The sequence below is a fragment of the Variovorax sp. RO1 genome, from assembly GCF_002849325.1.
GTDB lineage: Bacteria > Pseudomonadota > Gammaproteobacteria > Burkholderiales > Burkholderiaceae_C > Variovorax.
Genome location: NZ_PKMT01000006.1, coordinates 280634 through 336439, shown reverse-complemented (window position 1 = coordinate 336439; position 55806 = coordinate 280634). Strand labels below are relative to the sequence as shown.

Annotated in this window: 56 protein-coding genes and 2 tRNA genes (1 of these 58 running past the window's edge); 25 read left to right on the top strand and 33 right to left on the bottom strand. The window is 66.5% G+C overall.

Annotation, left to right across the window (positions count from 1 at the left end; all coding sequences use genetic code 11):
* The first annotated feature begins 160 nt into the window (after nt 1-160).
* The 3 genes from CY658_RS26690 to CY658_RS26680 all read left to right on the top strand — a co-directional run bounded on the left by CY658_RS26690 (nt 161) and on the right by CY658_RS26680 (nt 1401).
* Complete coding sequence (locus CY658_RS26690; RefSeq protein WP_101493051.1) at nt 161-499, top strand: cell envelope biogenesis protein TolA; 339 nt, start codon at nt 161-163, stop codon at nt 497-499.
* Between the two features lie 151 nt (nt 500-650).
* Entirely contained in the window at nt 651-839 is a 189-nt protein-coding gene (locus tag CY658_RS26685) for a hypothetical protein (RefSeq protein ID WP_101493099.1), read from the top strand.
* A 91-nt stretch (nt 840-930) separates the two neighbouring features.
* Nucleotides 931-1401, top strand: coding sequence for a DUF192 domain-containing protein (locus CY658_RS26680; protein WP_101493050.1), 471 nt, complete (start codon nt 931-933; stop codon nt 1399-1401).
* A 66-nt stretch (nt 1402-1467) separates the two neighbouring features.
* Here CY658_RS26680 and CY658_RS26675 read toward each other — a convergent pair whose 3' ends face one another.
* A complete protein-coding gene (locus tag CY658_RS26675) occupies nt 1468-2049 on the bottom strand; it encodes a superoxide dismutase (protein WP_101493049.1) in 582 nt (193 codons plus the stop codon).
* A 49-nt stretch (nt 2050-2098) separates the two neighbouring features.
* Complete coding sequence (gene xseA, locus CY658_RS26670) at nt 2099-3412, bottom strand: exodeoxyribonuclease VII large subunit (RefSeq protein ID WP_101493048.1); 1314 nt, start codon at nt 3410-3412, stop codon at nt 2099-2101.
* Between the two features lie 312 nt (nt 3413-3724).
* Here xseA and CY658_RS26665 point away from each other — a divergent pair, with 312 nt between their 5' ends.
* From CY658_RS26665 to adk, 6 genes are all read left to right on the top strand, one after another.
* Entirely contained in the window at nt 3725-4357 is a 633-nt protein-coding gene (locus tag CY658_RS26665; protein ID WP_101493047.1) for a MotA/TolQ/ExbB proton channel family protein, read from the top strand.
* A 14-nt stretch (nt 4358-4371) separates the two neighbouring features.
* Nucleotides 4372-4797 carry an ExbD/TolR family protein gene (locus CY658_RS26660; protein ID WP_062471507.1) on the top strand — a complete coding sequence of 142 codons (426 nt, stop codon included), beginning with the start codon at nt 4372-4374 and terminating at the stop codon, nt 4795-4797.
* Nucleotides 4798-5793 (top strand): tetraacyldisaccharide 4'-kinase, encoded by a 996-nt coding sequence (gene lpxK, locus CY658_RS26655; protein ID WP_101493046.1) that lies wholly within the window; start codon nt 4798-4800, stop codon nt 5791-5793. It begins immediately after the preceding gene.
* Nucleotides 5774-5956: a Trm112 family protein gene (locus CY658_RS26650; protein ID WP_013541700.1), complete on the top strand. Its 183-nt coding sequence runs from the start codon at nt 5774-5776 to the stop codon at nt 5954-5956. Before lpxK ends, CY658_RS26650 begins: the two co-directional genes overlap by 20 nt.
* Nucleotides 5953-6726 carry a 3-deoxy-manno-octulosonate cytidylyltransferase gene (kdsB, locus tag CY658_RS26645; RefSeq protein WP_101493045.1) on the top strand — a complete coding sequence of 258 codons (774 nt, stop codon included), beginning with the start codon at nt 5953-5955 and terminating at the stop codon, nt 6724-6726. The genes CY658_RS26650 and kdsB overlap by 4 nt, the downstream gene beginning before the upstream one ends.
* A 136-nt stretch (nt 6727-6862) precedes the next feature.
* Complete coding sequence (gene adk / locus CY658_RS26640; protein ID WP_101493044.1) at nt 6863-7519, top strand: adenylate kinase; 657 nt, start codon at nt 6863-6865, stop codon at nt 7517-7519.
* Between the two features lie 32 nt (nt 7520-7551).
* Here the strand turns inward: adk and CY658_RS26635 are convergent, their stop codons facing one another.
* Nucleotides 7552-8538: an asparaginase gene (locus CY658_RS26635; protein WP_101493043.1), complete on the bottom strand. Its 987-nt coding sequence runs from the start codon at nt 8536-8538 to the stop codon at nt 7552-7554.
* A gap of 73 nt (nt 8539-8611) precedes the next feature.
* Between CY658_RS26635 and lexA the strand changes: the two genes are divergently transcribed.
* From lexA to CY658_RS26590, 9 genes are all read left to right on the top strand, one after another.
* Nucleotides 8612-9295 carry a transcriptional repressor LexA gene (gene lexA / locus CY658_RS26630; RefSeq protein WP_056581233.1) on the top strand — a complete coding sequence of 228 codons (684 nt, stop codon included), beginning with the start codon at nt 8612-8614 and terminating at the stop codon, nt 9293-9295.
* A 144-nt stretch (nt 9296-9439) separates the two neighbouring features.
* Entirely contained in the window at nt 9440-9823 is a 384-nt protein-coding gene (locus CY658_RS26625; protein WP_101493042.1) for a hypothetical protein, read from the top strand.
* Between the two features lie 167 nt (nt 9824-9990).
* Entirely contained in the window at nt 9991-10998 is a 1008-nt protein-coding gene (locus CY658_RS26620; protein ID WP_101493041.1) for a D-2-hydroxyacid dehydrogenase family protein, read from the top strand.
* Nucleotides 10999-11002: 4 nt separating this feature from the next.
* On the top strand, nt 11003-12163 hold the full coding sequence (locus CY658_RS26615; protein ID WP_101493040.1) for an MFS transporter: 1161 nt from the start codon (nt 11003-11005) through the stop codon (nt 12161-12163).
* A gap of 133 nt (nt 12164-12296) precedes the next feature.
* Nucleotides 12297-13817, top strand: coding sequence for a 3-hydroxyacyl-CoA dehydrogenase (locus tag CY658_RS26610; RefSeq protein WP_101493039.1), 1521 nt, complete (start codon nt 12297-12299; stop codon nt 13815-13817).
* Between the two features lie 33 nt (nt 13818-13850).
* Complete coding sequence (locus tag CY658_RS26605; RefSeq protein ID WP_101493038.1) at nt 13851-14630, top strand: oxepin-CoA hydrolase, alternative type; 780 nt, start codon at nt 13851-13853, stop codon at nt 14628-14630.
* A gap of 60 nt (nt 14631-14690) precedes the next feature.
* Nucleotides 14691-15410, top strand: coding sequence for a Crp/Fnr family transcriptional regulator (locus tag CY658_RS26600; protein ID WP_056581250.1), 720 nt, complete (start codon nt 14691-14693; stop codon nt 15408-15410).
* A gap of 10 nt (nt 15411-15420) precedes the next feature.
* Entirely contained in the window at nt 15421-16527 is a 1107-nt protein-coding gene (locus CY658_RS26595) for a phosphotransferase (protein WP_101493037.1), read from the top strand.
* Nucleotides 16528-16561: 34 nt separating this feature from the next.
* Nucleotides 16562-17839: an acyl-CoA dehydrogenase family protein gene (locus CY658_RS26590; protein ID WP_101493036.1), complete on the top strand. Its 1278-nt coding sequence runs from the start codon at nt 16562-16564 to the stop codon at nt 17837-17839.
* Between the two features lie 95 nt (nt 17840-17934).
* On the opposite strand, the gene CY658_RS26585 is transcribed toward CY658_RS26590, so the two are convergent.
* The 5 genes from CY658_RS26585 to CY658_RS26565 form a co-directional block, all read right to left on the bottom strand.
* Nucleotides 17935-18429, bottom strand: coding sequence for a GNAT family N-acetyltransferase (locus CY658_RS26585; protein WP_101493035.1), 495 nt, complete (start codon nt 18427-18429; stop codon nt 17935-17937).
* Nucleotides 18426-19763 (bottom strand): phosphoglucosamine mutase, encoded by a 1338-nt coding sequence (gene glmM / locus CY658_RS26580; protein WP_101493034.1) that lies wholly within the window; start codon nt 19761-19763, stop codon nt 18426-18428. The genes CY658_RS26585 and glmM overlap by 4 nt, the downstream gene beginning before the upstream one ends.
* A 6-nt stretch (nt 19764-19769) precedes the next feature.
* On the bottom strand, nt 19770-20651 hold the full coding sequence (folP, locus tag CY658_RS26575) for a dihydropteroate synthase (protein WP_101493033.1): 882 nt from the start codon (nt 20649-20651) through the stop codon (nt 19770-19772).
* A gap of 60 nt (nt 20652-20711) precedes the next feature.
* Nucleotides 20712-22628, bottom strand: a complete 1917-nt coding sequence (ftsH, locus tag CY658_RS26570; protein ID WP_101493032.1) for an ATP-dependent zinc metalloprotease FtsH — start codon at nt 22626-22628, stop codon at nt 20712-20714.
* Nucleotides 22629-22794: 166 nt separating this feature from the next.
* Complete coding sequence (locus CY658_RS26565; protein WP_101493031.1) at nt 22795-23463, bottom strand: RlmE family RNA methyltransferase; 669 nt, start codon at nt 23461-23463, stop codon at nt 22795-22797.
* A gap of 33 nt (nt 23464-23496) precedes the next feature.
* On the opposite strand from CY658_RS26565, the gene CY658_RS26560 reads away from it, so the two are divergent.
* The gene (locus CY658_RS26560; RefSeq protein ID WP_099796820.1) at nt 23497-23976 is read left to right on the top strand and encodes a YhbY family RNA-binding protein; all 480 of its coding nucleotides are present in this window, start codon (nt 23497-23499) and stop codon (nt 23974-23976) included.
* Nucleotides 23977-23978: 2 nt separating this feature from the next.
* Nucleotides 23979-24737, top strand: a complete 759-nt coding sequence (locus tag CY658_RS26555) for a glycosyltransferase (RefSeq protein WP_070060536.1) — start codon at nt 23979-23981, stop codon at nt 24735-24737.
* 49 nt (nt 24738-24786) lie between these two features.
* Here the strand turns inward: CY658_RS26555 and CY658_RS26550 are convergent, their stop codons facing one another.
* The 21 genes from CY658_RS26550 to rpsB all read right to left on the bottom strand — a co-directional run bounded on the left by CY658_RS26550 (nt 24787) and on the right by rpsB (nt 46516).
* On the bottom strand, nt 24787-25209 hold the full coding sequence (locus CY658_RS26550) for a DUF4149 domain-containing protein (RefSeq protein WP_101493030.1): 423 nt from the start codon (nt 25207-25209) through the stop codon (nt 24787-24789).
* A 5-nt stretch (nt 25210-25214) separates the two neighbouring features.
* Nucleotides 25215-25691 carry a transcription elongation factor GreA gene (gene greA, locus CY658_RS26545; protein WP_101493029.1) on the bottom strand — a complete coding sequence of 159 codons (477 nt, stop codon included), beginning with the start codon at nt 25689-25691 and terminating at the stop codon, nt 25215-25217.
* A 64-nt stretch (nt 25692-25755) separates the two neighbouring features.
* Nucleotides 25756-26625, bottom strand: coding sequence for a Kdo hydroxylase family protein (locus CY658_RS26540; RefSeq protein ID WP_101493028.1), 870 nt, complete (start codon nt 26623-26625; stop codon nt 25756-25758).
* Nucleotides 26626-26640: 15 nt separating this feature from the next.
* Nucleotides 26641-29889 carry a carbamoyl-phosphate synthase large subunit gene (carB, locus tag CY658_RS26535; protein ID WP_101493027.1) on the bottom strand — a complete coding sequence of 1083 codons (3249 nt, stop codon included), beginning with the start codon at nt 29887-29889 and terminating at the stop codon, nt 26641-26643.
* Nucleotides 29882-31075 (bottom strand): glutamine-hydrolyzing carbamoyl-phosphate synthase small subunit, encoded by a 1194-nt coding sequence (carA, locus tag CY658_RS26530; protein ID WP_101493026.1) that lies wholly within the window; start codon nt 31073-31075, stop codon nt 29882-29884. Before carA ends, carB begins: the two co-directional genes overlap by 8 nt.
* A 142-nt stretch (nt 31076-31217) precedes the next feature.
* Nucleotides 31218-32003, bottom strand: a complete 786-nt coding sequence (locus CY658_RS26525; protein ID WP_101493025.1) for a TrmH family RNA methyltransferase — start codon at nt 32001-32003, stop codon at nt 31218-31220.
* A 7-nt stretch (nt 32004-32010) separates the two neighbouring features.
* The gene (gene rnhB / locus CY658_RS26520) at nt 32011-32742 is read right to left on the bottom strand and encodes a ribonuclease HII (protein ID WP_257884999.1); all 732 of its coding nucleotides are present in this window, start codon (nt 32740-32742) and stop codon (nt 32011-32013) included.
* A complete protein-coding gene (gene lpxB / locus CY658_RS26515; RefSeq protein ID WP_101493098.1) occupies nt 32714-33862 on the bottom strand; it encodes a lipid-A-disaccharide synthase in 1149 nt (382 codons plus the stop codon). Before lpxB ends, rnhB begins: the two co-directional genes overlap by 29 nt.
* Nucleotides 33863-33872: 10 nt before the next feature.
* Nucleotides 33873-34661 (bottom strand): acyl-ACP--UDP-N-acetylglucosamine O-acyltransferase, encoded by a 789-nt coding sequence (lpxA, locus tag CY658_RS26510; RefSeq protein WP_101493024.1) that lies wholly within the window; start codon nt 34659-34661, stop codon nt 33873-33875.
* Nucleotides 34662-34686: 25 nt separating this feature from the next.
* Nucleotides 34687-35142, bottom strand: a complete 456-nt coding sequence (fabZ, locus tag CY658_RS26505; protein ID WP_101493097.1) for a 3-hydroxyacyl-ACP dehydratase FabZ — start codon at nt 35140-35142, stop codon at nt 34687-34689.
* A gap of 23 nt (nt 35143-35165) precedes the next feature.
* Complete coding sequence (gene lpxD / locus CY658_RS26500; RefSeq protein WP_101493023.1) at nt 35166-36143, bottom strand: UDP-3-O-(3-hydroxymyristoyl)glucosamine N-acyltransferase; 978 nt, start codon at nt 36141-36143, stop codon at nt 35166-35168.
* Between the two features lie 14 nt (nt 36144-36157).
* Nucleotides 36158-36703 (bottom strand): OmpH family outer membrane protein, encoded by a 546-nt coding sequence (locus CY658_RS26495; RefSeq protein WP_101493022.1) that lies wholly within the window; start codon nt 36701-36703, stop codon nt 36158-36160.
* Nucleotides 36704-39136 (bottom strand): outer membrane protein assembly factor BamA, encoded by a 2433-nt coding sequence (gene bamA / locus CY658_RS26490; RefSeq protein WP_101493021.1) that lies wholly within the window; start codon nt 39134-39136, stop codon nt 36704-36706. It abuts the gene before it with no gap.
* 38 nt (nt 39137-39174) lie between these two features.
* Nucleotides 39175-40551 (bottom strand): RIP metalloprotease RseP, encoded by a 1377-nt coding sequence (gene rseP, locus CY658_RS26485; RefSeq protein ID WP_101493020.1) that lies wholly within the window; start codon nt 40549-40551, stop codon nt 39175-39177.
* A 21-nt stretch (nt 40552-40572) separates the two neighbouring features.
* Complete coding sequence (ispC, locus tag CY658_RS26480; RefSeq protein ID WP_101493019.1) at nt 40573-41760, bottom strand: 1-deoxy-D-xylulose-5-phosphate reductoisomerase; 1188 nt, start codon at nt 41758-41760, stop codon at nt 40573-40575.
* Complete coding sequence (locus CY658_RS26475; protein ID WP_101493018.1) at nt 41757-42602, bottom strand: phosphatidate cytidylyltransferase; 846 nt, start codon at nt 42600-42602, stop codon at nt 41757-41759. The genes ispC and CY658_RS26475 overlap by 4 nt, the downstream gene beginning before the upstream one ends.
* Before the next feature lie 25 nt (nt 42603-42627).
* Entirely contained in the window at nt 42628-43353 is a 726-nt protein-coding gene (gene uppS, locus CY658_RS26470; protein WP_101493017.1) for a polyprenyl diphosphate synthase, read from the bottom strand.
* An 8-nt stretch (nt 43354-43361) separates the two neighbouring features.
* Complete coding sequence (frr, locus tag CY658_RS26465; RefSeq protein ID WP_101493016.1) at nt 43362-43922, bottom strand: ribosome recycling factor; 561 nt, start codon at nt 43920-43922, stop codon at nt 43362-43364.
* Nucleotides 43923-43933: 11 nt separating this feature from the next.
* Nucleotides 43934-44656, bottom strand: coding sequence for a UMP kinase (pyrH, locus tag CY658_RS26460; protein ID WP_101493015.1), 723 nt, complete (start codon nt 44654-44656; stop codon nt 43934-43936).
* Nucleotides 44657-44755: 99 nt separating this feature from the next.
* On the bottom strand, nt 44756-45679 hold the full coding sequence (gene tsf / locus CY658_RS26455; protein WP_101493014.1) for a translation elongation factor Ts: 924 nt from the start codon (nt 45677-45679) through the stop codon (nt 44756-44758).
* 81 nt (nt 45680-45760) lie between these two features.
* Complete coding sequence (gene rpsB, locus CY658_RS26450) at nt 45761-46516, bottom strand: 30S ribosomal protein S2 (protein ID WP_101493013.1); 756 nt, start codon at nt 46514-46516, stop codon at nt 45761-45763.
* A 205-nt stretch (nt 46517-46721) separates the two neighbouring features.
* Here rpsB and CY658_RS26445 point away from each other — a divergent pair, with 205 nt between their 5' ends.
* Together CY658_RS26445 and CY658_RS26440 are read left to right on the top strand one after the other, a co-directional pair.
* Nucleotides 46722-48044 carry an amidase gene (locus CY658_RS26445; protein ID WP_101493012.1) on the top strand — a complete coding sequence of 441 codons (1323 nt, stop codon included), beginning with the start codon at nt 46722-46724 and terminating at the stop codon, nt 48042-48044.
* 57 nt (nt 48045-48101) lie between these two features.
* Nucleotides 48102-49355 (top strand): D-amino acid dehydrogenase, encoded by a 1254-nt coding sequence (locus tag CY658_RS26440; protein ID WP_101493011.1) that lies wholly within the window; start codon nt 48102-48104, stop codon nt 49353-49355.
* On the opposite strand, the gene CY658_RS26435 is transcribed toward CY658_RS26440, so the two are convergent.
* On the bottom strand, nt 49345-49764 hold the full coding sequence (locus CY658_RS26435) for a hypothetical protein (protein ID WP_101493010.1): 420 nt from the start codon (nt 49762-49764) through the stop codon (nt 49345-49347). The two genes, CY658_RS26440 and CY658_RS26435, sit on opposite strands and share 11 nt — an antisense overlap.
* 43 nt (nt 49765-49807) lie before the next feature.
* On the opposite strand from CY658_RS26435, the gene CY658_RS26430 reads away from it, so the two are divergent.
* Nucleotides 49808-51271 carry an NAD(P)H-hydrate dehydratase gene (locus CY658_RS26430; protein ID WP_101493009.1) on the top strand — a complete coding sequence of 488 codons (1464 nt, stop codon included), beginning with the start codon at nt 49808-49810 and terminating at the stop codon, nt 51269-51271.
* Between the two features lie 9 nt (nt 51272-51280).
* Here the strand turns inward: CY658_RS26430 and CY658_RS26425 are convergent, their stop codons facing one another.
* Nucleotides 51281-52045, bottom strand: coding sequence for an SDR family oxidoreductase (locus tag CY658_RS26425; RefSeq protein WP_101493008.1), 765 nt, complete (start codon nt 52043-52045; stop codon nt 51281-51283).
* A gap of 63 nt (nt 52046-52108) precedes the next feature.
* Entirely contained in the window at nt 52109-54376 is a 2268-nt protein-coding gene (gene rnr / locus CY658_RS26420) for a ribonuclease R (RefSeq protein ID WP_374221135.1), read from the bottom strand.
* 81 nt (nt 54377-54457) lie between these two features.
* Between rnr and CY658_RS26415 the strand changes: the two genes are divergently transcribed.
* Together CY658_RS26415 and CY658_RS26410 are read left to right on the top strand one after the other, a co-directional pair.
* Nucleotides 54458-54542 (top strand) — tRNA-Leu (locus CY658_RS26415).
* A 271-nt stretch (nt 54543-54813) separates the two neighbouring features.
* Nucleotides 54814-54898: transfer RNA gene (locus tag CY658_RS26410), tRNA-Leu, on the top strand.
* Nucleotides 54899-54982: 84 nt separating this feature from the next.
* On the opposite strand, the gene rimO is transcribed toward CY658_RS26410, so the two are convergent.
* Nucleotides 54983-55806, bottom strand: partial view of a 30S ribosomal protein S12 methylthiotransferase RimO gene (gene rimO / locus CY658_RS26405; RefSeq protein ID WP_101493007.1) — the 3' portion only. It continues 583 nt past the right edge of the window; 824 of the gene's 1407 nt are visible here — the last part of the coding sequence; its start codon lies beyond the right edge, outside the window; its stop codon occupies nt 54983-54985.

Genomic DNA, 55806 nt, shown 5'->3' with positions numbered 1-55806 from the left:
GAGGGAGAATCGCTGTACAGCGCGCTAACAAATCGCTGTACATTTTAGACGCAACCCATCAGCGAACAATTGTCAACCATAGGGCGATAGCGCCCGTTACTGGCTGACCTTCTGCTCGCCGGGAGGCGTTTCCAACCAATTCTCGATAGAGGAATCATCAATGAGCAAACTTCTCGCAGTCATGATCGCTGGCCTGTTCGCCGCTGGCGCGTACGCCCAGAACCCGGCCGGCACCACGCCCGAACAAGGCAACGCGACCGGCAGCAAGCCGCAAGCTCGCGCTGAAGCCAAGAAGGAAGCCAAGCCCGCTGGTCAAGTGGCTCCTGCAGCTGGCGACATCGCCAAGACGCCTGAAGGCGGCACCTTCGGCGCTGACAAGGCTGGCGTTGCTGGCGAAAAGCGTGCCAAGACCCGCGACGATCGTCGTCGCAACAAGGACGGCAGCGTGAAGCGCAAGGCCACCCAAGGCGGCACGCCTGACATGGCCGGCGCCAAGTAAGCTGGTCGGTCCCCCAAGAAAAGCGCTCTCCGGAGCGCTTTTTTTCGTTTGCAGTTTTGCTCGACCACTGTCAACCGGGGTTCTTGAGGTCCGTTGAATGGAAGCCTTCCGCAGGGAGGTGATCCATATCAACAATCTCAAAGGATTTCTCATGAACAAGCTGATCGCAGCCCTGGTAGCCGGCCTCTTCGCAGCTGGTGCATTTGCGCAAGCCGCCGCACCCGCAGTTGCCGCACCGGCCGCCCCCGCTGTCCACAAGGCGAAGGCCAAGCACACGGTCAAGAAGCACAAGGTGCGTCACGTCTCCAAGGCCCACGCGGCCGCCGCCAAGAAGGTGTAAGCTTTCAAGCTCCCGGCAATGCCCGCTTCAGCGGGCATTTTTATTGGTCACGGGCCGACCTTGTGTGTCCCGGCCCCGAAAGAGTTATCCGATGTTTCAGCGTCTCGCCGCGCTGCTTCTGGTGTCCGCGTCCTTCCTGGCGCCGGCCCACGCGCAGCAGCAAATCCAACCGCAACCCCAAACCGATCTGGCACGCACGCAGTTGTCGGTCGGCCTCTACAAGATCGACGCGCAGGTGGCGCAATCGCCCCGTGAGCGCGAGATCGGCCTCATGTTCCGCAAGACGATGCCGCAGGCCGAAGGCATGATCTTCGTGTTCGATCAGCCGGCCACACAGTGCTTCTGGATGCGCAACACGCTGTTGCCACTGACCGCCGCCTTCGTAGCCGACGATGGCCGCATCGTCAACCTGGTCGACATGCAGCCGATGACCGAGAACTCGCATTGCTCCGAAGAGCCGGTGCGCTACGTGCTCGAAATGAACCAGGGCTGGTTCGCCAAGAAGAACATCAAGAAGGGGGCCAAGCTCGGCGGAGAGTTGTTCTCCACTGCCAAGCGCTGAACTCAGCGCCCACAAAAAAGCCGACCCGCAGGTCGGCTTTTTTCATGGCGAGCGCCAGGTCCGGCTTCAGCCGAAGTTCTTCGCTGCGAAGTCCCAGTTGGCCAGCTTGGCCAGGAAGGTCTCGACGAACTTCGGGCGCAGGTTGCGGTAGTCGATGTAGTACGCGTGTTCCCACACGTCGACCGTCAGCAGCGCGGTGTCGGCGGTGGTCAGCGGCGTGCCGGCGGCGCCGGTGTTCACGATGTCCACCGAGCCGTCAGCCTTCTTCACGAGCCACGTCCAGCCCGAGCCGAAGTTGCCCACGGCCGACTTCACGAAGGCTTCCTTGAAGGCGTCGTAGCTGCCCCACTTGGCATCGATGGCCTTGGCCAGTGCACCGGTGGGAGCGCCGCCGCCTTGCGGCTTCATGCAGTTCCAGAAGAAGGTGTGGTTCCAGATCTGGGCAGCGTTGTTGTAGATGCCGCCGCTGGACTTCTTGATGATCTCTTCGAGCGTCATCGCTTCGAACTCGGTGCCCTTTTGCAGGTTGTTCAGGTTCACCACGTAGGCGTTGTGGTGCTTGCCGTGGTGGTACTCAAGCGTTTCCTTCGAGTACTCGGGGGCCAGTGCGTCGATGGCGTACGGCAGGGGTGGGAGCACATGTTCCATGGTTTTTTCTCGTGGGTTGGTTGTGGGAATGAAGGATTCTAGGAAGTAATCATTGGGGCCGCGTCAGACGTGTTCCCGTCGCAGCGCCGGGCGTCACGGTCAGGTCGACCGAGCCATCCGAAAGGCGCGCGACCACGGCATCACCGGCCTGCAAGCTGCCTGCGCTGACGACCGCGCGACCTTCGCCATCGGTCAGCAAGGCATAGCCCCGCTGCAGCACCAGGGCCGGGTCGAGCAGCCGCAGGCGCAGGGCCACGCGTTCGAGCCGCTCGCGCCGCTGCGTCAGCGCGCGCGTGAACTTCGACGAGAAATCGGTGCCGATGGCCTGCGGCACCTGCGCCAGGCGCTCGCGGCGCGACAGCACCGCGTAGTGCAGCCGCTGCGCGTGATGTGCCAGCCGCAGCTGCTGACGCGCCACCAAGCCGGAGGGACGCCCCAGCCGTGCGGCGGCTTGGTCCAACCGCTGGCCGAGCACATCGAGGCGCCCGCCCAACGCATCGCCGAGCCGTTCGTCCAGCAGATCGAGCGCACCAAGCCACAGGTCGCGCGGCGCGCTGACGAGTTCCGCGGCGGCCGTGGGCGTGGGCGCACGCAGGTCGGCACAGAAGTCGGCAATCGTGAAATCGGTTTCGTGCCCCACGCCGCTGATCACCGGCACGGGACTCTGCACGATGGTGCGTGCCAGGGTTTCGTCGTTGAAGGCCCAGAGATCCTCGATCGAGCCGCCACCGCGCACCAGCAGGATCACGTCGACGGCCGACTCCAGCGTGTAGAGCGACTGCAAGGCGCGCACCAGTTCGGCCGGCGCGTTGGCCCCCTGCACCGCTGCCGGCGCCAGCACCACGGGGATGTGGGGCACGCGCCGCCGCAACGCGGTCACGACGTCATGCAGCGCCGCGGCACCCAGCGAGGTGACGACGCCCACGGCACGCGGCATGGACGGCAGCGCCCGCTTGCGCGCCGGATCGAACAGGCCTTCGGCCTCGAGGCGCGCCTTGCGCTGCAGGAACTGCTCGAACAGCGCGCCCTGCCCCGCGCGCCGCAGGCTTTCGACCACCAATTGCAGGTCGCCGCGCGGCTCGTACACAGCCAGCCGGCCACGCACCTCGACCTGGTCGCCGTCGCGCGGCGTGAAATCGAGCAGGCCGGCCGCGCGGCGGAACATCGCGCAGCGCAGCTGGCCGGATTCGTCCTTGAGCGAGAAATAGCAATGACCACTCGATGCGCGCGAGAAACCCGAGATTTCCCCACGCACCGAGACCGGATTGAAGCGCGCGTCGAGCGCATCGGCCACCGCGCGGCACAGCGCGCCCACGGCCCATACGCGCGGCCCGGGCGCTGCATTCGGCTCCCTGAAGCTCATCGTGTCCCTCCGCCACCGAACGCCACTCGTCCACAACGGGCGCTGCGCCCCCCACTTTGGAGGGGTATGGTGGAACAGATGCACGAGTTCTCGTGCAAGCTGTTGATTTCATTAAAAAAAGTGCTGCTCAAAATTCAATCGATCTAACGGAAAGCCCGTCCCATGCGGGTTCGGAGCCATTGCGCCACGGGTTAATCACAAAGTTATCCACAGAATCTGTGCGTCCTTGCCGACACGCAAACAAGCCGCGAGCCGATGGTGGCTCGGTGGATAATCGCCGCGCATTTGCAGTCTACGGGCCGGAGGATTTTCTTGTTTTCCATCATTGTTGCCGCGGGCTGGCCAATCTGGCCATTGCTCGCCTGTTCGGTCATCGCACTCGCGCTGGTCATTGAACGTTTCACCAGTCTCAAGACCGTCAAGGTCCTGCCGCCGAAGCTGCTGGACGAAACCATCACCGTGTCGCGCGGCGCGGTTCCCGGCCCCGATGTCGTGACCAAACTGGAAAGCAACTCGATGCTCGGCCAGGTGCTGGCCGCCGGCCTGCGCGCGCTGAACGCCAACCCGCGCTGCACCGAAGAAGACCTGCGCGCCGCCATGGAGGCCTCGGGCCGCACCGTGGCGCACAGGCTGGAGCGTTACCTGCCGGCGCTGGCCACCATCGCCTCGGCCGCGCCCCTGCTGGGCCTGCTGGGCACGGTGATCGGCATGATCGAAATCTTCGGCTCGCAGTCGCCCGGCAGCGGTGCCGTCGGCTCGGGCAACCCGGCGCAGCTGGCACACGGCATCTCGATCGCGCTGTACAACACGGCCTTCGGCCTGATCGTGGCCATTCCGACGCTGATCTTCTGGCGCTACTTCCGCAGCCGCGTCGACGAGTACCTGCTGAACCTCGAACTCTCGGGCGAGCGCTTTGCCCGCCACCTGAACGCCCTGCGCAAATGAGCTCGCGTGGCCGCATGCAGTTTCGCCACGGCGCGCGCGACGAGCCGGAGATCAACCTGATCCCGTTCATCGACGTGCTGCTGGTCGTGCTCATCTTCCTGATGCTATCGACCACCTACAGCAAGTTCACCGAGATGCAGCTGCGGCTGCCGACGGCGGACGTCGACGCCCAGCGCGATTACCCGAAAGAGGTGATCGTGGCGGTGTCGGCCGACGGCCGCTACGTGATCAACAAATCGCCGCTCGCAGACCGCAGCGTCGACACAGTGGCCGCCGCGCTCGGTGCCGCGGCCACCGGTGGCAAGGACAGCGTCGTGATCATCAGCGCCGACGCGGCCAGCCCGCACCAGGCCGTGGTGACGGTGATGGAGGCCGCGCGCCGCGCCGGCCTGATGCAGATCACCTTCGCCGCCCAGTCGACGGCCCAGGCCGGTCACTGAGTGTCGACCGGCGCGCAGCTGCAGGATGCCTGGCTGCGCCGCGGTGCGCTGGCCTGCCTGCTGTGGCCACTGTCGCTGATCTACCGCGCCCTCTTCGCGCTGCGGCGCGCCTTCTACCGATGGGGTTGGCAGAAGACCGGGCGCGTGTCGGTTCCCGTGATCGTGGTCGGCAATGTGATTGCGGGCGGGGCCGGCAAGACGCCGGTCGTGATGGCGGTCGTGCGCCATCTGCAGGCACGTGGGTTGCGGGTGGGCGTGGTGTCGCGCGGCTATGGCCGCCGCACCGACGACTGCCGCGAAGTCCTGGGCGACAGCGATCCGCAGGACGTCGGTGACGAACCCGCGCTGATCCACCATGCCACCGGCGCACCCGTATTCGTGGCCCGGCAGCGCATCGACGCCGCGCGCGCCCTGCTCGACCGGCACCCGGCCACCCAGGTCATCGTCAGCGACGACGGCCTTCAGCACCTGGCATTGGCGCGCGATATCGAGATCTGCGTTTTCGACGACCGCGGCGTCGGCAATGGATGGCTCCTGCCGGCCGGCCCCTTGCGCGAGCCGTGGCCACGCCGCTGCGACCTGCTGCTGCACAGTGGCGAGCGGCCTGCCTTCGCCGGCGGCTACACCGCCACCCGCGAACTGGCACCGTACGCCCTTGCGAAGGACGGCCGTCGCATTCCGCTGGACACGCTGGCCGGCCAACCCGTGATCGCGCTCGCCGCCATCGCACGGCCGGAGGCCTTCTTCACGATGCTGCGCGCACGCGGCCTGACGCTCGCGGACACCTTCGCGCTGCCCGACCACCACGACTTCAGCGACTGGCAACGCCCGGCCGGCCCCGCCCTGCCCCTCATTTGCACCGAAAAAGATGCCGTCAAGCTCTGGCGGCAGGCCCCCGATGCGCTCGCTGTGCCACTGCACTTCGAACCCTCGCCGGCGTTCTTCGCCGCCCTCGACGCAAAGCTATCATCGCTCGATGGATACCAAGCTGCTTGAACTGCTCGTCTGCCCCGTCACCAAGGGCCCGCTGACCTGGAACGCCGAGAAGCAGGAACTCTGCTCGCGCAGCGCGCGGCTCGCCTACCCGGTGCGCGACGGCATCCCGGTGCTGCTCGAGAACGAGGCCCGCACGCTGTCCGACGAAGAGCTGGGCCTGTGAGCTTCACCGTTCTGGTGCCGGCCCGGCTGGCTTCGACGCGACTTCCCAATAAACCGCTGGCCGATATCGCCGGCCTGCCGATGGTCGTGCGCGTGGCGCAACGCGCCCGCCAGTCCGGCGCCCTTCGCGTGGTGGTGGCCGGCGACGACATCTCCATCATCGAGGCCTGCAAGGCGCATGGTGTCGAAGCCCTGCTGACGCGCCAGGACCACGCCAGCGGCACCGACCGGCTGGCCGAAGCTTGCGAACAGCTCGGGCTCGACGGCGACGCGATCGTCGTCAACGTGCAGGGCGACGAACCGCTGATCGACCCCGCGCTCATCGACGCCGTTGCCGCCACGCTGGCAGCGCGCCCGCAGGCCGCGATGAGTACCGCCGTCCACGCGATCGATTCGCTGGCCGACTTCATGAACCCGAACGTGGTCAAGGCCGTGCTCGATGCACAGGGCCATGCGCTCTACTTCAGCCGCGCACCGATCCCCTGGTGGCGCGACGGTTCTTCAGGCGGCGCGGCGCCCTCGGTGCTGCCCAGCCCGGCACCGCTGCGCCACATCGGCATCTACGGCTATCGCGCGGGCTTCGTGCGGCAATTTCCGTTGCTGTCGCCTGCGCCTGTCGAAGCCACCGAAGCGCTCGAACAGCTGCGCGCGCTGTGGCACGGGCACCGCATCGCGGTGCATGTGAGCGATGTCGCCCCGGGCCCCGGGATCGACACGCCCGAAGACCTAGCGCGCGTGCGCGCGGTCTTCGCGGCCAACGCGCTTGCCTGAACTGCCCGCCGCTCCCGAGGGGAACGGCGGCAATTTGTCACGGGCACGCATGCTATCCTCGACGCAATTCCGCCTCGGCGCGCCTGAGGGTGCGCATGGGGCGCGACACAAAATCTAAGAACCTTCCGAGGACACCATGAGACTTATTTTGCTGGGCGCGCCCGGAGCAGGTAAAGGCACGCAAGCGACCTTCATCTGCCAGAAATACGGCATTCCCCAAATCTCGACCGGCGACATGTTGCGCGCCGCCGTCAAGGCCGGCACCCCCCTCGGGCTGCAGGCCAAGACGATCATGGACTCGGGCGCGCTGGTCAGCGACGACCTGATCATCAACCTCGTGAAGGAACGCATCGCGCAGCCCGACTGCAACGACGGCTTCCTGTTCGACGGCTTCCCGCGCACCATTCCGCAGGCCGACGCCATGAAGGCGGCCGGCGTGAAGCTCGACTACGTGCTCGAGATCGATGTGCCCTTCGGCGACATCATCGAACGCATGAGCGGTCGCCGCTCACACCCGGCATCGGGCCGCACCTACCACGTCAAGTTCAATCCGCCGAAGGTGGAAGGCAAGGACGACGTGACTGGTGAAGAGCTGATCCAGCGCGAAGACGACAAGGAAGAGACCGTGCGCAAGCGGCTCGACGTCTACAGCCAGCAGACCCGTCCGCTGGTCGACTACTACTCGGCCTGGGCCAAGGCCGATCCGTCCGCCGCACCGAAGTACCGCGCCATCCAGGGTGTGGGCACGGTCGACGAGATCACGCAGCGCGCGCTCGCCGCACTGAACAGCTGATTCAGAGGCTGACGACCCCGTCAGCCTCTCTCCTAACCGCCCTCCGACTCCGGCAGGGCGGCCACTCCCAAGAGTTCCAGCACCAGCGCAACCCGCGCCTTCACCGGCGTGAGTGCGCCCGCATCCCGCAGCCCGTCACCGGGCTTCGGGAGGATGCGTCCGTTCGTGCAGCGCGTGGCGCGCAGCACCGCCACGCCAGCGTCCTGCGCCTTCAGTGCCGCGGCTTCCAGTGCGTGGTGCACGGTGCCGTTGCCGGTCGCGGCCACGACCAGCCCGCGCAAGGGTTCGGCAGACGGAAGCAGCAACGCCTCGACGATCGCACCGCTCGCGCCCGCGTGGCTCATGACGATCTCGACACGAGGCCACGGCTTCGACACCGCATCCAACCGTGCAGCATCGGCCGACGTCCCCTGCGGCCACGCGCGAACACGCCGCACCCCGCCCTCTTCGACATAGCCCACCGGACCCGCATCGCCCGACGCGAACGCATCGAGGCGGTAGGTGTGCACCTTCTGCACGTCTAGGCCGCCGTGGATCGTGCCCGCGCACACCACTGTCACGCCCTGCGCGCCCGGCGTCGAAGCCACCACGAGCGCGTCGCGCACGTTCTGCGGACCATCGGGCGACAAGGCCGTCGCCGGACGCATCGCGCACGTCAGCACCACCGGCTTGGCCGGCGCCAGCACGGCGTGCAGGAAGAAAGCGGTTTCCTCCAGCGTGTCGGTGCCGTGCGTGACGACGATGCCGGCCACATCGGGCTGCGCCAGCCAGTGCGCGCAGCGCGCGGCCAGCTGGCGCCAGGTGTCGGCGTCCATGTCCTTGCTGTCGAGCTGCGCGACCTGCTCCGCCACTAGCGTCACGCCGGTCGGTGCCTCGATGCCGCCCAGCAGGTCGGTCACCCCCACCTGCCCCGCCGTGTAGCCGATGTTGTCGCCGCTGCTGGCGGCCTTGCCGGCAATGGTGCCGCCGGTGCCCAACACCACCACGCGGCGCGTCTCGGACGAAGAGGAATGAGTCATGGCTTGTCAACTTTTGAAAACTGGTTAAAAATACAGGTACTGGATATCTAGCCAGTGCCGCAAGGAAACCACTATGCAGTTCGCAGTGAAGCTTACCGCCCGCCAGCAGCAGATCCTGGACCTGATCCAGGCCGCCATCGCACGCACCGGTGCGCCGCCCACGCGCGCCGAAATCGCCAACGAGCTGGGCTTCAAGTCGGCCAACGCCGCCGAAGAGCACCTGCAGGCCCTGGCCCGCAAGGGCGTCATCGAACTCGTCAGCGGCACCTCGCGCGGCATCCGCCTCAAGGGCGATGCGCTGCGCTCGCTCCACGAAACGCGCCACCGCGAAGGCAACCAGTTCTCGCTCTCGCTGCCCGGCATGGCCCAGCTCGCGCTGCCGCTCATCGGCCGCGTCGCGGCCGGTTCGCCCATCCTCGCGCAAGAGCACGTCGATCAGACCTACTACGTCGAGAACACGCTGTTCCAGCGCCAGCCCGACTACCTGCTCAAGGTGCGCGGCATGTCGATGCGCGACGCCGGCATCATGGACGGCGACCTGCTCGCCGTGCAGGCCACCAAGGAAGCGCGCAACGGCCAGATCGTGGTGGCCCGCCTGGGCGAAGAAGTCACCGTGAAGCGCCTGAAGCGCAACAAGCAGGTGATCGAGCTGCACGCCGAGAACCCCGACTACCCGACCATCATCGTCCAGCCCGGCGAGCCCTTCGAAATCGAAGGCCTCGCGGTCGGCCTCATCCGCAACACGATGCTGATGTAGGCCCCGGGCTTGCTGCCCACTGGCAGCAGCACCTCATCCGGCCGCGACAGGTGGCGGGCGTATGGCGCGAAGTCGCCATCACCCTGTTGCGGCCGACTCAAGAAATCCTGCCTGTGTTCAACCTCATACTTTTTTGGAGTTCACATGGGAATCGCCCTCCTCGCTATCGCCGACTTCTGGTCGCCCCTGCAATCGCTGGCCACCCGCTGGATGCCCGCCCGCCGCCCGTCACGCGGTGACAGCAGCGACGCTGCCGCTGGTTTGCGCTACGTGGCCATTCGCCCGGCCTGCACGGCGCGCACCGCCGGCAGCCCGACGCCGGCCACGTCGCCATCCGCTGCTGCCACGCCCGCCCGCCCGCTGCGCGTGGTCCGCGTGGTCGACCGGCAAGGCTCGCAGCGCGGCTGCGCCAACCGGGTCGTGATTTCCGGCCGCATGGCCGACGTGTGCGCCGAACTCGAACGACTCGCCGCACTGGAAGCTGCAGAAACCGGCAGCGGCACGCACCGCCCCAGCCATCTGCACTGAGAAAGTGCGAACGAAGCCGCCGTGCCTGCGCGACCTGCGCACTCCCCATGAGCACGGCGGATTCACCCCCAACGGCCTGAAACAGGCCTCCCGGGCGCCATCGGGCACCGGGTATCCAAACGTTCACACGTGCGACCTGCCAATGCTGCGAGGCACAATGGCATGCCATGAACATTGTGATCCTCGACGACTACCAGGACGCCGTGCGCAAGCTGCAGTGCGCTGCCAAGCTGGACGCGTACGCCGCCAAGGTCTACACCAACACGGTCAAGGGCATCGGCCAACTGTCGGTTCGCCTCAAGGATGCGGACGTCATCGTGCTCATCCGCGAGCGCAGCCAGATATCCCGCCAACTGATCGAGAAGCTGCCCAAGCTCAAGCTGATTTCCCAGACCGGTCGCGTCGGCGGCCACATCGACGTCACGGCCTGCACCGAACGCGGTGTGGCGGTGGCCGAAGGCTCGGGCTCGCCGCAGGCACCTGCCGAGCTCACCTGGGCACTGATCATGGCGGCCATGCGCCGCCTGCCGCAGTACATCAGCAACCTCAAGCACGGGGCCTGGCAGCAGTCGGGCCTCAAGTCGGCGTCGATGCCGCCGAACTTCGGCATGGGCTCGGTGCTCAAGGGCAAGACGCTGTGCATCTGGGGCTACGGTCGCATCGGCCAGCTGGTGGCGCGCTACGGGCAGGCCTTCGGCATGCAGGTCGTGATCTGGGGCCGCGAGGCCAGCTGCGCCAAGGCGCGCTCCGACGGCTTCCAGGTGGCACAGAACCGCCACGAATTCTTTGCCGCGGCCGACGTGCTGTCGGTGCATCTGCGGCTCAACGAGGACACCCAGGGCCTCATCAAGCTCGAAGACCTCTCCCGCATGAAGCCGACGGCGCTGTTCGTCAACACGTCGCGCGCCGAGCTGGTGGAGGCCGATGCCCTGCTGGCCGCACTCAACCGTGGACGCCCCGGGCTGGCGGCTATCGACGTGTTCGAGAGCGAACCGCCGCTGCAGGGCCACGCGCTGCTGCGCCTCGAGAACTGCATCTGCACGCCGCACATCGGCTACGTCGAGCAGGAAAGCTACGAAAGCTACTTCGGCCAGGCGTTCGACAACGTCGTGAGCTTCATCAAGGGCAACCCCACGAACATCGTGAACCCCGGCGCGCTGCAGGTCCGGCGGTGAACGCATGAGCCGGCCCGCGCCGCAGCGAGGCGCGCTCTGGGCACTGCTGGCCGGCAATTTCGTGATCGGCACGGGCGTGATGGTCGTGCCCGGCACCCTCAATGAAATCAGCGTCTCGCTGGCGATCAAGGTCGCCACCGCAGGCCAGCTGATCACCGCAGCCGCCTTCGTGATGTGCCTGGGCGCCCCGCTGCTGGCCGCCGCGGTCGCGGGCTGGGACCGCCGCAAGCTGCTCGCCCTCACCCTGCTCTGGTACGCCGCGTGGCACGTGGTTGCAGCGCTCATGCCGAGCTTCGGCGCGCTGCTGCCGGTGCGCATGCTCACGGTGATCGCGCCCGCCATCTTCACGCCCCAGGCCGCGGCCTGCGCCGGCATGCTGGTGCCGCCTGAGCAGCGCGGGCGCGCCGTGACCTTCGTCTTTCTCGGCTGGTCGGTGGCCTCGGTGCTGGGCCTGCCGATCGGCGCGCTGATCGGCGGCCACCTGGGCTGGCGCATGGCCTTCATGGCCATCGCGGCGCTCAGCGTCGTGAGCGCCGCCTCGGTCTGGCTCACATTGCCCAACGGCATCCGGCCCGCCGCGCTCACGGCCGCCGCCTGGTCGCGCGTGCTGCGCAGCCCGGTGCTGATGGGCATCGTGTCGGTCACGGCGCTGCAGGGCATCGGCCAGTTCGTGCTGTTCAGCTATTTCGGCCCGCTGCTCAAGCAGGGCTTCGGCGCCGACGCCAACACGCTGAGCCTGATGTGGGCGCTGTTCGGCGCCTTCGGCCTGCTGGGCAACATGGTCGTGAGCCGCTACATCGACCGCGTCGGCGCCGGGCGCATGGTGCTGCTGACGACCGGGCTGATCGCGCTGAGCCTGCTGCTGTGGCCGCTGGCCAGCACACTGGCATGGCTCGCCGTGGTGCTCGTGCCCTGGGGCCTGGGCTGCTTTGCCACCAACTCCTCGCAGCAGGCGCGGCTGGTGGGGCTGGCGCCCGCCCTGGCGCCGGGCTCGGTGGCGCTCAACAGCTCGGGCATCTACATCGGCCAGGCCCTGGGCGCGGCGCTCGGCGGCTGGCTGCTGGCGAACGACGCCACCGAGTGGATGAGCCGGGTCGGCTTCACGCTGATGCTGCTGGCCATGGGCCTGAGCATCGCCATCGACCGCAGCCGCCGTCCGGCCTGATTCCGATGCCCCGCGTAACACCCGGGGCGCGGGCCTCCCGCGAGATTGCAAAATCGGAGCTTCCGTCCGCGTCGCGCACCCGCGCCGGCGCGGCCGTCCCGAACACCCACCAACCCATGAGAACCTTGATCCCATGACAGTGAACTACCCCCGAATCGGCGTGATCGGCGCCGGCGCCATGGGGCGCGGCATCGCGCAGATCGCCGCCCAGGCCGGCAGCGAAGTGCTGCTGCTCGACAGCTTCGCAGGCGCCGCCGAGCGCGGCCGCGAAGCCCTCGCCGCCCAATGGAACAAGCTGCACGAGAAGGGCAAGATCGACGCCCCCATGCGCGATGCCTACGTGGCCCGCGTGAAGTCGGTCGACGGCATGCAGGCGCTTGCCGGCTGCGACCTCGTGGTCGAGGCCGTGGTCGAGAACCTCGAGGTCAAGCGCACGCTGTTCCGCGAGCTTGAAGACGTGGTCGCGCCCACCGCGACGCTGGTCACCAACACCTCGTCGCTGTCGGTCACGGCCATCGCGGCGGGCCTGCAGCATCCCGCGCGCTTTGCGGGCTTTCACTTCTTCAACCCCGTGCCGCTGATGAAGGTGGTCGAGGTGGTGGCGGGCTTCAAGACCTCGCCCGAGGTCTGCCAGCAGCTGGCCGGCTATGCCGCGCAGATGGGCCACAGCGCCGTGCAGGCGCAAGACACGCCCGGCTTCATCGTCAACCATGCGGGCCGCGGCTACGGCACCGAGGCGCTGCGCATCGTGGGCGAAGGCGTGACCGACTTCGCCACCATCGACCGCATCCTGAAGGACCAGGCGAGCTTTCGCCTTGGCCCGTTCGAGCTGCTCGACCTGACGGCGCTCGACGTGTCGCACCCGGTGATGGAGTCGATCTACCACCAGTACTTCGAAGAGCCGCGCTTCCGCCCGAGCGTGATCACCGCGCAACGCCTGGCCGCCGGCGCGCTGGGCCGCAAGACCGGCGAAGGCTTCTACCGCTACGACAACGGCGTGATGCAGCAGACGCCCGAGGCACCGGCGCCCGTGGTCGAGGGCACGCCCGCCGTCTGGGTGTCGCCGCGCGCTGCGCGCCGCGCCGAACTGCTGCGTCTGGTGAACACGTTGGGTGCGCAGATCGACACCGGCAGCGCCCCTGCACCACAGTCGATCATCCTGGTTGCGCCGCTGGGCTTCGACGTGACGACGGTCGCGGCCGTCGAACGGCTGGACGCCACGCGCACCGTCGGCATCGACATGCTGATCGACGACGCCGCCACCAAGCGCCGCGTGCTCGCCACCAACCCGGCCACCCGCCGCGACGTGCGTGACGCCGCGCACGCCCTCTTCGCGCGCGACGGCAAGGCCGTGAGCGTGATCCGCGACAGCGGCGGCTTCGTCACGCAGCGCGTGGTCGGCGCCATCGTCAACATCGCCGCCGACATGTGCCAGCAGCGCGTGTGCACGCCGGCCGACCTCGAGACCGCCGTGCAGCTGGGCCTGGGCTATCCGCGCGGCCCGCTCGCCATGGGCAACCTCTACGGGCCGACCAACATGCTCGAGGTGCTGTTCAACCTGCAGACCGTGTACGGCGATCCGCGCTATCGCCCGAGCCCGTGGCTGCGCCGCCGCGGCGCGCTGGGCCTGAGCCTGCTGCACGAAGAAGAATAAACAGACAGACAAAAACGAACAGGCACACACGCCATGACCGCCGAACTCAAGAGCACCAGCGAAGGCAGCACCATGGTGCTGACCATCGTCAACCCGACCCAGCGCAATGCACTGGGCCCCGAGATCTATGCCGCCGGCATCGAGGCGCTGAACGGCGCCGAGAGCAGCGACGAGATCCGCAGCGTCGTCATCGTGGGCGAAGGCGCCTGGTTCTGCGCCGGCGGCTCGCTGCAGCGGCTGCTGGCCAACCGCCAGCTCGACCGCTCGGTACAGGCCGAGAGCATCGAGGGCCTGCACAACTGGATCGATTCGATCCGCACCTTCCCCAAGCCGGTCATCGCGGCCGTCGAGGGCGCGGCGGCCGGCGCCGGCTTCTCGCTCGCGCTGGCCTGCGACTTCGTCGTGGCCGCGCGCGACGCCGTGTTCGCGGCCTCGTACAGCAACGTGGCGCTTTCGCCCGACGGCGGCCTCAGCTGGCACCTCGGGCAGGCGCTGCCGCGCCAGTTGGCGAGCGAATGGCTGATGAACGGCGAGCGCATCGAGGCCGCGCGCCTGCATGCCTTCGGCCTCGTCAACGAACTCACCGACAGCGGGCAGGCGCTGGCCGGCGCGATGGCCCTGGCCACCCGCCTGAACGCACGCGCGCCCAATTCGCTGGCCAGCATCAAGGAGCTGCTGAGCGAAGCGCGCGGCACCACGCTGGCCTCGCAGCTTTCGCAGGAGCGCGATCATTTCGTGCGCAACCTGCACCACACGAACGCGGGCATCGGCATTGCCGCGTTCCTCGACAAGACACCGCCACGCTACGAGTAACGCCTGACGGCGTCGCTCCCGTGACACCCCCCAGCTTTTCAGTCGCCGAGAGGACAGACCATGGACGACCCCATTCTTACCATCGAAGAACGTGAAGCGATCAACAGTGGTCGCTGGTTTTCTTCCCTATCTCCATCACTACGGCACGACATCCTCCGATGCGCCTTTGTCAAACGCTACAAGGACGGCGACCTGCTCGCCGCGCGCGGCGACCCGCCCGAGCACTGGATCGCCTGTGCCAAGGGGGCGTTGCGCGTGAGCTCGACCGCGGTGTCGGGCAAGCAGGTGACGCTGACCTACGTCGAGCCGGGCATCTGGTTCGGCGACGTGGCGATGTTCGACGGGGAACGCCGCACGCACGACACGTACTCGCACGGCGACACCACCGTGCTGTGCGTGGCGCGGGCCGACTTCCAGAAAATTCTGGCCACGCACGTCGAGCTGTACGAAGCGCTGATGCGGCTGCAGGCACGCCGCATCCGCACATTGTTCGGGCTGGTGGAAGACCTCAACACCCTGCCCTTGCGCGCACGCCTGGCCAAGCAGCTCATTCACCTGGTGCGCAGCTACGGCGTGCCCAGCCTGGACGACGGCAGCCAGACGCGCATCGGCCTGCAACTGGCGCAGGAAGAGCTCGCGCAGCTGCTCGGCGCCTCGCGCCAGCGGGTCAACCAGGAACTCAAGACGATGGAGCGCGAGGGCACCATCCGGATCGAGCCGGCCGGACTGGTCGTGCTGGACCGCTCGGCGCTGATGCAAATCTCCGTAGCAGACAACTAAAAGAATCGACATGAGCCAGGACTTCTCCAGTTTCATCGGCACCCGTGCGGTGTCCCAACAGCACACCTTCGACGTGGACGCGCTCGCGGCCTGGCTCGAAAAGAACCTCGAGGGCTTCCAGGGTCCGTTGACGGTCGAGATGTTCAAGGGCGGACAGTCCAACCCGACCTACAAGCTCGTCACGCCCACGCAGAGCTACGTGATGCGCGCCAAGCCCGGCCCGGTCGCCAAGCTGCTGCCCTCGGCCCATGCGGTCGAGCGCGAATACAAGGTGATGAGCGGCCTGCAGGGCACCGACGTGCCCGTGCCACGCATGTACTGCCTGTGCGAAGACGAAGCCATCATCGGCCGTGCCTTCTACATCATGGAGTTCATGCAGGGCCGCGTGCTGTGGGACCAGTCGCTGCCCGGCTTCAGCAACGCCGAACGCGCGGCCCACTACGACGAGATGAACCGCGTGATTGCGGCGCTGCACACGGTCGACTTCGCCGCGCGCGGCCTGGGCGACTACGGCAAGCCCGGCAACTACTTCGACCGCCAGATCGGCCGCTGGAGCAAGCAGTACAAGGCCTCGGCCGATGGCGCCGGCGAACTGTCGCAGCCCATCGAGGCCATGGAGCGCCTGATCGACTGGCTCCCCGTCCACATGCCGGCAAGCGCACGCGACGAGACCAAGGTCTCGATCGTGCATGGCGACTACCGCCTGGACAACGTGATGTTCCACGCCACCGAGCCGCGGATCATCGCGGTGCTCGACTGGGAACTCTCCACGCTGGGCCACCCCCTGGCCGACTTCAGCTACCACTGCATGTCGTGGCACATGCCCCCCACCACCGGCCGCGGCATCGGCGGCGTGGACGTGGCGGCGCTGGGCATTCCCACCGAGAGCGAATACATCCGTCGCTACTGCGAGCGCACGCGCATCAGCACGCCCGAGGCGCTGGCACCCGACTGGAACTTCTACCAGGCCTACAACCTGTTCCGCATGGCTGCCATCCTGCAGGGCATTGCGAAACGGGTCGAAGCCGGTACCGCATCGAGCGAGCAAGCCGTGGCGTCCGCCCGTGGCGCACGGCCGATGGCCGAGATGGCCTGGCAATTTGCCCAAAAGGCATAGCCAGCCCTCCCCCTTAACCCCACCAGGAGACAGCATGGATTTCGAATATTCGGCCAAAACCAAGGAGCTTCAGAAGCGCGTTCTCGCCTTCATGGAAGACCACATCTACCCGGCCGAAGCCGAGTACAGCGCCGAACTGGCCGCCAACACGGTCGCCGGCAAGCGCTGGACCGCCCTGCAGACCGTCGAGAAGCTCAAGGCCAAGGCCAAGGCCCAGGGCCTGTGGAACCTGTTCCTGCCGGTCGACAGCGCCTCGGCCTCGGGCTATGAGGGTGCGGGCCTGACCAACCAGGAATACGCCCCGCTGGCCGAGATCATGGGCCGGGTGCCATGGGCATCGGAAGCCTTCAACTGCTCCGCGCCGGACACCGGCAACATGGAAACCATCGCCCGCTATGGCTCCGAAGAGATCAAGGCGCGCTGGCTCAAGCCGCTGCTCGAAGGCCAGATCCGCTCGGCCTTCGCCATGACCGAACCCGACGTCGCCTCCAGCGATGCCACCAACATCGCCACCCGCATCGAGCGCCAGGGCGACGAGTACGTCATCAACGGCCACAAGTGGTGGATCTCCGGTGCCGCCGACCCGCGCTGCGCCGTGTTCGTCACCATGGGCAAGACCGATCCCGAAGCGCCCAAGCACTCGCAGCAGAGCATGGTCATCGTGCCGGCCGACACCAAGGGCATCCGCATCGTGCGCCCGCTGAACGTGATGGGCTACGACGACGCACCGCACGGCCACGTCGAGATGCACTTCGAGAACGTGCGCGTGCCCGTCGGCAACATCCTGCTGGGCGAAGGCCGCGGCTTCGAGATCGCCCAGGGTCGCCTTGGCCCCGGACGCATCCACCACTGCATGCGCCTGATCGGCCTGGCCGAGCGCGCGCTCGAGCTGATGTGCAAGCGCGCCTCGTCGCGCGTGGCCTTCGGCAAGACCGTCGCCTCGCAGACCGTCACGCAGGAACGCATCGCCGAAGCACGCTGCAAGATCGACATGGCCCGCCTGCTCACGCTGAAGGCCGCCTGGCTGATGGACGTGGCCGGCAACAAGGTCGCACGCACCGAGATCGCCATGATCAAGGTGGTGGCGCCCACCATGGCCTGCCAGGTCATCGACTGGGCCATGCAGGTCCACGGCGGCGGCGGCATGTGCGACGACTTCCCGCTGGCCTCGGCCTACGCGCAGGCGCGCACGCTGCGCTTTGCCGACGGTCCGGACGAAGTGCACCGCAACGCGATCGCCAAGTGGGAGCTGGGCAAGTACGCCGCCGACAAGTCGGGCGCCACCGCCGACGCGCCTGTCACGCGCTTCTGATCCGGAAAAAAGAAAGGGCGCGATCGCCGCGCCCTTCTCTTTCTGCTTCGGTCATGCCGCCCACGCCTTGCGCGTCGGCGGCATTTTCTTTGGCGTCAGAGCTTCTTCTGCAGGAAGACGGCGTGGCCGAATTCCGGATCGAGCTGGTAGCTGACGAAGCCCTCGCGCTCGTAGCTGCGCAGCGCAGGCGCATTGCCCGACAGCACCTCGAGCGTGAGCTTGCAGGCGCCGCGCCGACGGGCTTCCTGCTCGACCTGCGCGAACATCTGCTGCGCCACACGCTGGCCGCGGTGGCTGGCGCGCACGACCACGTCGTGCACATTCACCAGCGGCTGGCAGGCGAAGGTCGAAAAACCTTCGATGCAGTTGATCAGACCCACGGGCGTGTCGCCGTCGAAGGCCAGCACGCTGAACGCCTGCGGACGCGCTGCCGGCGCGGCAGGCAGGCCTTCGCGCACCGACGCCGGCAACGGCGTGCCACCGCCGGCAGGATCGCGTGCGTAGCTGTCGAGCAGCTCGACCACGGCCGCCGCTTCCAGCGGATCGCGGTAGTCGGCCAGGCGAGTTTCGATGCGACCCGTCGTCGTCATGCGGCGGGCTTGAGCGTGGCCGCAAGGCGCTCGGCGCACGACTGTGACTGCTTGGCGTCGCGCGCCTCCACCATCACGCGCACCAGCGGCTCGGTGCCGCTCGCACGGATGAGCACGCGGCCTGCGTCGCCCAGTTCGGCTTCGATGCGCTTGGTTTCGCTGGCGAGCGCTGCGTTGCTCTTCCAGTCCTGATCGGGCGCGAGGCGCACGTTGATGAGCGTCTGCGGGAACAGCGTGACGCCTTCGAGCAGCTGCGCGACCGTCTTGCCGCTGCGCACGCAGGCCTGCAGCACCTGCAATGCGCTCACGATGCCGTCGCCCGTGGTGTGGCGGTCGAGTGCCAGCAGGTGGCCGGAGCCTTCGCCGCCGAGCAGCCAGCCGCGCTTGTCGAGCTCTTCGAGCACGTAGCGGTCGCCGACCTTGGCGCGCACGAACTCGATGTCCTGTGCGCGCAGGGCCATCTCGACGGCCTTGTTGGTCATCAGCGTGCCGACCACGCCCGCCGGCTTCTCGCCGCGCGCGATGCGCTCGGCCACCATCAGGTACAGCAGCTCGTCGCCATTGAACAGGCGGCCGCTGGCATCGACCAGCTGCAGCCGATCGGCGTCGCCGTCCAGGGCGATGCCGTAGTCGGCCTTCTGCGCCGTCACGGTGGCGACCAGTGCCTCGGGATGCGTGGCACCGAAGCCCTTGTTGATGTTGAGCCCGTCGGGTGCACAGCCGATGCTGGTGACGTCCGCGCCCAGTTCGTGGAACACGTTCGGCGCCACCTGGTAGGCCGCACCGTGGGCCGCATCGACCACCAGCTTCATGCCGCGCAGCGACAGGTCGTTGGCGAAGGTGCTCTTGCAGAACTCGATGTAGCGGCCGTCCGCGTCGTTCAGGCGGCGTGCCTTGCCGAGGTCGGCGGAAGCAGCCCACACCGGCGCCTCTTCGAGTGCGGCCTCGACGGCCAGCTCCCAGGCGTCGTCGAGCTTGGTGCCCTGCGCGCTGAAGAACTTGATGCCGTTGTCGGGAAAGGCGTTGTGGCTGGCGCTGATCACCACGCCCAGGCTGGCGCGCTGGGCACGCGTGAGGTACGCCACGCCCGGCGTGGGTAGCGGGCCGAGCAGCACCACGTCGACACCGGCGGAGTTGAAGCCCGACTCGAGCGCCGACTCGAGCATGTAGCCCGAGATGCGGGTGTCCTTGCCGATCAGCACCGTGGGACGGGCCTGGGTTTTCTTGAGCACGCGGCCGACGGCGTGTGCGAGGCGCAGCACGAAGTCGGGAGTGATGGGCGATTGGCCGACCGTGCCGCGGATGCCGTCGGTGCCGAAATATTTACGGGTCATTTGCTGTTATTGCTCTTGTGAAGTTCGTTGCTGCTGCGGTGCTTCTGCGCGCATGGCACGCCATACGGCGAGGGCGGCGACGGTGTCGCGCACGTCGTGCACCCGCACGACGGCTGCGCCCCGGTCCACGGCCAGCACGGCGGCTGCCACGCTGGGCACGGTACGCCCGGACGCATTGTCGATGCCCGTAACCGCCCCGATGGAGGACTTGCGGGACCAACCTAGCAACAAGGGGTAACCGGCCGCCAACAATTCCTGCTGGCGCCCGAGGAGCGCGAAGTTCTGCGCGACGCTCTTGCCGAAACCGACGCCCGGATCGAGCGTGATGCGCGCGGGGTCGATGCCCAGCCCCTTCAACGCTGCGAGTTGTTCGCGCCAGAAAGCCAGCACCTCGGGAATGACGTCGCCCTGCATCGGCAGCGCCTGCATGGTCTGCGGGTCACGGTGCATGTGCATGAGGCAGATGCCGCAGCTCGGGTGCGCCGCCACGGCCTCGCGCGCGCCCGGCTGGCGCAGCGCCCAGATGTCGTTGACGATATCCGCGCCCAGGTCGAGCACCGCGCGCATCACCTCGGGCTTGTAGGTGTCGATGGACAGCGGCACGTTCAGCTTCACCGCCTCGCGCACCACGGGCAGTACGCGCGCCAGTTCGGCGTCGAGCGGCACGGCGGGGCTGCCGGGGCGGGTTGATTCGCCGCCGATGTCGAGAATGTCGGCGCCCTCCTTCAGCAGCTGCTCGCAGTGCCGGAGCGCGGTTTCGGTGGACGCGTGCGCGCCGCCGTCGGAAAAGGAATCGGGCGTGACGTTGACGATGCCCATCACGTGCGGCTGCGCGAGGTCGATGCGAAAACGCGAGGTCTGCCAGACCGAGGTTGCCGTCTTGTTCATGCGGCGCTCCCATGGAAAACGGGGCCAGAGGCCCCGTTGTTGCTTGCTATCAAGCCCACCTCAAGCGGCGGTCGGCGCCGGGTCGGTATTGACGGCCGGCGTGCCACCACTGCCACCACTGCCCGAAGGCGGGATGCGCGGCGTCCAGTCCTTGGGCGGACGCGGCGCACGGCCGGCCATGATGTCGTCGAGCTGTTCGCTGTCGATGGTTTCCCACTCGAGCAGCGCCTTCGCCATCGCGTGCATCTTGTCGCTGTTCGCTTCGATGAGGCCGCGCGCCAGGGCGTACTGCTCGTCGATGATGCGGCGCACTTCGCCGTCGACCTTTTCCATGGTCTGTTCACTCATGTTCGTGGTCTTGGTGACCGAACGACCCAGGAACACTTCGCCTTCGTTCTCGGCGTAGACCATCGGGCCCAGCGCGTCGGTCATGCCGTAGCGCGTGACCATGTCGCGGGCGATGGAAGTCGCACGCTCGAAGTCGTTGCTGGCGCCGGTGGTCATCTGGTGCATGAACACTTCTTCAGCGATACGGCCACCGAACAGCATGCTGATCTGGTTCAGCATGTACTCGCGGTCGTAGCTGTAGCGGTCTTGCGCTGGCAGGCTCATGGTCACGCCCAGGGCGCGGCCACGCGGAATGATCGTGACCTTGTGGACCGGGTCGCACTTGGGCAGCAGCTTGCCGATGAGGGCGTGGCCGGACTCGTGGTAGGCCGTGTTGCGGCGCTCTTCCTCGGGCATGACCATGCTCTTGCGCTCGGGGCCCATGAAGATCTTGTCCTTGGCCTTCTCGAAGTCCTGCATTTCGACGACGCGCGCATTGCGGCGGGCGGCCATCAGGGCGGCTTCGTTGCACAGGTTGGCCAGGTCGGCGCCGGACATGCCGGGCGTGCCGCGGGCGATGACGCTCGGGTTCACGTCCTGGCCCAGCGGGACCTTGCGCATGTGCACGCCGAGGATCTGTTCGCGGCCGCGGATGTCGGGCAGCGTGACGTACACCTGACGGTCGAAACGGCCCGGGCGCAGCAGTGCGGCGTCAAGGATGTCGGGACGGTTCGTGGCAGCCACGACGATCACGCCGAGGTTGGTTTCGAAGCCGTCCATCTCGACCAGCATCTGGTTGAGGGTTTGCTCGCGCTCGTCGTTGCCGCCACCGAGGCCGGCGCCGCGCTGACGACCCACCGCATCGATTTCGTCGATGAAGATGATGCAGGGCGCGTTCTTCTTGGCGTTCTCGAACATGTCGCGCACGCGGGCCGCACCCACGCCGACGAACATTTCAACGAAGTCGGAACCCGAGATCGAGAAGAACGGCACCTTGGCCTCGCCGGCGATCGACTTGGCGAGCAGCGTCTTGCCGGTACCCGGAGGGCCGACCAGCAGCAGGCCGCGCGGAATGCGACCGCCGAGTTTCTGGAAGCGTTGCGGGTCTTTGAGGAAGTCGACGACTTCACGGACTTCTTCCTTGGCCTCGTCGCAGCCTGCGACGTCGGCGAAAGTGACCGTGTTGTTGTTCTCGTCCATCATGCGGGCCTTGCTCTTGCCGAAGCTGAACGCCCCGCCCTTGCCGCCGCCCTGCATCTGGCGCATGAAGTAGATCCAGACGCCGATCAGCAGCAGCATCGGGCCCCAGCTGACCAGCAGGGTCATGAGGAGCGAGCCTTCTTCGCGCGGCTTGACGTCGAACTTGACGTTGTGGTCGATCAGGTCGCCCACGAGGCCGCGGTCGAGCACCGTGGCGGTCGTGCGGATCTTGCGATCGTCGTTGGTGACAGCGACGATCTCGCCGCCGCCGGCGCCTTCAGGAATGATGGCGGTCTTGATCTGGTTGTTGCGGACCTGGTCCAAAAACTCGGAATAGCTCACCGTTCCCGAGCCGACGCCACTGCGGGTGTCGAACTGCTTGAACACAGTGAACAACACCATGGCAATGACGAGCCATACGGCAACTTTGGAAAACCACTGATTGTTCAAACGAAGCTCCAGTCGAAAGCGCGTGACGGGAATATGAAATACGCGCTGAGGGTACGCAATTGCGCCCCATTTTAGGCTTTTCAAGCTGCGAAAAGCGGACATTTCCCTATAGCAGCCATAGGCTGACAAGGGTTTGCGCCCCTGGAGGGCACTCTGCGGCAAGGTATCAATGCGTATCGAGCGCCTTCAATCCCCTGCCGATGAGGAAGGTCTCTGCCGATTTATCGCGCGACGCCTTGGGCTTGAGCGGCTTCACGACGCGGAAATTGGCCTTGAACATCTTGACCAGGTCGTCGTAGCCGCTGCCGTGGAATACCTTGGCCACAAGCGCCCCTTCGGGCTTCATGTGGTTCTGGGCGAAGTCGATGGCCAGCTCGATCAGGTGCGCCACCCGGGCGGCGTCGGCCGAATGGATGCCCGACAGGTTGGGTGCCATGTCGGACACCACCAGGTCGGCCTTGCGGCCGGCCAGTACCGCCAGGAGCTGCTCCAGCATTGCGTCTTCGCGGAAGTCGCCCTGCAGGAAGGTCACGCCTTCGATGGGCTCCATCGGCAGCAGGTCGAGCGAAACGATGGTGCCGTTGAGGTCGCCGGCCGCCGCCCCGCCCGGCGACATGCGCCGCCGCAGGTACTGGCTCCAGGCCCCCGGGGTCGAGCCGAGGTCGACCACGAGCTGGCCGGGCTTGACCAGCCCGAGCGACTCGTCGATTTCCTTGAGCTTGTAAGCCGCGCGGGCACGGTAGCCCTCTCTGGTCGCGAGCTTCACGTAGGGGTCGTTGATGTGGTCGTGAAGCCACGCCTTGTTGACTTTTTTGCTTTTGGCTTTGGTGCTCATGAGGGTGTTCGTGTACGCGTCGATAATACGGGGATGCCCGCCATTCAACTTACCCCTGCCGAGCGCAAGGTGCACCGCGCCGAAGCTCACCACCTGGATCCGATCGTCATGGTCGGTGGAGACGGGCTCACCCCTGCCGTAAAAAAAGAGGCCGACGCGGCCCTGAAGGCCCACGGCCTGATCAAGGTGCGCGTCTTCTCCGACGACCGCCTCGCCCGCGACGCCATGCTGCAAGAGCTCGCCGACGAACTCGACGCCGCCCCGATCCAGCACATCGGCAAGCTGCTCGTGCTGTGGCGTCCGAAGCCCGAAAAAGAGCGTGTGGTCGACGAAGACCGCATGCCCGGCCCGCGCGACGTGAAGATCGTCAAGTACAGCAAGCGCGGCGGCCAACGCCCTGAAATCAAGACCCTGCGCGTGCTCGGCAACCAGCGGCTCACCCCTGGCGGCACCATCAAGCGCGCCAAGGCCAAGCGTCCGCTGTCGGCCAAGAAGCGCAACCAGGCGGACTGAGCTTGGTGGCAGCCCAAGGCGCCCAGCGCCATATCCTCTGCATGAAGTGGGGCACCAAGTACGGCCCCGAGTACGTCAACCGGCTCTACGCCATGGTGCGCCGCCACCTCAGCGGCGACTTCAAGTTCGTCTGCCTGACCGACGACGGCAACGGCATCCGCCCCGAAGTGACGTGCCTGCCCATTCCGCCGCTCAACCTCCAACTGGCCCCGGGCCAGCGCGACGGCGCCTGGAAGAAGCTCACCACCTTCGAGCAGGACCTGCACGGCCTGCGCGGCACCGCCCTCTTCCTGGACGTCGACGTGGTGATCGTCGGCAGCCTGGACGCCTTCTTCGAGCAGCCCGGCGAGTTCCTGATCATTCACGACTACGCCCGCCCCTGGCGGCGCGAGCGGATCACGGGCAATTCATCGGTCTACCGCTTCGAGTTGGGCGCCCATGCCGACGTGCTGGCGTACTTTCGCGCCAACATGGACAAGGTCCAGGCCGAATACCGCAACGAGCAGGCCTACCTGTCGGACGTGCTGCACAAGCAGGGCAAGCTTGCCTACTGGCCGGCGGCCTGGTGCCCGAGCTTCAAGTACCACGGCATCCCGACCTGGCCGACCAACTACTGGGAAGAGCCCTTCGTGCCCGAAGGCGCCCGTGTGATGGTGTTCCACGGCGAGTGCAACCCGCCCGATGCGCTGGCGGGACGGCGCAACCGCGCCTTCCGCTACATCCGGCCGGCGAGCTGGGTCGCCAAGCACTGGAAAGAGTAATTGAGCCGGAGGCCGCGGCGACATCACCTGTCGCTGCTGCCGCCCCGGTTCAGCGTGGCGCCCGGGCGGCGGCGCCCATGCGCCACAGCAGCGTGCCAACGCACACCCACTGAACAAAGTACATGCCGGTGCCCACGGCATGCCACAGCTTGAGGTTGTCGCGCGCCACGATGCGCGGCGCCACGGCGTACTGCTGCAGCAGCGCCAGGAGCAACGCCCCCAGCACCAGGAAGATGGCCGTCAGCGCGGGCCCGGTCATGCCCTCGTCGGCCTTCTGGCGGAAATGGATCAGCAGGATCAGCCCGCAGCCGATGGCAATCCAGCTTTGCGCCTCGAACAGCTGGGCGGCGAAATTGCCCGCCACCGCCGGATTGCCGAGCTTCGCGAACAGCATCGGCACGACCAGAAAGCCGATCGTGGTGAGGCTGCCCCACCAGAGGGCCGCCAGCATCAGCGCGACGCGGTCTTTCATCCGATTCAGAGGTAGCGGACCGCCACGATCTCGTAGCGCTTGAGGCCGCCCGGCGCCTGCACTTCGGCCGTATCGCCCTCTTCCTTGCCGATGAGCGCGCGCGCGATCGGGCTGGAAATGTTGATGAGGCCGAGCTTCAGGTCAGCTTCGTCTTCGCCGACGATCTGGTACTTGACGGCTTCGCCCGACTCTTCTTCCTCGAGATCGACGGTCGAGCCGAACACCACCTTGCCGCCGGCATCGAGCTCGCTCGGGTCGATGATCTGCGCGGCCGAGAGCTTGCCCTCGACTTCCTGGATGCGGCCTTCGATGAAGCCCTGGCGGTCCTTGGCGACTTCGTATTCGGCGTTTTCGCTCAGGTCGCCCTGGGCGCGCGCTTCGGAAATGGCGTTGATGACCCAGGGACGGTCGACCGTCTTGAGCTGGTGCAGTTCGGCGCGCAGCTTTTCAGCGCCGCGCTTGGTGATGGGAATGGTGGCCATGTTTGGTTCTCCATAAAGCGAAACCGCCGAACGATGCCGTTCGGCGGTCGATTGGGGGGACAGATCAGACGAGATTGCGTCCGGTCAGCCGGCTCAGGATGGCGAGCGGGCTCGAATCTGGATTGTATTGCTTCGATGCGGCCAGATGAAGGGTCTGCTCGAGCATGTACTGGCCCGCCATCACGGCGTGCGAGGTCTGGTCCGAGAAGCACACCCACACCGAACCCGGCGGGAACTCGGCCTTCTCCTGCGGCGAGTTTTCCTGGTACGCCATGTCCGACTTCATGCCGTCGTGCAGCTGCAGCATCAGGTGGTCGTACTCGCTGCGGAACGACTTGGTGACGTGCAGCGCCTGCAGCAGCTTGGCCTGCCAGCGCGCATAGGGCTTGGCCCGCGGCAGGAAACGCTTGGCGATGTCCTCGAAAGGCTCGCCCACGCGCCACACGCGCGGCGCGCCGTCGGGGTTGACGTTGGTGAACACGCGCAGGATGCGTTCGCCGTAGTTGGGCCGCGACGGAAACGCATCGACGTGCAGGCGCCGGTCGTCGGCGCGCCACGACTGCACGCGCGTCTCGACCTGGGCCGGCCGGTAGCTGGTCGGCGCGAGGCGCAAGGCCGACGTGTAGTGCGGCAGCAGCCCGTGAATGAGCTGCTGCGCCTGCGTACGAAAACGCTTCACCATCGCCGCCGTGGCGCGCTGCACCGCCTCGTCGCCCACAGCGCCCTTGAGCTTGCCGTGGGCATCGAGGCTGATGTTGCGCACGTCGGGCGACAGCAGGCTGGGCGTCAGCAGGCTGCGCTCTTCAGGCCGCAGCTCGAAGCCCAGCCGCGGGAAGTACAGCACCTTGCCGGCTTCCAGCTCCGCGATCCACGCCTCGTTGGGCGTGGCCGCGCTCCAGTCCGTCAGGCCCAGTTCGACCAGCTGCGTTTCCATGATGGCGGTGCCCGGTCAGGCAGCGGCCAGCTGCGCGTGCATCTCCTGCACCGAGATCACGCCCAGCTCGTCCATGAAGCCCATGCCTTCGACCGCGGCTTCGGCGCCGAAGATCGTGGTGAAGGTGGTCACGCGCGCCAGCAGTGCCGAGGTGCGGATCTGGCGCGAGTCGGTGATCGCGTTGCGGCGCTCTTCCACCGTGTTGATGACCAAGGCAATCTCGTTGTTCTTGATCATGTCCACGATGTGCGGACGGCCTTCAGTCACCTTGTTGACCGTCACGCAGGCAATGCCGGCGGCGCTGATGGCCGCGGCGGTGCCCTTGGTGGCGACCAGTTCGAAGCCCAGCTTGGCCAGGCCACGTGCCACCTCGACGGCACGTGCCTTGTCGTTGTTCTTCACCGAGATGAAGGCCTTGCCCGACTTCGGCAGCAACGTGCCCGCGCCCAGCTGCGACTTCACGAAGGCTTCGCCGAAGGTCTTGCCCACGCCCATCACTTCACCGGTCGACTTCATCTCGGGGCCGAGGATGGTGTCCACGCCCGGGAACTTGACGAACGGGAACACGGCTTCCTTCACGCTGAAGTACGGCGGCGTCACTTCCTTGGTCACGCCTTGCGACGCGAGCGACTGGCCGGCCATGCAGCGTGCCGCCACCTTGGCGAGCTGGATGCCCGTGGCCTTGCTCACGTAAGGCACGGTGCGCGACGCACGCGGGTTCACTTCGAGCACGTAGATAACGTCCTTGCCATCCTTCTGCTGGATCGCGAACTGCACGTTCATCAGGCCGACCACGTTCAGCGCCTTGGCCATCGCGGCGCTCTGGCGCTTCAGTTCGGCGATGGTGTCGGCGTTCAGGCTGTAAGGCGGGAGCGAGCAGGCGGAGTCGCCCGAGTGCACGCCGGCCTGTTCGATGTGCTCCATCACGCCACCGATCAGCGTGCCGCCTTCGGCGTCGCGGATGCAGTCGACGTCGCATTCCACGGCGTCGTTCAGGAAGCGGTCGAGCAGCACCGGCGAGTCGTTGCTCACCTTGACCGCTTCACGCATGTAGCGCTCGAGGTCGCGCTGCTCGTGCACGATTTCCATCGCACGACCGCCAAGCACGTAGCTCGGGCGCACCACCAGCGGATAGCCCAGGGCCGCAGCCTTTTCGAGCGCTTCGGGCTCGGTGCGCGCGGTGGCGTTCGGCGGCTGGCGCAGGCCCAGCTCGTGCAGCAGCTTCTGGAAGCGCTCACGGTCTTCGGCTGCGTCGATCATGTCGGGCGAGGTGCCGATGATCGGCACGCCGTTGGCTTCGAGGTCGAGCGCGAGCTTCAACGGCGTCTGGCCGCCGTACTGCACGATCACGCCGAGCGGCTTTTCCTTGTCGACGATTTCGAGCACGTCTTCGAGCGTGAGCGGCTCGAAGTACAGGCGGTCGGAGGTGTCGTAGTCGGTCGACACGGTCTCGGGGTTGCAGTTGACCATGATGGTCTCGTAGCCGTCCTCGCGCATGGCGAGCGCGGCGTGCACGCAGCAGTAGTCGAACTCGATGCCCTGGCCGATGCGGTTGGGACCGCCGCCGAGCACCATGATCTTCTTCTTGTCGGTCGGCTCGGCCTCGCACTCGTCCTCATAGGTCGAGTACATGTAGGCGGTGTTGGTCGCGAACTCGGCCGCGCAGGTGTCCACGCGCTTGTAGACCGGGCGCACGCCCAGGGCGCGGCGCTTTTCGCGCACGGCCGTGTCGGTGGTCTTCAGTTGCTTGGCGAGGCGACGGTCGGAGAAGCCCTTCTTCTTGAGCGCGAGCAGCGTGTCCTTGTCGATGTCGTCGAGCGACTTGGTTTCCAGCTCGAGCTCGATCTTCACGATCTCTTCGATCTGCACCAGGAACCACGGATCGATCTTGGTCAGCGCGAACACTTCGTCCACGCTCAGGCCCATGGCGAAGGCATCGCCCACGTACCAGATGCGCTCGGGACCGGGCTCGCCCAGTTCCTTCTCGAGCACTTCGCGGTCCTGCGTCTTCTCGTTCAGGCCGTCGACGCCCACTTCGAGGCCGCGCAAGGCCTTTTGGAACGACTCCTGGAAGGTGCGGCCCATGGCCATCACCTCGCCCACCGACTTCATCTGCGTGGTGAGACGCGAGTCGGCCTGCGGGAATTTCTCGAAAGCGAAACGCGGGATCTTGGTGACCACGTAGTCGATCGACGGTTCGAACGACGCAGGCGTCGCACCACCGGTGATTTCGTTGCGCAGCTCGTCGAGCGTGTAGCCCACGGCCAGCTTGGCCGCGACCTTGGCGATCGGGAAACCCGTGGCCTTGGAGGCCAGTGCCGACGAACGCGACACGCGCGGGTTCATCTCGATGACGACCATGCGGCCGTCCTTCGGGTTGATGGAGAACTGGACGTTCGAGCCGCCGGTATCGACGCCGATCTCGCGCAGCACGGCCAGCGAGGCGTTACGCAGGATCTGGTATTCCTTGTCGCTCAACGTCTGCGCCGGTGCCACAGTGATCGAGTCGCCGGTGTGCACGCCCATCGGGTCGAGGTTTTCGATCGAGCAGACGATGATGCAGTTGTCGGCCTTGTCGCGCACGACTTCCATCTCGTACTCTTTCCAGCCGAGCAGCGATTCTTCGATCAGCAGCTCGTTGGTGGGCGAGGCTTCGATGCCGCGCTTGCAGATGGTCTCGAATTCGTCCGGGTTGTAGGCGATGCCGCCGCCGGTGCCGCCGAGCGTGAAGCTGGGGCGGATCACGGTCGGGAAGCCGAGCGTCTTCTGCACGGCCCACGCTTCGTCCATCGTGTGAGCAATGCCCGAGCGCGCCGAACCGAGACCGATCTTGGTCATCGCGTCCTTGAACTTCAGGCGGTCTTCGGCCTTGTCGATGGCTTCAGGCGTGGCGCCGATGAGTTCGACCGGCTTGTTGGTGGCCGCGCCCGTGTACTTGTCGAGCACGCCGTTGCGCCAGAGGTCGAGTGCGCAGTTCAGCGCGGTCTGGCCGCCCATGGTCGGCAGGATCGCGTCAGGACGTTCCTTGGCGATGATCTTCTCGACCGTCTGCCAAGTGATCGGCTCGATGTAGGTGACGTCGGCTGTGGCCGGGTCGGTCATGATCGTCGCGGGGTTGCTGTTGATCAGGATGACCTTGTAGCCCTCTTCGCGCAGGGCCTTGCAGGCCTGCACGCCGGAGTAGTCGAACTCGCAGGCCTGGCCGATGATGATCGGGCCGGCGCCGATGATGAGGATCGATTTGAGGTCTGTGCGCTTAGGCATTCTCTTTCTCCGTCTTTTCCGTCTTGTTCTTTTCCATGAGTGCCGTGAAGCGATCGAACAAATAGCCGATGTCATGCGGGCCCGGCGAGGCTTCCGGGTGGCCCTGGAAGCAGAACGCGGGCTTGTCGGTGCGTGCCAGGCCCTGCAGCGTGTTGTCGAACAGGCTGATGTGGGTGGGACGCAGGTTGGCCGGCAGCGACTTCTCGTCGACTGCGAAGCCGTGGTTCTGGCTGGTGATGCTCACGCGGCCGTTGTCGAGGTCTTTCACCGGATGGTTCGCGCCGTGGTGGCCGAACTTCATCTTGAAGGTCTTGGCGCCCGAAGCGAGCGCCATGATCTGGTGGCCCAGGCAAATGCCGAAGGTGGGGATACCGGTCTCGATCAGTTCCTTGACGGCGCTGATGGCGTAGTCGCAAGGCTCCGGGTCGCCGGGGCCGTTGGCCAGGAAGATGCCATCGGGTTTGAGCTTGAGCACGTCGGCCGCAGGCGTCTGCGCCGGCACCACCGTGATGCGCGCGCCACGCTGCGCGATCATGCGCAGGATGTTCTTCTTGACGCCGTAATCGAAGGCGACGACGTGGAACTTGGGCGTGATCTGCACGCCGTAGCCCGCGCCGAGCTTCCACTCGGTTTCGGTCCATTCGTAGGTCTGCGTGACCGAGACCACCTTGGCCAGGTCGAGGCCCGACATGCTCGGCACAGCCTTGGCGGCGGCGATGGCCTTGTCGATGAGCGCCTGCGTCACGGCTTCGCCCGCGGCCAGACCCAGGATGCAGCCGTTCTGCGCGCCGTGGGTGCGCAGATGGCGCGTGAGCTTGCGGGTGTCGATGTTCGCGATGGCCACCGTGTGGCCGGACACGAGGTACTCGGTCAGCGTGGCGGTCTTGCGGAAGTTGGACGCGACGAGGGGTAGGTCCTTGATGATCAGGCCTGCGGCATGGATCTTGTCGGCTTCGATGTCCTCGCCGTTGACGCCGTAGTTGCCAATGTGCGGATACGTCAGGGTGACGATCTGCTGGCAGTAGCTCGGGTCGGTGAGGATTTCCTGGTAACCGGTCATCGAGGTGTTGAACACCACTTCACCGGTCGTGGAGCCGGCGGCTCCGATCGAGTTGCCGAGAAAGACCGTGCCGTCTGCGAGCGCCAGGATGGCGGGCGGGAAACTTCCCTTGAGAGACAAAAGCACTGGGTTCTCCGGATGGTTACGGTCGCCCGGAGCCCCAGGCGCGTTGCCTGCGGACTGTTGCTTAAGGGGATTTTGGCGTTGAAGGCGGCCGGGCGACGCTGATTTGCGAGTAAGCCCCCGATTGTAGCTCGGACTGGGTGTGTTATTTGGCCTGTAGGGCCGCTCCGCTTGCGTGCAGGCAGATGGCGGCGGCGGCCGCCACGTTGAGCGACTCTTCACCGCCCGGCTGCGCGATGCGGATGTGGTGGCTGGCCCGGGCCTCCAGCGCGGCCGAAACGCCCTGCCCTTCATGGCCCATCAGCCAGGCGCAGGGGTGCGGCAATTCGGCCTTGTGCAGCCAGTCGCCGCGGTGCGAACTGGTGGCCACCAGCGGCACCCGGAGTACGTCGAGCGCGTCGATGTCCACGCCTTCGACCAACCTAAGGCCGAAGTGAGCCCCCATGCCGGCACGCAGCACCTTCGGCGCCCACAGCGCCGCCGTGCCCTTGAGCGCGATCACCTGGGTGAAGCCGAAAGCCGCCGCGCTGCGCAAGATGGAACCGGCATTGCCAGCGTCCTGCAGGCGGTCGAGCACCACAGTCGGGGCGTCAGGCAGGATTTCGGGCCGCGCGGGCAGGTCGAGGACGAACCCCATCGGCGCAGGCGACTCCAGGCCGCTGGCCGCGCGCAACAGGTCGTCAGCGACGACTACCGTTTTAAGAGCACTTTGTACCCATTCAGCGGGCGCCGAAGGCCAGAACGCCTCTGAAAACACGGCCACGGCCGGCTTCACGCCACGGGCCAGCGCCGCACGGCACAGGTGATCGCCCTCCAGCCAGAGCCGGCCCAGCTTGCGATAGGCGCCCGGGTCCTGTGCAAGCTTGCGCAGGTCCTTGAGCAAAGGGTTGTCGCGCGAGCTGATGTGGCTCGGGCCGGTGTCGGTGGTCATGGCAGGCTCAGGGGGCGGCGCGCGGACCGAGGCGTGCGCCGTGGTTTTCGGCGGCACCGATCACAAGGGCCGCTGGCACCTCGCCGGTCACGACGGCGGTGCCCGAAGTCGCGGCGGCCGTGCGCGCCAGCGCCGCTGCCACTGGGCTGAAGGAGCGGCGGTGGTGCACGCAGGCGCCGTGATGCTGAAGCGCCTCAAGGTGCTCGCGCGTGCCGTAGCCCTTGTGGCCGGCAAAGCCGTAGTGCGGAAATTCGTCGTGCAACTGCGTGCAGAGCCGGTCGCGGTGCACCTTGGCCAGGATGGAAGCGGCCGAGATCGCCTTGACCCGCGCATCGCCCTTGACGATGGCCTCGGCCAGTACGTCGAGCCGGGGCAGCCGGTTGCCGTCCACCAGCACCTTGACGGGCTTGAGCCGCAGACCCTCGACCGCGCGACGCATCGCGAGCATCGTGGCCTGCAGGATGTTGAGGCTGTCGATCTCCTCGACCGAGGCCTGAGCAATGGAGCAGCACAGCGCCTTGGCAAGAATCTGGTCGTGCAGGCGTTCGCGCTGCAGCGCCGTGAGCGTCTTGGAGTCGGCCAGGCCGCGAATCGGCCGCAGGTCGTCCAGGATCACGGCCGCAGCCACGACCGGGCCGGCCAGGGGCCCGCGTCCGGCTTCGTCGACGCCCGCCATCAGGCCCGGCGCGTCCCACACGAGCGGGACCTGTTCAGCCTTCAAGAACTTTCTGGATCGCATCGGCGCAGAGTGTGGGCGTGTCGCGCTGCAATTGCACATGCAGCGCTGAAAATCTTTGTTGCAGCGCCTGCGTCTTCGCGGGCGCGTCCAGCCATTCGAGCGTGGCGTTTGCCAGTGCCTCGGGCGAAGCGGCTTCCTGCAGCAGCTCGGGCACCACGAACTCGCGGCACAGGATGTTCGGCAGTCCGACCCAGGGCTGCAGCTGCTTGCGCTGCATCAGACGCCACGAGAGGCCATTCATGTTGTAGGCAATGACCATCGGCCGCTTGAACAGCGCGGCCTCGAGCGTGGCCGTGCCGCTGGCGATCAGCGTGACATCGCAGGCGGCGAGCGCAGCATGCGACTGCCCGTGGAGCAGCGCCACCCGCCCTGCCATGCCGGCAGCCTGCAGCAGACCTTCGACCTCGGCGCGCAGCCCCGGCAGGATCGGCGCGATGAGCTGCAGCTTTGGCTTGGCCTTCAGCATCAACGCCGCAGCGGCGAAGAAACGGGCCGCGAGGTAGCGGATTTCGGAGCGGCGGCTGCCGGGCAGCAGCGCAACAACCTGCGCCTCGGGGTCCAGCCCCAGCGCGGCGCGGGCGGCGGCGCGGTCGGGCGTCATCGGGATCACGTTGGCAACCGGGTGGCCGACGTAGCTTGCGGCGACGCCCTGCTTTTCGAGCAGCTCGGGCTCGAACGGGAAGATGCACAGCACGTGGTCCGCAGCAGCGCGGATCTTGTCGATGCGGTCGGCGCGCCAGGCCCAGATCGAGGGGCAGACGAAATGAACGGTCTTGATGCCCTCGCGGCGCAGGCCGGCTTCGAGGTCGAGGTTGAAATCGGGCGCATCCACGCCGATGAACAGCTCGGGGCGCTCGCGCAGCAGCCGGGCCTTGAGCTGACGACGGATGCCGGCGATTTCGGCGTAGTGCCGCAAGACCTCGATGTAGCCGCGCACCGCGAGTTTTTCCTGCGGCCACCAGCTCTGGAAACCGTGCGCCAACATGCGCGGACCACCGATGCCGGCGGTCTGCAGCGCAGGCCAGCGGGCTTCAAGGCCGTCAAGCAGCAGGCCCGCGAGCAGATCGCCGGACGCTTCGCCCGCGACCAGCGCGAAGCGGCGCTGTTCGTTCGTGCTCATCGCGCCCATGTCAGCGCGCGATGCCGCGCGTTGAATGGGCGAGAAAGGCCTCCATCAGCGCAACATCGCCGGCGGCCTCGGGCATTTCCACTGCGAGCGCGGCCATGCCGGCGCGTGCCTCTTCGAGCGTCTTGCCCTGGCGGTACAGCAGGCGGTGCATCTGCTTGACCGCCGCGAGCCGCTGCGCCGAGAAATCGCGCCGGCGCAGGCCCACGACGTTGAAGCCGCGAACCGCCAACGGATTGCCGTCGACCAGCATGAACGGCGGCACGTCCTGCGAGACCGCGCTGGCAAAGCCGACCATGGCGTGCGCGCCGATCGACACGAACTGGTGGATGCCGGTCAGGCCGCCAATGGTGACCCAGTCGGCCAGGTGCACATGGCCGGCCAGCGTCGTCTGGTTGGCCAACGTGGTGTGGTTGTCGACATGGCAATCGTGCGCAATGTGCGTGTACGCCATGATCCAGTTGTCGTTGCCCACGCTGGTCACCCCCCCCGCCCCGGGCACGCCGAGGTTGAAGGTGCAGAACTCGCGGATCACGTTGCGGTCACCGATGGTGAGCTCGGTCGGCTCGCCCGCGTACTTCTTGTCCTGGGGGATCGCACCGAGCGACGAGAACTGGAAGATCCTGTTGTCGCGACCGATGGTGGTGCGCCCCTCGATCACGCAGTGCGGACCGATGGTGGTGCCCGCGCCGATCCGCACGTGCGGGCCGATCACGGTGTAGGGGCCGACCGACACCGAGGCGTCGAGCTGGGCCTTCGGGTCGACGATCGCTGTCGAATGAACCTGGGTCATGCCTTGCAGGAGACGATGCGCCGGATCAGCTGTTGATCTGGCGCATGGCGCACATCAGCGAGGCTTCGCACGCCAACTCGCTGCCCACGAGCGCACGGCCCTTGAACTTCGAGATGCCGGCCTTCATGCGCTCGATCTCGACCTCCAGCGTGAGCTGGTCGCCCGGCTCCACGGGGCGCTTGAAGCGCGCGCCGTCGATGGCCGCAAAGTAGTAGACCGTGTTGTCGTCGGGCACGATGTCCATCGAGCGGAACGACAGCAGCGCCGCAGCCTGCGCCATGGCTTCGAGCATCAGCACGCCTGGCATCACGGGGCGATGCGGGAAGTGGCCGTTGAAGAACGGTTCGTTCATCGTCACGTTCTTGAGCGCCGTGATGCGCTTGCCCTTTTCCATGCTCAGCACCCGGTCCACCAGCAGAAACGGGTAGCGATGCGGCAGCAACTTGAGAATTTGGTGGATATCGAGCGTCGTGTCCGTCATGGTGTTCTTTTCCTGCATCGTCGTCATTGTTTCGAGGGGGCTTTTTCCAGCGCCTTCAGTCGTTCGCGCAGGCCGTGCAACTGCTTGAGCGTTGCCGCATTCTTTTCCCAGTTTGCATTGTCATCGATCGGAAACATGCCGGTGTACTGGCCGGGCTTGCGGATGGAGCGCGTCACCACGGTCGCAGCCGACACGTGCACGCCGTCGGCCACCGTGAGGTGACCCAGCACGATGGCGCCGCCGCCGAAGGTGCAATTCGCACCGATGGTCGCGCTGCCGGCCACGCCGACGCAACCCGCCATGGCGGTGTGCTTGCCGACGCGCACGTTGTGGCCGATCTGAATCAGGTTGTCGAGCTTCACGCCGTCTTCGATGACGGTGTCGTCGAGCGCGCCGCGGTCGATGCAGGTGTTGGCGCCGATCTCGACGTCGTTGCCGATGCGCACCGCACCCAGCTGCTCGATCTTGACCCAGGCGCCCTGGTGTGGCGCGAGGCCGAAGCCGTCGGCCCCGATCACCACGCCGGGGTGCAACAGGCAGCGCTCGCCGATGCTGCAGTCTTCGCTGACTGTGACGCGCGACTTCAGCACCGTGCCCGCACCGATGCGCGCACCCCGTTCCACCACGCACAACGCGCCGATGCGCGCGGTAGCGTCGACCTGGGCTTCGGCGTGGATCACGGCGGACGGATGAATGCGGTCGGCGTCCGGGCGCGCGTGGTGCGCTTTCCAGAGTTGCGTCAGACGCGCAAAGTAGTAGTACGGGTCGGGCGTGACGATGTAGGCGCCACGCGCCGCGGCCGCCTCGCGCATGGCGGGCGACACAATCACACAGGCCGCCTTGGAGGCGGCCAGTTCCTGCTGGTATTTGGGATGGCTCAGGAAACTGAGCGCATCGGGCTGTGCATTCTGAAGCGGCGCGAGCCGCTCGATGGACAGCGTGCCATCTCCATGAAGCTCGCCCCCGAGGGCGTCAACGATGGCTCCGAGCTGCAGCGACACGCCGGTTCGCGGCGTTACTTGCCGGCCGCAGGCGCAGAGGAGCCGACCGACGCGTTCAGCGCCTTGATCACCTTGTCGGTGATGTCGTGCTTCGGGTTGATGTAGATCGCTTCCTGGAGGATGGCGTCGTACTTCTCGGTTTCGGCGACCTGCTTGACCACGCGGTTGGCGCGCTCATAGACCTGCTGGAGCTCTTCGTTCTTGCGCGCGTTCAGGTCTTCCTGGAACTCGCGGCGCTTGCGCTGGAAGTCACGGTCCTGGTCGACCAGCGAGCGCTGGCGCGAGACGCGCTGGCTTTCGGACAGGGTCGGTGCCTCGCGCTCGAACTTCTCCGAGGCCGTCTTGAGCGCTTCGCCCTGCCCGGTCAGGTCCTTTTCGCGCTTGAGGAACTCGGCCTCGAGCTTGGCTTGCGCGGCCTTGGCCGGCTGCGCTTCACGCAGCACGCGGTCGGGGTTCACGAAACCGATGCGAAAGCTCTCCTGGGCCTGCGCGGGCGCAGCCACCAGGGCAAAAGCGGGAATCAGGAACGCGCCGGCTGCGGCACGAATCAATTGCTTCATTTAGAAAGACGTTCCGATCTGGAATTGGAGGCGCTGAATTCTATCCTTCGGGATCACGACGAACCCGGTGCTCGGGTCTGTCACTTCCTTCTGGGACTTGACGGGGAAGGCGTATGCCAGGCGCAGCGGGCCCAGCGGCGAGATCCAGCTGATGCCGAGGCCGACCGAGGCGCGCAGCTTCTTCTGGGCTTTCCACTGCTCGTCCGTCACGTTGGGCGCGCGGGAACCGAACACGTTGCCGACGTCGAAGAAGCCGTACAGGCGCAGCGTGCGGTCGTTGCCGGCGCCGGGGAACGGCGTGCTCAGCTCGGCGTTGAAGATGGCCTTCTTGGTGCCGCCCAGCGCGGCGCCTTCAGTCTGGCCGAACAGCGGCTGGTCGCGCGGGCCCAGCGAGTTCTGCTCGAAGCCGCGGATCGAACCCAGGCCGCCGGCGTAGAAGTTCTTGAAGATCGGGTACGTCTTGCCGCCAAACGCCTTGGCATAGCCGACTTCGCCGTTGATGGCGAAGGTGTACTGCTTATTGATCGCGAAGAACTGCTGGTACTGGTAGCTGGTCTTGAGGTACTTCATGTCCCCACCCACGCCCAGCTCGAGGTTGGCACGCTGCAGGCGGCCGGTGGTCGGGACCAGCGCGCTGTCGCGGCTGTCACGGCCCCAGCCCACCGTCAGCGGGACGCCCCAGACGCTCTTCTGGTCGCAACCCGTGACGAAAAAGCCGGACGCGTCCCGCTTGCAATCGAAGTAGTTGAGGTACGACTGCGGCGTGGTGATGCCGGCAAGCGCCGAGCGGTTCGGGTCGAACGCGTAGCGCTCCAGGCCGACGCCGAAGAAGACGGTGTCGAGTTCGCTGAACGGCACGCCGAAACGGATCGATGCGCCCTGGTTCACCAGCTTGTAGTCGCCGTCTTCATTGGTGGAGTACGGACGCGTCGTCGTGTGATAGACGCTGATGGTGCGCGAGATGCCGTCCTTCGTGAAGTACGGATCGGTGGTGGTCAGCGACAGCGTGCGGTTGTACTTGCTGGTGTTGACCTGCACGCCCAGGAAATTACCCGAGCCGAACACGTTCTCTTGCGAGATGCCAAAGGTCAGCGCGACCTTTTCAGCGCTCGAGTAGCCGGCGCCGAGTTGCAGCGTGCCGGTGGGCTTCTCGGCCACGTTGACGGTCAGATCAACCTGGTCGGGCGAGCCGGGCACTTCCTGGGTTTCGACGTTCACTTCGGTGAAGAAGCCCAGGCGGTCCACGCGGTCGCGCGAGATCTTGATCTTGTCGCCGTCGTACCAGGAAGCTTCGAACTGGCGGAACTCGCGGCGGATCACTTCGTCGCGGGTCTTGTTGTTGCCGCCGACCGACACGCGACGCACGTAGACGCGGCGTGCGGGCTCGGCCTGCAGCGTCAGCGTGACGCGGTTGTTCACGCGGTCGATGTCCGGACGCGCCTGCACGCGGGCGAAGGCGTAGCCGAAAGTGCCGAAGTAGTCGCTGAAAGCCTTGGTGGTCTCGGTGACCTGCTCGCCGTTGTAGGGCTCACCGGGCTTGATGGTGATGAGCGACTTGAACTCGTCGTCGCGGCCCAGGTAGTTGCCGTCGAGCTTGATGCCCGCCACCACGAACTTCTCGCCTTCGGTGATGTTGACCGTGACGCTCAGGTCCTTGCGGTCCGGCGAAATGGCGACCTGGGTCGAATCGATGCGGAACTCGAGGTAGCCGCGCGTGATGTAGTACGAACGCAGGGTTTCGAGGTCGGCGTTGAGCTTGGCGCGCGAGTACTGGTTCGACTTGGTGTACCAGCTCATGAAGCCGCCGCTGTCCTGGTCGAACAGGCTCAGCAGCGTCGATTCGCTGAAGGCCTTGTTGCCGACCACATGCACTTCGCGGATGCGGGCGGATTCGCCTTCGGTCACGGTGAACGTGAGGTTCACACGGTTGCGCTCGATGGGCGTGACGGTGGTCACGACGCTCGCGTTGTAGAGGCTGCGGCTCACGTACTGGCGCTTGAGCTCCTGCTCGGCACGGTCGGCCAGCGCCTTGTCGTACGGGCGGCCGTCGGCCAGACCAATTTCACGCAGCGCCTTCTGCAGCGCCGCCTTGTCGAATTCCTTGGCGCCGACGAAGTCGACGTCGGCGACGGTGGGCCGCTCTTCGACGATCACCACCAGCACGTTGCCGTTGACGTCGATGCGGACGTCCTTGAACAACCCCAGGTCGAACAGCGCGCGGATCGCGGCCGAGCCGCGTTCGTCGCTGTAGGTGTCGCCCACACGCAAGGGCAGCGACCCGAAGATCGTGCCGGCCTCGACGCGTTGCAAGCCTTCGACGCGGATATCGCGCACCGTGAAAGGCTCGACGGCCCAAGCGGCCGTGGCCGCCAGCGTGCTGGCCACCACCGCGGCAACGCTACGCAGGCGAAAGCGACTGAAGTTTGTGTTCATCTGTGAATTGGGCCGGCACGGAAAGGGCCGGCAGAAAGTTAACCAAAGAGCCGCGTGACGTCGTTGAAGAGTGCGACCGACATCATCACCAGCAACAAGGCGACACCGCCACGCTGCAGCCGTTCCATCCAGGCGTCGGAGACGCTTTTCCCGGTCAGGCCCTCCCAAAGATAATACATCAGGTGCCCCCCATCGAGGACCGGGAGCGGCATCAGGTTGAGCACCCCGAGGCTCACGCTGATGAGCGCGAGAAAGACCAGGTACTGCGTCAAACCGAGGCTGGCGGACTTGCCAGCGTAATCAGCAATTGTTAAGGGACCGCTCAGGTTCTTGATCGACGCCTCGCCGATCAGCATCTTGCCCATCATGCGAACCGTGAGTGCGGACACCTCCCATGTGCGCACCACGCCACGCCAGAAGCCGTCGACCACGCCCTGGCGCACCGTGACCATCTCGGGCGGCGCACCCACGTAGGCGCCGATGCGCGCGACCTTGGCGGCGCCCTCTTCGCGCACTTCGGGCTTGACCTCGAGCGAGAGCGGCTGGCCGTCGCGCTGGAGCTGCCAGGTCTGCGTGCGTGCCTGCCCGGTGGCATCGAGCGAGGCACGGATGACCTCGCGCAGCTGCTGCCCGTCGAAGATGGGGGTCTCACCAATGGTCAGAACCACGTCGCCGTTGCGAAGGCCCGCACGCTCAGCCGCGCTGCCCGCCATGACCTCACCGATCTCGGGGCGGGTCAGCGGTGCGACCACGCCGATCTTGCGGAACATCTGCGGATCGGCGTCCTTGGCCTCCATGCGGCTCAGGGGCAGAATCAGCTGACGGCCGGGCCGACCGCCCTCGCCCGCCACTTCGAGCGTGAGGTCGCGACCGTCGAGCGCGCCGCGCGTCATGCGCCAGCGCAGGTCTTCGAAGGACTGCACCGGCGACAGGTCACCGTCGAAACCGGCCCGGGTGATGTGCTCGCCGCCGCGCAGGCCCGCCGCTTCGGCCAGCGATGCCGCCACCGGTCGCCCCAGCTTGGCCACAGGCTCGTCGACGCCGATCCAGTTGACCGCCGTGTACAGCACGACCGCCAACAGCAGGTTGGCGATCGGGCCAGCAGCGACGATGGCCGCGCGCGAACGCAGCGGCTGGGTGTTGAAGGCGCGATGCCGCTCCTCGGGGGCAACCGGGCCTTCGCGCTCGTCGAGCATCTTGACGTAGCCGCCGAACGGGAAAGCGCCGATCACGAACTCGGTCTGCTGCCCCGGATGCTGGCGCTTGGGCTGCCAGCGCAGAAGGGCCTTGCCGAAGCCGACCGAGAAGCGCTCCACCTTGACCCCGCAGGCCACGGCGACGCGGTAGTGGCCGTATTCGTGGACCGCGATGAGGACGCCGAGGGCGACCACAAAAGCTATGACGGTGAGCATCAGGGTCCTCTGCGCTGTAGGGAATCAGGCCGCGAAACGTGCCGCGGCGGCATTGGCCGCTTCGCGGGCGCTGGCGTCGAGCGCCAGCAGGTCGGCCAGCGATGCCGGCTTGGAGGGCAAGACCGCCTCCAAAGTTTCCAGATTGACCGCATGAATGCGATCGAAACGCAGGCGCCGGTCGAGAAAGGCGGCCACGGCCACCTCGTTGGCCGCATTCAGCACCGCCGTGGTGCCCGAGGCAGCACGAAGGGCCTGCCACGCCAGCCCCAGGCCGGGGAAGAGCGCCGGATCAGGCGCATCAAAGGTCAGCGAGCCCATCTGGCGGAAATCGAGCCGAGCCGCCCCGCTCTCGATGCGCTCCGGCCAAGCCAGGCCAACCGCGATCGGCACCCGCATGTCGGGCGTGCCGAGCTGGGCGATGACCGAGGCGTCGGTGAACTGAACCATCGAATGGACCACGCTCTGCGGATGGATGACGACCTCGATCTGCTCCGGCGTCACGCCGAACAGGTGGCGCGCCTCGATCACCTCGAGCGCCTTGTTCATCATCGTGGCCGAGTCGACCGAGATCTTGCGGCCCATGACCCAGTTGGGATGCGCGCAGGCCTGCTCGGGCGTCACAGCGCCCAGCGTGTCGGGCGCGCGGGTGCGGAACGGGCCGCCCGACGCCGTCAGGATGATCTTGTCAATGCGCCGCGCCCAGGTGGCCGGGTCTTCGGGCAGCGACTGGAAGATGGCCGAGTGCTCGCTGTCGATGGGCAGCAGCGTGGCGCCGCCCTCCTGCACCGTGCGCATGAACAGCTCGCCGCCGACGACCAGGGCCTCCTTGTTCGCCAACAGCAGGCGCTTGCCGGCGCGCGCGGCGGCCAAGCACGGCGCCAGGCCGGCCGCACCGACGATGGCGGCCATCACGGCATCGACTTCGTCGTCCGACGCTATTCTTTCGAGAGCGTCGTCGCCCATCAGGACGCGGGTCGCAAGGTTGTTTTGCTTGAGCTTTTCAGCCAGCAGCGCGGCATGCGGCGCACTCGCCATGACGGCGAAGCGCGGCGAGAAGCGGGCGCATTGGGCCAGCAGTTCGTCGACCTTGGTGGCAGCCGAGAGCGCGAACACCTCGAAACGCTCGGGGTGACGCGCAATGACGTCGAGCGTGCTGACACCGACCGAACCGGTCGAGCCAAGCACCGTGACACGTTGTTTGGGAGTGTTCACAGGAAAGCCAGCATCATGGCAATGGGAAGTGCCGGCAAGAGGGCATCCACGCGGTCGAGCACGCCGCCGTGGCCGGGCAGCAGACGGCTGCTGTCCTTGGCGCCAGCGCTGCGCTTGATCAGCGATTCGACAAGGTCGCCGACGACGCTCATCGCCGCCAGGAACACTGCCCCGATCAGCAGCAGCCACCAGCCACGCTCATGCAGGCGGGTGTAGAGGCTGGGCACCGTGGCGCCCAGGCTCTTGTCGGCCCAGACCCAGGCGAACGCCAGCACGATGACGCCGGCCATGCCGCCCCAGACGCCTTCCCAGCTCTTGCCGGGACTGATGGCGGGCGCCAGCTTGGCGCGCGTGAATTTCAGGCCGAAGGCGCGGCCAGCGAAATAGGCGAACACGTCCGCCACCCAGACCAGCACCAGGATCGAGAGCAGGAAATTGATGCCGACCATGCGCGCCTGCACCGCCGCGAGCCATGCGACCCACAGCGCCAGCAGGCCACCCACCAGCCGCAGTCCCCGCGGGATGCGCGGCCAGCCAGGCACCGCGACGCGCAGCAACGCCGCGCCGCCGAGCACCCAGGCCGCGCTGGCCAGGGTCCACATCAGGAACAGGCGCTGCTCCAGCAGGCCCAGCCACCACGACAACCCGCACAGCACCACCATTTCGGCGCCCAGGAACAGCGACATGCCCTGCCCGTAGCCGTTCAGGCGCCCCCACTCCCATGCGGCGGCGCCGATCAGCACCAGCATCACGCAGGCGAACGGCAGGTAGTTCCGGTAGAACAGCGCCGGCAGCAGGATCGCGAGCAGCACGATCGCCGTGAGGATGCGTTGTTTGAGCATGCGAAAGGGAGGTGACGGGCCGTCGTCAGGCCGCGGAAGTCGAGACCTGCGCCGAGGTCTGGCCGAAGCGACGCTCGCGCCCCTGGAACGCGGCGATGGCCTCGTCCAGCGCGGCCTCGTCGAATTCAGGCCACAGCTTGTCGCTGAAGAACAGCTCGGCGTAGGCACTCTGCCAAAGCAGGAAATTCGACAGCCGCTGCTCGCCACCCGTGCGGATGAACAGGTCGGGGTCGGGCACGTGGGCCAGCGCCATGGCGCGATCGAGGTTCATCTCGGTCATGGGCAGGCCCTGCTCGGCGAGCTTGGCCGCGGCGCGCGCGATGTCCCAACGTCCGCCGTAGTTGAAGCAGATGTTGAGAATCAGACGCGTGTTGTGGGCCGTGGTCTGCTCGGCCGACACCAGGCCAGCCACCATCTTGTCGGACAGGCCAGCGCGCTCGCCCACGAAATGCAACCGCACGCCGTCGGCGTTGAGGCGCGGCACTTCGCGCGCCAGCGCCCCGACCATCAGTTGCATCAGGCCGGAAACTTCTTCAGGCGGACGGTTCCAGTTCTCCGAGGAGAACGCGAACACGGTGAGCACGCCCACGCCGCGGTCGGCGCAAGCCTTGACGCAGCGCCGCAGCGACTCGACGCCCTGCTTGTGCCCCGCCACGCGCGGCAGGAAGCGCCGGGTGGCCCACCGGCCGTTGCCATCCATGACGATGGCAACGTGGTGCGGAGGGGTCGTCGTCTGCGGCGAGGAGGCCATGCGGAGCCTCAAACGGCCATGATCTCCGCTTCTTTCGCGGTGACCAGACGGTCGATTTCCGCGATGTGCTTGTCGGTGACCTTCTGGATGTCGGCTTCGGCGCGCTTCTGGTCGTCTTCCGAGGCCAGCTTGTCCTTCACGAGCTTCTTGACCGCTTCGTTCGCGTCACGGCGCAGGTTGCGCGTGGCGATCTTGGCGCTCTCGCCTTCGTTGCGGACCAGCTTGGTCATTTCCTTGCGACGCTCTTCGCTCATCGCGGGCAGCGGCACGCGGATCAGGTCGCCCATCGAGGCCGGGTTCAGGCCCAGGTCGCTTTCGCGGATGGCCTTCTCGATCTTGGCGCCCATGCCCTTTTCCCAGGGCTGGACGCTGATGGTGCGCGAGTCGAGCACCGACACGTTCGCCACCTGGCTCAGCGGCACCTGCGAACCGTAGTAGTCGACATGGATCGAGTCGAGCAGCGCCGAGTTGGCACGGCCCGTACGGATCTTGGTGAGGTTGTTCTGGAAGGCGGCGAGCGACTGGTTCATCTTCGCGTCGGTCGCACTGCGAATGTCTGCAATGGTCATCTCATTTACTCCTAGGCATGCACCAGCGTGCCCTCGTCCTCGCCCATCACGACGCGCTTGAGGGCGCCGTTCTTGAGGATCGAGAACACCTTGATCGGCAACTTCTGGTCGCGGCACAGCGCGAAGGCCGTGGCGTCCATGATGCCGAGGTTCTTGGCAATCGCCTCGTCGAAACTCAACGAAGCGTAGCGGGTTGCATGCGGGTCGATTTTCGGATCGGCCGTGTACACGCCGTCCACCTTGGTCGCCTTGAGCACCAGCTCGGCGCCGATTTCGGCACCGCGCAGCGCGGCGGCCGTGTCGGTTGTGAAGAAGGGGTTGCCGGTACCGGCAGCGAACACCACGACCTTGCCCTCTTCGAGGTACTGCAAGGCCTTGGGGCGCACGTAGGGCTCGACCACCTGCTCGATGGCAATGGCGGACATCACGCGGGCCACGAGACCCTGCTTGTCCATCGCGTCGGCGAGTGCCAGCGAATTCATGACGGTGGCCAGCATGCCCATGTAGTCGGCCGTGGCGCGGTCCATGCCGACGGAGCCTCCCGCGACACCGCGGAAGATGTTGCCACCGCCGATCACGACCGCCACCTGGACGCCCATATGCACGACCTCGGCCACCTCTTCGACCATGCGAACGATGGTGGCGCGGTTGATGCCGAAGGCGTCGTCGCCCATCAGTGCCTCACCCGACAGCTTCAACAAGATTCGCTTGTGGGCTGGGCGGGCATCAGACATGGGCATATTCCTTAGAGGGTTGGCGGGGGCGAGTGTAAAACGTGGCGGTGAAAAAGCGGCGGCACGCTGTCGCGCACCGCCGCTTGAAGGCCAGCCGGATCAGGCGGCAGCCTTGGCAGCAGCGACTTGGGCGGCGACTTCTGCAGCGAAGTCGTCGACCTTCTTCTCGATGCCTTCGCCGACGACGTACAGGGTGAAGCCCTTGATCGTGGTTTCAGCGGCCTTGAGCATCTGCTCGACGGTCTGCTTGTCGTTCTTCACGAACGGCTGGTTGTGCAGCGAGACTTCCTTGAGGTACTTCTGCACGCCGCCTTCGATGCGCTTGGCAACGATGTCGGCCGGCTGGGGCTTCTTGCCTTCGGCTTCGGCAACCTTGCGGTCTTCTTCAGCCTTGCCGGCGGCCACAGCGCGCTCTTTTTCGATCAGGTCGGCGGGCACGTCCGATGCCTGGACGGCGACCGGCTTCATGGCGGCGATGTGCATCGCGACGTCCTTGGCCGAGGTGTCGTCACCTTCGAATTCGACCATCACGCCGATGCGCGTGCCGTGCAGGTACGACGCCAGCTTGCCGTTGCCGGCAAAGTGCTTGAAGCGGCGGAAGCTCATGTTCTCGCCGATCTTGCCGATCAGGCCCTTGCGCACGTCTTCGAGCGTGGGGCCGAAGCCGTCTTGCTCGTAGGGCAGCGCACCCAGCGCAGCGATGTCCGCGGGGTTGTTCTTGGCGACCAGCATCGCGGCAGCATTGGCCAGGGCCAGGAAGCTGTCGTTCTTGGTGACGAAGTCGGTTTCGCAGTTGATTTCGATCATGCCGCCGGCAGCGCCGTCGACGAAAGCCGTGACCACGCCTTCGGCGGTGATGCGGCCCGATGCCTTGCCAGCCTTGTTGCCGAGCTTGATGCGCAGCAGCTCTTCGGCCTTTTCCATGTTGCCGTCGGCCTCGGTCAGGGCCTTCTTGCATTCCATCATCGGCGCGTCGGTCTTTGCGCGCAGTTCGCCGACCATGCTTGCGGTGATTGCAGCCATTGTTCTATCTCCGTAAATCCAAAATTCAGGTTAAAAAAAAGGGGCACCAAAGCCCCTTCTTCAGGCTCGCGAACGCGCCTATCAGGCCGAAGCGCCTTCTTCGACTTCGACGAATTCGTCGCTGCTGCCTTCGGCGACAGCCTTGACCACGTCACCACCGGCGCTGTTGCGGCCTTCGATGATGGCGTCGGCAATGCCGCGGGCATACAGCATGACGGCCTTCGACGAGTCGTCGTTGCCGGGGATCACGTAGTCGATGCCTTCGGGCGAGTGGTTGGAGTCAACCACGCCGATCAGCGGGATGCCGAGCTTCTTGGCTTCGGCCACGGCGATCTTGTGGAAGCCCACGTCGATCACGAAGATGGCATCAGGCAAAGCAGCCATGTCCTGGATGCCGCCGATGTCCTTCTCGAGCTTCGCGATTTCGCGCGAGAACGTGAGCTGTTCTTTCTTGCTCAGGCTGTCGAGGCCGGCTTCTTGCTGGGCCTTCATGTCCTTCAGACGCTTGATCGAGGTCTTGACGGTCTTGAAGTTGGTCAGCAAGCCGCCGAGCCAGCGGGTGTCGACAAAAGGCACGCCGGCGCGGCGAGCTTCTGCTGCCACGATTTCACGGGCCTGGCGCTTCGTGCCGACCATCAGGATCGTGCCGCGGTTGGCCGTGAGTTGCTTGGCGTACTTCATCGCATCCTGGAACATCGGGAGCGACTTTTCCAGGTTGATGATGTGAATCTTGTTGCGGTGACCGAAGATGAACGGAGCCATCTTGGGGTTCCAGAAGCGGGTTTGGTGACCGAAGTGGACACCGGCTTCCAGCATTTCGCGCATGGTGGTCGACATTGAATTTACTCCAAAGGTTGGGTCTAAAATCCAGCCCGTTTTGCGCCCCTTCGACGGGGTCGCAACACCTTGATTGGGCCGGTTTGCGGATGTGCTTGACTGGCGGCGACAAAACTGTCGCATAACCAGCGAAACCCAAAGAGTATAGCACGGCGGCGGCCCCCTCCTCCCTCGAACCGAGCCGTTCCAAGGTACCCTCGAAGCCATGAACGACCTTCACGCCACCCGTCTCACCCTTCTGGCTGGCGATTCCGATGCGCGCACCGAAATGCAGCGCGCCATCGCCCTCTCCGAATCCCCGGCCTGCGCCCACGTTTTCACCCGCACGATATTCGACGAAGCCCGCGCGGCGGCCGCTGCGTCTGCGCCGGAAAGCCGCCTCGCCGGGCTCGCCTTCACCAGCAAGGACCTGTTCGATGTCGCCGGCCAGCCGACGCCTGCCGGCTCGGCCGTGCTCGCGTACGCACCGGCCGCCCAGGCTGACTCACTCGCCGTGGCGCGGCTGCGCGCCGCCGGCGGCGTGCTGACCGGGCGCACCAACATGACGGAGTTCGCCTTTTCCGGCGTCGGCGTCAATCCGCACCACGGCACGCCGGCCAACGTGAGCGACACCGCCACGCCGCGCATTCCGGGCGGCTCGTCGTCCGGCGCGGCGATCTCGGTGGCGAGCGGTGCGGCCTTCATCGGCCTGGGCTCCGACACCGGGGGCTCCATCCGCATTCCGGCCGCACTGAACGGCATCGTCGGCTTCAAGAACACCGCCCGCCTCACGCCGGCCGACGGCGCCCTGCCGCTGTCGACCACGCTCGACACCGTCTGCGCCATGACCCGCTCGGTGCGCGACGCCATCACCGCGCACGAAATCCTCGCGGCGCGTCAGGTCACGCCCGGCTCGGTGCCGCTGTCGGCCTACCGACTGGCCGTCGTGAAGAACGTCTTCCTCGACGACGTCGAGCCCGCCGTGGCAACAGCCTTCGAGCGCACCTTGACCACCCTGCGCGCCACGGGCGCTCAGATCCAGGAGATCGCGCTGCCCGAGTTGGCCGACCTGCAGACCATCAACGCCACCGGCGGCTTCTCGGCGGCGGAGTCGTACGCCTGGCACCGGCTGCTGCTGGAGCGCAGCGGCGCCGGCTACGACCCGCGCGTGGCGCAGCGCATCCTGCGCGGCGCCGGCATGAAGGCGCACGAGTACATCGACCTGGTCCACGCCCGCCGCGACTGGATCACCCGCGTCGAAAAGGCGCTGGCGCCGTTCGACGCCGTGCTGTCGCCGACCGTGCCGATCACGGCACCGTCCATCGCCAGCGTGGCGCCGGGCGCCGAGCGCGACGACGAGTTCTTCCGCGTCAACGCGCTGCTGCTGCGCAATCCGTCGATCGTCAACATGCTCGACGGCTGCGCCATCTCGCTGCCCTGCCACGCCGCCGGCGAACTGCCGGTCGGCCTGATGCTGTGGCATGCCGCAATGCACGACGACGCCGTGCTCGCCGTGGCACTCCAGGCCGACCGCGCGCTACAGAAATAACAGCTGTCACCGCCCGCCTCACGGGCGTCAGCCGCCTCTTTTATCTAGAACATTTCAATGAAAATCGCGATCGTGGGCGCCGGCATCATCGGCGTCACCACCGCCTGGGAACTGGTTTCCGACGGCCATGAAGTGACCGTGTTCGAGCGCCGCGGCGCCGCCGCAGAAGAAGCCAGTTTCGCCAACGCCGGCGTGGTCGCCCCCGGCTACGTCACACCGTGGGCCGCACCGGGCATGCGCGGCAAGGTGCTGCGCTCGCTGCTGTCCTCGCACGGCGCCATCAAGCTGCGCTGGCCGCTGAGCACGCGCGACCTCGGCTGGATGTCGCGCTGGCAGAAGGCCTGCAAGCTCGAAACCTACCTGGCCAACCGCGCCCGGATGCAACGGCTGGCCTTCTACAGCCGCACCCGGCTGCACGCGGTGACCGAAGCACGCGAGCTGAGCTACGAACGCAGTGACGGCTACCTGGTACTGCTGCGCTCCAAGCGCGAGAAAAAACTGATTCAGCCCGGCCTGGAAGTGCTGCGCTCGGCCGGCAGCGTGTTCCGCGAGGTCGACGCCGACGAGGCCCGCCTGATCGAGCCCGCGCTCAACCCTGACACGCCGCTGGAAGGTGCCATCCACCTGCCGGAAGACGAAGTCGCGAACTGCCGCCAGTTCGCGCTGCTGCTCAAGTGGGAGGCCGAGGCGCTGGGCGCGCAGTTCCACTTCAACTGCGACATCGCACCGCTGAGCCGCGCGGTGCCCACCTCGCTGACGCTCGCCAGCGGCTCGGACGCGCTGCAGTTCGACGCCATCGTGGTGTGCGCCGGACTCTCGTCTGCCGCATTGCTGCGTCCGCTGGGACTGCGCATTCCGCTGGCGCCGGTTTACGGCCATTCGGTCAGCGCCCCAGTGCGCGAGCCGCTCAACGCGCCGCGCAGCGCGGTGATGGACGAGCGCTACAAGGTCGCGATCTCCCGCCTGGGCCAGCGCGTGCGCGTGGCCGGCAGCGCCGAGATCGGCGGCTCGCCCGACGCCATGAGCCCGGCCGCGATCCAGACGCTCTACAAGGTGCTGCACGACTGGTTTCCGGGTGCGGCCACGCTGCAATCGGGCATCCAGCAATGGAAAGGCGCCCGACCGATGCTGCCCGACGGCCCACCGGTGCTGGGCGCCAGCGGCATTCCCGGCGTGTGGCTCAACCTGGGCCACGGCTCGAGCGGCTGGGCGCTGTCGTGCGGCAGCGCACGCGTACTCGGCGACCTGATCGCAGGGCAAGACCCGGGCATCGACCTCGAAGGCCTGGGAATCGAACGGCTCAGTCTTTAGGGCCCCAGCGGCGCAGTTGCTCCGGGCTTGCCGGCTTTTCCGTCGGCAGCTCGGGCCGGGGCGCCCACCGTTGGGCAACCAGCCCCAGGATCGCCGGTGCAATCAACCCGAAGAACACCAGCACCAGCAGGTCCACTCCCAGCATCAGCCACTGCATGCCGGAACCCGCTTCGACCGGCACGTCGAGCCATCGGATCACGCCGATGCCATAGCCCACGCCCAGGGCCCAGGCGACGTCGCGCAGCGGGACCCGGTGCAACACCTCGGCCAGCAGGAACAGGCCCCACACCACGATCAGCAGGCCGAGCGCCCAGGCCGCGCCAGCGATCATCGCCGCGGCCGTGGCGATGAAGCCGGCAAGGCATGCCAGCAGCAGTACCAGCAGCCAGCCGAAGGTCTTGAGCATCATCGGTCGATGATAGGAGGCACGGCGTCGGCGGCACAATGGATCGATGCATCGCATCACGTCCGCCAGCGCCGCCGATCTGTTCGACATCGCCGCCACGCGCCGCATCGAGCAGGCAGCAGCCTCCGCCCTGCCCCCTCACACGCTGATGCAGCGTGCGGGCCTCGCGGCGGCACGGCTCGCGATGGCGCTCGCGCCGCACGCGCGAACGATCTGGATCGCGTGCGGCCCCGGGAACAACGGCGGCGATGGTTTTGAAGCTGCGGCGCAGTTGCGGCACCGGGGCTTCTTTCCGGTCGTCACTTTCGTAGGCGATGAAAGTCGGCTGCCGCCGGACGCCAAGGCATCGCTGCAACGTGCGCGCGATGCGGGCGTCACCTTCGCTTCGGAGCCACCGTCGAGCTTCGAACTGGCGGTGGATGCGCTGCTCGGCATCGGATCGACCCGGCCGCCCTCCGGCACGATGGCCGAATGGATTGCGCGGATGCATGCAGGCGCGCAGCCGGTGCTCAGTCTCGATGTGCCTTCGGGCCTTGATGCAGACACCGGCACGTTGCCTTCCGGCACCGATCACGCATCGCGATCGGTCCGCGCCACCCTCACATTCCTCACGCTGAAGCCCGGCCTGTTCACCGCCCAGGGCCGCGATGCGGCCGACACGGTGTGGTTCGATGACCTGGGCTGCAGCGCTTTCGCCCAGGAGAAGCCGACAGCCCGCCTTGCAGGCACGCCCGATATCCGGCCGCGCACCCACGCCTCACACAAGGGCAGCAACGGCGATGTCGCAGTGATCGGCGGCGCCTCAGGCATGGCCGGCGCCGCGCTGCTGGCCGGCGCGGCCGCCCTCCATGCGGGCGCGGGACGCGTGTTCGTCGGATTGCTCGATCCCCGCGCAGCACCGGTCGACACCTCACAGCCCGAGTTGATGCTGCGCGACGCCCATGTGCTGGACCTCGCGGGCATGACGGTCGTGTGCGGCTGCGGTGGCGGCGATGCCGTGCGCGAACTGCTGCCGCGCGTGCTGTCGACAGCCGTCGCGCTGGTGCTCGACGCCGACGCGCTCAACGCCATCGCCGCCGATCCGTCACTTCAAACGCAACTGGTCGCGCGGGGTCAGACTGGCGCACCCACCGTGCTCACGCCGCACCCATTGGAAGCCGCGCGCCTGCTCGGCGACACGACGGGCGGCGTGCAGGCGAACCGCCTCGCTGCAGCCCGCGCGCTGGCGTCGCGCTTCGGCGCGGTGACGGTGCTCAAAGGTTCAGGAACGGTGATTGCCGATGCGGGCGACGAGCCGCCGATCATCAACCCGACCGGCAATGCCCGCCTTGCCACCGCAGGCACGGGCGACGTGCTCGCCGGCATGATCGGCGCGGCGCTTGCGATGCGCCGACCCGCGTTCGAAGCGGCATGTGAAGCCGTCTGGCAGCACGGCCACATCGCCGACACGTGGCCGGCCGATGCGGCGCCGCTCACGGCAGGCGCACTGGCCCGCCGCGCGCCCCTCTGAGCGCAGGACTCAGCCGCGCCCGACGAAGGGCATCTTCGTCGCCATGATGGTGTGGAAGAGCACGTTGGCTTCCAGCGGCAGGTTCGCCATGTAGAGCACCGACTGGCCGACGATCTTGACGTCGATCAGCGGCTCGATCGCGAGCTCGCCGCTGGCCTGCGGCACACCAGTGGCCATGCGCGCGGCCAGCTCGGTCATGGCATTGCCCACGTCCACCTGTCCGACCGCGATGTCGTACTTGCGTCCGTCGAGCGAAGCGGTCTTGGTCAGGCCTTCGACCGCGTGCTTGGTCGAGGTGTAGGCCGCGGAATTCGGCCGCGGCGTGGTCGCCGAGATCGACCCGTTGTTGATGATGCGACCGCCCCGCGGCGTCTGCGCCTTCATCGTGCGGAAGGCCTGCTGGATGCAGAAGAACATGCCGGTGAGGTTGATGTCGACCACGCCCTTCCATTGCTCAGGCGTCCAGTCCTCGAACGGGCCCGGCGGGTTGCCCACGCCGGCGTTGTTGAACAGCAGGTCGACGCGCCCGAAGCGCTCGACCGTGGCGCCGAACAGCGCCTGCACCGAGTCGGCATTGGCAACGTCGGTCGGCACCGCGAAGGCGCGCGCACCGGCGCCCGATTCTTCTGCCACCTGCTCCAGCGGCTCAAGGCGGCGCCCCGCAAGGGCCACGCTCCAGCCATCAGCCAGCAAGGCCAGCGCGGCCGCACGGCCGATGCCCGACCCGGCGCCCGTGACGATGGCGATGCGGCCCTTGTTGTTTTCCACGCTCATGCTTCATGTCTCCTATTCAACTGGTCCGTACACACGGCAAACACGTAGTGTGCACGGCGCATCTCATCCACGGCGGGGCTTGCGCCCCTTGCCCTGCATCTTGTTAGCGGCTTTCTTCACCGCCGACTTGAAGGCCTGCATGGCCGACTGCGGGCCGACGGCCGCCACGGCAACGCCACTGCTGTGCTCCGAACGCGGCTCGCCACCGGCCTCCGCCTTGTGGCGGGCGCTTCGCTTGGTCGACGCCTTCACCGGCGCGCTGCCTTTGTCCTTCATGGCGCGCGAGGTCAGGTCTTCGCCTTCGCGCACGAGGCGGAAGTCGATCTTGCGACCATCGAGGTCGACGCGGCTCACCTGCACCCGCACCCGCGTGCCGATGGCATAGCGGATGCCGGTGCGCTCGCCGCGCAGCTCCTGGCGCATCTCGTCGAACTTGAAGTATTCGCCGCCAAGCTCGGTGATGTGGACCAGGCCCTCGACGTACATCGCATCGAGCGTGACGAAGATGCCGAAGGTGGTGGCCGCGGAGACCACGCCGCCGTACTCTTCGCCGAGATGCTCGCGCATGTACTTGCACTTGAGCCAAGCCTCGACGTCGCGGCTGGCCTCGTCAGCGCGGCGCTCGTTGGCGCTGCAATGCAGGCCCGCCGCTTCCCATGCCAGCACTTCCTTGGTCGGTGCGATCGTGGCTTTTTGCGGCTTGGTTGTGGGCGCCTTCACGCGCGAAGCCAGGCGCTTGGCCAGCTTGGCGTGCGCCTCGCCCGGCGTCGGCAGCATCGGCAGCTGGTAGCGCGTCTTGCCGAGGATCGCCTTGATCACGCGGTGCACCAGCAGGTCGGGGTAGCGTCGGATCGGGCTCGTGAAGTGCGTGTAAGCCTCGTAGGCCAGGCCGAAGTGGCCGCTGTTGAACGGCGTGTAGATCGCCTGCTGCATCGAGCGCAGCAGCATCGTGTGGATCTGCTGCGAGTCGGGACGTTCCTTGGTGGCTTCGGCGATCGCCTGGAACTCACCGGGACGCGGATCGTCGGTGATGCTCAAGCCCACGCCCATGGCCTTCAGGTAGCCGCGCAGGATTTCCTTCTTCTCCGGCGTCGGACCTTCGTGCACACGGAACAGGCCCGGGTGCTTGCCTTCGGCGATGAAGTCGGCGCTGCAAACGTTGGCGGCGAGCATCGCCTCTTCGATGATCTTGTGCGCCTCGTTGCGCGTGCGCGGCACGATCTTCTCGATGCGGCCGGCGTCGTCGCAGATGATCTGCGTCTCGGTGGTTTCGAAGTCGACCGCGCCGCGCTTGCCGCGCTGCTTGAGCAGCGCCCTGTAGACGTCGGCGAGATTCAGCAGGTCCTTGACGCGATCCTTGCGCTTGGCGGCTTCGGGGCCGCGCGTGTTGCCGAGGATGGCCGCGACTTCGGTGTACGTGAAGCGCGCGTGGCTGAACATCACGGCCGGATAGAACTGGTAGGCGTAGATCTCGCCATCGGCCGCAACCAGCATGTCGCACACCATGCACAGACGCTCGACTTCGGGGTTGAGCGAGCACAGGCCGTTCGACAGCTTCTCGGGCAGCATCGGAATCACGCGACGCGGGAAGTAGACGCTGGTCGCGCGGTCGTACGCATCGATGTCGATGGCCGAGCCGGTCTGCACATAGGCACTGACGTCGGCGATGGCAACCAGCAGTCGCCAGCCCTTGCCGCGGCCCACCTTCGCGGGCTCGCAGTACACAGCATCGTCGAAATCGCGGGCATCTTCGCCGTCGATGGTGACGAGCGGCACGTCGGTGAGGTCGATGCGGCCCTTCTTGTCGGCGGGGCGCACCTTCTCGGGCAGGGCCTTGGCCAGCGCCAGGCACTCCGCGGAAAACTCATGCGGCACGCCGTACTTGCGCACGGCGATCTCGATCTCCATGCCGGGATCGTCGATCTCGCCCAGCACTTCTCTCACGCGGCCCACGGGCTGGCCGAACAAGGCCGGCGGCTCGGTGAGCTGCACGACCACGACCTGGCCAACCTTCGCGGGCCCGGTGGCGCCCTTCGGGATCAGGACGTCCTGACCGTAGCGCTTGTCTTCCGGTGCAACGAGCCAGATCCCGCCTTCGTGCAGCAAGCGGCCGATGATCGGCTGCTCGGGCCGCTCGACGATCTCGACCACGCGCCCTTCGGGGCGGCCGCGGCGGTCCTGTCGCACGATGCGCGCCTTGACGCGATCCTTGTGAAGCACCGCGCGCATTTCGTTCGGCGGCAGGTAAATATCGGCCTCGCCGTCGTCGCGTTGCACGAAGCCGTGCCCGTCGCGATGTCCTTGAACAGTTCCTTCGATTTCGTCCAACAAGCTGCTGGAAGTGACATTATTTTTGATATGATCTCCTTCTTTCCTGAAATTCAAAACGTGGCTGCTTCTGCAGTCATGTGGGCCCAGATGGCGGAATTGGTAGACGCACTAGTTTCAGGTACTAGCGAGTAACATCGTGGAGGTTCGAGTCCTCTTCTGGGCACCAAGTTTAAACAGACCTTTACCAGGTCATCCGATTGAAGCCACCGGTCTCCGGTGGCTTTTTTCATGGCCGCTCGAAACTGCATCAAACGAGCGACGCGATCGTCAGATCACGCCCTTCGATGCCGGCCATGCGCGCACGATCGCACCCACCCGCCTTCGGCAGCACGCGCACCGCACGAGCCATGTCGTGCAGAAGCTGAAATTTCGACGCACTGAAAAGATCGCGCCAAATTTGTGGATATAATCGTAGTCTTTGCTGAAAAGCAAAATTAGCCCAGATGGCGGAATTGGTAGACGCACTAGTTTCAGGTACTAGCGAGTAACATCGTGGAGGTTCGAGTCCTCTTCTGGGCACCAATATTGAACAGACCCTTACCAGGTCTTCTGACAAAAGCCACCGGCCTCCGGTGGCTTTTTTCTTGGCCGTTTGAATCAGGCGCATCAAACGGGCAACGCGATCAGGTCGTGACCTTCGGCGCCGACGATGCGCGCACGCGTGAACTCGCCGACCTTCATCGTCTTGCTGATCTTCTCGGGCGGCAGGAGGCGAACGGTGCCGTCGATCTCCGGTGCATCGGCGTACGTGCGCCCCACTCCACCCTTGCGACCCAGCGCCGGCGCTGAATCGACCAGCACCTGCATCGTCGAGCCGACGCGCTTTTGCAGCTTGGCAATCGACACGGCCTCGGCCACTTCCATGAAGCGGGCGCGGCGTGCTTCGCGCTCAGGCTCGGGCAGCATGCCCGGGATGTCGTTGGCGGTTGCACCCTCGACCGGGCTGTAGGCAAAGCAGCCGGCGCGATCGATCTCGGCCTCGCGAATGAAGTCGAGCAGGTGCTCGAACTCCTGCTCCGTCTCGCCCGGGAAACCGGCGATGAAGGTGCTGCGAATCACGAGCTCGGGGCAGGTTTCGCGCCAACGCGCGATCCGCTCCAGGTTCTTTTCGCCGCTGGCCGGCCGCTTCATGCGCTTGAGCACGTCAGGGTGGCTGTGCTGCAGCGGCACGTCGAGGTACGGCAGCACCAGGCCGCTCGCCATCAACGGGATGATTTCGTCGACGCTCGGATACGGGTACACGTAATGCAGGCGCACCCAGGCGCCATACGGCTCGGCGATCTCGCCCAGCGTGCGCACGAGTTCGAGCATGCGGGTCTTGACCGGCTTGCCGTCCCAAAAACCAGTGCGGTACTTCACGTCGACGCCGTAGGCCGAGGTGTCCTGGCTGATCACCAGCAGCTCTTTCACGCCGCCCTCGAACAGAGCCT

Excerpts from the sequence above, each read along its gene's own strand:
- CY658_RS26585 (WP_101493035.1), bottom strand. The coding sequence starts at position 18,429 with ATGACGACGACGGGTCGCATCGAAACTCGCCTGGCCGACTACCGCGAT.
- CY658_RS26650 (WP_013541700.1), top strand. The coding sequence starts at position 5,774 with ATGGATACCAAGCTGCTTGAACTGCTCGTCTGCCCCGTCACCAAGGGC.
- lpxB (WP_101493098.1), bottom strand. The coding sequence starts at position 33,862 with ATGAGCACGAACGAACAGCGCCGCTTCGCGCTGGTCGCGGGCGAAGCG.
- CY658_RS26475 (WP_101493018.1), bottom strand. The coding sequence starts at position 42,602 with ATGCTCAAACAACGCATCCTCACGGCGATCGTGCTGCTCGCGATCCTG.
- CY658_RS26595 (WP_101493037.1), top strand. The coding sequence starts at position 15,421 with ATGAGCCAGGACTTCTCCAGTTTCATCGGCACCCGTGCGGTGTCCCAA.
- CY658_RS26540 (WP_101493028.1), bottom strand. The coding sequence starts at position 26,625 with ATGGAAACGCAGCTGGTCGAACTGGGCCTGACGGACTGGAGCGCGGCC.
- adk (WP_101493044.1), top strand. The coding sequence starts at position 6,863 with ATGAGACTTATTTTGCTGGGCGCGCCCGGAGCAGGTAAAGGCACGCAA.
- glmM (WP_101493034.1), bottom strand. The coding sequence starts at position 19,763 with ATGACCCGTAAATATTTCGGCACCGACGGCATCCGCGGCACGGTCGGC.
- CY658_RS26435 (WP_101493010.1), bottom strand. The coding sequence starts at position 49,764 with ATGATGCTCAAGACCTTCGGCTGGCTGCTGGTACTGCTGCTGGCATGC.
- CY658_RS26525 (WP_101493025.1), bottom strand. The coding sequence starts at position 32,003 with ATGACCACCGACACCGGCCCGAGCCACATCAGCTCGCGCGACAACCCT.
- fabZ (WP_101493097.1), bottom strand. The coding sequence starts at position 35,142 with ATGACGGACACGACGCTCGATATCCACCAAATTCTCAAGTTGCTGCCG.
- CY658_RS26430 (WP_101493009.1), top strand. The coding sequence starts at position 49,808 with ATGCATCGCATCACGTCCGCCAGCGCCGCCGATCTGTTCGACATCGCC.
- CY658_RS26550 (WP_101493030.1), bottom strand. The coding sequence starts at position 25,209 with ATGAAAGACCGCGTCGCGCTGATGCTGGCGGCCCTCTGGTGGGGCAGC.
- CY658_RS26605 (WP_101493038.1), top strand. The coding sequence starts at position 13,851 with ATGACCGCCGAACTCAAGAGCACCAGCGAAGGCAGCACCATGGTGCTG.
- CY658_RS26635 (WP_101493043.1), bottom strand. The coding sequence starts at position 8,538 with ATGACTCATTCCTCTTCGTCCGAGACGCGCCGCGTGGTGGTGTTGGGC.
- folP (WP_101493033.1), bottom strand. The coding sequence starts at position 20,651 with ATGAACAAGACGGCAACCTCGGTCTGGCAGACCTCGCGTTTTCGCATC.
- pyrH (WP_101493015.1), bottom strand. The coding sequence starts at position 44,656 with ATGTCTGATGCCCGCCCAGCCCACAAGCGAATCTTGTTGAAGCTGTCG.
- tsf (WP_101493014.1), bottom strand. The coding sequence starts at position 45,679 with ATGGCTGCAATCACCGCAAGCATGGTCGGCGAACTGCGCGCAAAGACC.
- CY658_RS26660 (WP_062471507.1), top strand. The coding sequence starts at position 4,372 with ATGCAGTTTCGCCACGGCGCGCGCGACGAGCCGGAGATCAACCTGATC.
- xseA (WP_101493048.1), bottom strand. The coding sequence starts at position 3,412 with ATGAGCTTCAGGGAGCCGAATGCAGCGCCCGGGCCGCGCGTATGGGCC.
- rpsB (WP_101493013.1), bottom strand. The coding sequence starts at position 46,516 with ATGTCGACCACCATGCGCGAAATGCTGGAAGCCGGTGTCCACTTCGGT.
- bamA (WP_101493021.1), bottom strand. The coding sequence starts at position 39,136 with ATGAACACAAACTTCAGTCGCTTTCGCCTGCGTAGCGTTGCCGCGGTG.
- CY658_RS26425 (WP_101493008.1), bottom strand. The coding sequence starts at position 52,045 with ATGAGCGTGGAAAACAACAAGGGCCGCATCGCCATCGTCACGGGCGCC.
- CY658_RS26445 (WP_101493012.1), top strand. The coding sequence starts at position 46,722 with ATGAACGACCTTCACGCCACCCGTCTCACCCTTCTGGCTGGCGATTCC.
- CY658_RS26675 (WP_101493049.1), bottom strand. The coding sequence starts at position 2,049 with ATGGAACATGTGCTCCCACCCCTGCCGTACGCCATCGACGCACTGGCC.
- CY658_RS26560 (WP_099796820.1), top strand. The coding sequence starts at position 23,497 with ATGCCCGCCATTCAACTTACCCCTGCCGAGCGCAAGGTGCACCGCGCC.
- lpxA (WP_101493024.1), bottom strand. The coding sequence starts at position 34,661 with ATGACCCAGGTTCATTCGACAGCGATCGTCGACCCGAAGGCCCAGCTC.
- CY658_RS26690 (WP_101493051.1), top strand. The coding sequence starts at position 161 with ATGAGCAAACTTCTCGCAGTCATGATCGCTGGCCTGTTCGCCGCTGGC.
- CY658_RS26495 (WP_101493022.1), bottom strand. The coding sequence starts at position 36,703 with ATGAAGCAATTGATTCGTGCCGCAGCCGGCGCGTTCCTGATTCCCGCT.
- carB (WP_101493027.1), bottom strand. The coding sequence starts at position 29,889 with ATGCCTAAGCGCACAGACCTCAAATCGATCCTCATCATCGGCGCCGGC.
- CY658_RS26600 (WP_056581250.1), top strand. The coding sequence starts at position 14,691 with ATGGACGACCCCATTCTTACCATCGAAGAACGTGAAGCGATCAACAGT.
- frr (WP_101493016.1), bottom strand. The coding sequence starts at position 43,922 with ATGACCATTGCAGACATTCGCAGTGCGACCGACGCGAAGATGAACCAG.
- CY658_RS26590 (WP_101493036.1), top strand. The coding sequence starts at position 16,562 with ATGGATTTCGAATATTCGGCCAAAACCAAGGAGCTTCAGAAGCGCGTT.
- CY658_RS26625 (WP_101493042.1), top strand. The coding sequence starts at position 9,440 with ATGGGAATCGCCCTCCTCGCTATCGCCGACTTCTGGTCGCCCCTGCAA.
- uppS (WP_101493017.1), bottom strand. The coding sequence starts at position 43,353 with ATGGCCTCCTCGCCGCAGACGACGACCCCTCCGCACCACGTTGCCATC.
- CY658_RS26610 (WP_101493039.1), top strand. The coding sequence starts at position 12,297 with ATGACAGTGAACTACCCCCGAATCGGCGTGATCGGCGCCGGCGCCATG.
- rnhB (WP_257884999.1), bottom strand. The coding sequence starts at position 32,742 with ATGCGATCCAGAAAGTTCTTGAAGGCTGAACAGGTCCCGCTCGTGTGG.
- CY658_RS26440 (WP_101493011.1), top strand. The coding sequence starts at position 48,102 with ATGAAAATCGCGATCGTGGGCGCCGGCATCATCGGCGTCACCACCGCC.
- lexA (WP_056581233.1), top strand. The coding sequence starts at position 8,612 with ATGCAGTTCGCAGTGAAGCTTACCGCCCGCCAGCAGCAGATCCTGGAC.
- CY658_RS26565 (WP_101493031.1), bottom strand. The coding sequence starts at position 23,463 with ATGAGCACCAAAGCCAAAAGCAAAAAAGTCAACAAGGCGTGGCTTCAC.
- greA (WP_101493029.1), bottom strand. The coding sequence starts at position 25,691 with ATGGCCACCATTCCCATCACCAAGCGCGGCGCTGAAAAGCTGCGCGCC.
- CY658_RS26615 (WP_101493040.1), top strand. The coding sequence starts at position 11,003 with ATGAGCCGGCCCGCGCCGCAGCGAGGCGCGCTCTGGGCACTGCTGGCC.
- CY658_RS26685 (WP_101493099.1), top strand. The coding sequence starts at position 651 with ATGAACAAGCTGATCGCAGCCCTGGTAGCCGGCCTCTTCGCAGCTGGT.
- CY658_RS26680 (WP_101493050.1), top strand. The coding sequence starts at position 931 with ATGTTTCAGCGTCTCGCCGCGCTGCTTCTGGTGTCCGCGTCCTTCCTG.
- CY658_RS26620 (WP_101493041.1), top strand. The coding sequence starts at position 9,991 with ATGAACATTGTGATCCTCGACGACTACCAGGACGCCGTGCGCAAGCTG.